56 protein-coding genes and 1 pseudogene (1 of these 57 running past the window's edge) are annotated in these 55988 nt (G+C 66.9%); 20 read left to right on the forward strand and 37 right to left on the reverse strand.

The window, feature by feature from the left end; genetic code table 11:
• The 5 genes from Q8P46_13970 to Q8P46_13990 all read right to left on the reverse strand — a co-directional run.
• Nucleotides 1-1811: homocysteine S-methyltransferase family protein (locus Q8P46_13970; GenBank protein ID MDP2621255.1), on the reverse strand; the 1811-nt coding region annotated here is incomplete at its 3' end.
• Nucleotides 1812-1815: 4 nt separating this feature from the next.
• Entirely contained in the window at nt 1816-2733 is a 918-nt protein-coding gene (gene metF / locus Q8P46_13975) for a methylenetetrahydrofolate reductase [NAD(P)H] (protein MDP2621256.1), read from the reverse strand.
• Nucleotides 2730-3752, reverse strand: coding sequence for a metalloregulator ArsR/SmtB family transcription factor (locus Q8P46_13980; GenBank protein MDP2621257.1), 1023 nt, complete (start codon nt 3750-3752; stop codon nt 2730-2732). The genes metF and Q8P46_13980 overlap by 4 nt, the downstream gene beginning before the upstream one ends.
• Nucleotides 3753-3891: 139 nt before the next feature.
• Entirely contained in the window at nt 3892-4815 is a 924-nt protein-coding gene (locus Q8P46_13985) for a DMT family transporter (protein ID MDP2621258.1), read from the reverse strand.
• Between the two features lie 76 nt (nt 4816-4891).
• A complete protein-coding gene (locus tag Q8P46_13990) occupies nt 4892-5599 on the reverse strand; it encodes a phenylalanine--tRNA ligase beta subunit-related protein (GenBank protein MDP2621259.1) in 708 nt (235 codons plus the stop codon).
• 68 nt (nt 5600-5667) lie between these two features.
• Between Q8P46_13990 and Q8P46_13995 the strand changes: the two genes are divergently transcribed.
• From Q8P46_13995 to Q8P46_14010, 4 genes are all read left to right on the forward strand, one after another.
• Nucleotides 5668-6135: an isoprenylcysteine carboxylmethyltransferase family protein gene (locus tag Q8P46_13995; GenBank protein MDP2621260.1), complete on the forward strand. Its 468-nt coding sequence runs from the start codon at nt 5668-5670 to the stop codon at nt 6133-6135.
• A gap of 6 nt (nt 6136-6141) precedes the next feature.
• Nucleotides 6142-6672, forward strand: a complete 531-nt coding sequence (tsaA, locus tag Q8P46_14000) for a tRNA (N6-threonylcarbamoyladenosine(37)-N6)-methyltransferase TrmO (GenBank protein MDP2621261.1) — start codon at nt 6142-6144, stop codon at nt 6670-6672.
• A gap of 93 nt (nt 6673-6765) precedes the next feature.
• On the forward strand, nt 6766-8613 hold the full coding sequence (gene ftsH / locus Q8P46_14005; GenBank protein MDP2621262.1) for an ATP-dependent zinc metalloprotease FtsH: 1848 nt from the start codon (nt 6766-6768) through the stop codon (nt 8611-8613).
• A 163-nt stretch (nt 8614-8776) separates the two neighbouring features.
• Nucleotides 8777-9388 (forward strand): ABC transporter substrate-binding protein, encoded by a 612-nt coding sequence (locus Q8P46_14010; GenBank protein MDP2621263.1) that lies wholly within the window; start codon nt 8777-8779, stop codon nt 9386-9388.
• 58 nt (nt 9389-9446) lie between these two features.
• Here the strand turns inward: Q8P46_14010 and Q8P46_14015 are convergent.
• From Q8P46_14015 to Q8P46_14030, 4 genes and pseudogenes are all read right to left on the reverse strand, one after another.
• Nucleotides 9447-9755, reverse strand: a pseudogene (locus Q8P46_14015) (IS110 family transposase).
• A 139-nt stretch (nt 9756-9894) separates the two neighbouring features.
• Nucleotides 9895-11949 (reverse strand): bifunctional aldolase/short-chain dehydrogenase, encoded by a 2055-nt coding sequence (locus Q8P46_14020; GenBank protein MDP2621264.1) that lies wholly within the window; start codon nt 11947-11949, stop codon nt 9895-9897.
• A 1-nt stretch (nt 11950) separates the two neighbouring features.
• The gene (gene mtnA, locus Q8P46_14025) at nt 11951-13054 is read right to left on the reverse strand and encodes an S-methyl-5-thioribose-1-phosphate isomerase (GenBank protein ID MDP2621265.1); all 1104 of its coding nucleotides are present in this window, start codon (nt 13052-13054) and stop codon (nt 11951-11953) included.
• 13 nt (nt 13055-13067) lie between these two features.
• Nucleotides 13068-13613, reverse strand: a complete 546-nt coding sequence (locus Q8P46_14030; protein ID MDP2621266.1) for an adenine phosphoribosyltransferase — start codon at nt 13611-13613, stop codon at nt 13068-13070.
• A gap of 93 nt (nt 13614-13706) precedes the next feature.
• Between Q8P46_14030 and Q8P46_14035 the strand changes: the two genes are divergently transcribed.
• Nucleotides 13707-13913 carry a hypothetical protein gene (locus Q8P46_14035; protein ID MDP2621267.1) on the forward strand — a complete coding sequence of 69 codons (207 nt, stop codon included), beginning with the start codon at nt 13707-13709 and terminating at the stop codon, nt 13911-13913.
• Between the two features lie 71 nt (nt 13914-13984).
• Here Q8P46_14035 and Q8P46_14040 read toward each other — a convergent pair whose 3' ends face one another.
• The 5 genes from Q8P46_14040 to petA all read right to left on the reverse strand — a co-directional run bounded on the left by Q8P46_14040 (nt 13985) and on the right by petA (nt 18284).
• Nucleotides 13985-14608 carry a hypothetical protein gene (locus Q8P46_14040; GenBank protein ID MDP2621268.1) on the reverse strand — a complete coding sequence of 208 codons (624 nt, stop codon included), beginning with the start codon at nt 14606-14608 and terminating at the stop codon, nt 13985-13987.
• 132 nt (nt 14609-14740) lie between these two features.
• Nucleotides 14741-15619: an S-methyl-5'-thioadenosine phosphorylase gene (locus tag Q8P46_14045; protein MDP2621269.1), complete on the reverse strand. Its 879-nt coding sequence runs from the start codon at nt 15617-15619 to the stop codon at nt 14741-14743.
• Nucleotides 15620-15672: 53 nt separating this feature from the next.
• Nucleotides 15673-16473: a cytochrome c1 gene (locus Q8P46_14050; protein MDP2621270.1), complete on the reverse strand. Its 801-nt coding sequence runs from the start codon at nt 16471-16473 to the stop codon at nt 15673-15675.
• A complete protein-coding gene (locus Q8P46_14055; GenBank protein MDP2621271.1) occupies nt 16470-17732 on the reverse strand; it encodes a cytochrome b/b6 in 1263 nt (420 codons plus the stop codon). The genes Q8P46_14050 and Q8P46_14055 overlap by 4 nt, the downstream gene beginning before the upstream one ends.
• A gap of 12 nt (nt 17733-17744) precedes the next feature.
• On the reverse strand, nt 17745-18284 hold the full coding sequence (gene petA / locus Q8P46_14060; protein ID MDP2621272.1) for a ubiquinol-cytochrome c reductase iron-sulfur subunit: 540 nt from the start codon (nt 18282-18284) through the stop codon (nt 17745-17747).
• Nucleotides 18285-18554: 270 nt separating this feature from the next.
• Between petA and Q8P46_14065 the strand changes: the two genes are divergently transcribed.
• The 7 genes from Q8P46_14065 to Q8P46_14095 all read left to right on the forward strand — a co-directional run bounded on the left by Q8P46_14065 (nt 18555) and on the right by Q8P46_14095 (nt 23201).
• Nucleotides 18555-19007, forward strand: coding sequence for a tRNA (cytidine(34)-2'-O)-methyltransferase (locus tag Q8P46_14065; protein ID MDP2621273.1), 453 nt, complete (start codon nt 18555-18557; stop codon nt 19005-19007).
• Nucleotides 19004-19612 carry a class I SAM-dependent methyltransferase gene (locus Q8P46_14070; protein MDP2621274.1) on the forward strand — a complete coding sequence of 203 codons (609 nt, stop codon included), beginning with the start codon at nt 19004-19006 and terminating at the stop codon, nt 19610-19612. Before Q8P46_14065 ends, Q8P46_14070 begins: the two co-directional genes overlap by 4 nt.
• A 528-nt stretch (nt 19613-20140) precedes the next feature.
• Nucleotides 20141-20854 carry a cytochrome c family protein gene (locus Q8P46_14075; GenBank protein MDP2621275.1) on the forward strand — a complete coding sequence of 238 codons (714 nt, stop codon included), beginning with the start codon at nt 20141-20143 and terminating at the stop codon, nt 20852-20854.
• A gap of 15 nt (nt 20855-20869) precedes the next feature.
• Nucleotides 20870-21775 carry an oxygen-dependent coproporphyrinogen oxidase gene (gene hemF / locus Q8P46_14080; GenBank protein ID MDP2621276.1) on the forward strand — a complete coding sequence of 302 codons (906 nt, stop codon included), beginning with the start codon at nt 20870-20872 and terminating at the stop codon, nt 21773-21775.
• Between the two features lie 41 nt (nt 21776-21816).
• Nucleotides 21817-21999, forward strand: a complete 183-nt coding sequence (locus Q8P46_14085; protein MDP2621277.1) for a hypothetical protein — start codon at nt 21817-21819, stop codon at nt 21997-21999.
• A gap of 36 nt (nt 22000-22035) precedes the next feature.
• Complete coding sequence (locus tag Q8P46_14090) at nt 22036-22578, forward strand: copper chaperone PCu(A)C (protein MDP2621278.1); 543 nt, start codon at nt 22036-22038, stop codon at nt 22576-22578.
• Nucleotides 22575-23201, forward strand: coding sequence for an SCO family protein (locus Q8P46_14095; GenBank protein MDP2621279.1), 627 nt, complete (start codon nt 22575-22577; stop codon nt 23199-23201). Before Q8P46_14090 ends, Q8P46_14095 begins: the two co-directional genes overlap by 4 nt.
• Before the next feature lie 6 nt (nt 23202-23207).
• Here Q8P46_14095 and Q8P46_14100 read toward each other — a convergent pair whose 3' ends face one another.
• The 3 genes from Q8P46_14100 to Q8P46_14110 are packed head-to-tail and all read right to left on the reverse strand — an operon-like array spanning nt 23208 to nt 25775.
• Complete coding sequence (locus Q8P46_14100; GenBank protein ID MDP2621280.1) at nt 23208-24473, reverse strand: CCA tRNA nucleotidyltransferase; 1266 nt, start codon at nt 24471-24473, stop codon at nt 23208-23210.
• A 22-nt stretch (nt 24474-24495) separates the two neighbouring features.
• Entirely contained in the window at nt 24496-25167 is a 672-nt protein-coding gene (locus tag Q8P46_14105; GenBank protein ID MDP2621281.1) for a CoA pyrophosphatase, read from the reverse strand.
• Nucleotides 25167-25775 (reverse strand): DUF1285 domain-containing protein, encoded by a 609-nt coding sequence (locus tag Q8P46_14110; GenBank protein ID MDP2621282.1) that lies wholly within the window; start codon nt 25773-25775, stop codon nt 25167-25169. Before Q8P46_14110 ends, Q8P46_14105 begins: the two co-directional genes overlap by 1 nt.
• Nucleotides 25776-25951: 176 nt before the next feature.
• Here Q8P46_14110 and Q8P46_14115 point away from each other — a divergent pair, with 176 nt between their 5' ends.
• From Q8P46_14115 to Q8P46_14130, 4 genes are read left to right on the forward strand one after another with little or no spacing between them, the layout of a single operon-like run.
• Nucleotides 25952-26947 carry a MoxR family ATPase gene (locus Q8P46_14115; protein ID MDP2621283.1) on the forward strand — a complete coding sequence of 332 codons (996 nt, stop codon included), beginning with the start codon at nt 25952-25954 and terminating at the stop codon, nt 26945-26947.
• 4 nt (nt 26948-26951) lie between these two features.
• A complete protein-coding gene (locus tag Q8P46_14120) occupies nt 26952-27938 on the forward strand; it encodes a DUF58 domain-containing protein (GenBank protein MDP2621284.1) in 987 nt (328 codons plus the stop codon).
• On the forward strand, nt 27938-30778 hold the full coding sequence (locus Q8P46_14125) for a DUF4159 domain-containing protein (GenBank protein ID MDP2621285.1): 2841 nt from the start codon (nt 27938-27940) through the stop codon (nt 30776-30778). The genes Q8P46_14120 and Q8P46_14125 overlap by 1 nt, the downstream gene beginning before the upstream one ends.
• A gap of 10 nt (nt 30779-30788) precedes the next feature.
• Nucleotides 30789-32876: a hypothetical protein gene (locus tag Q8P46_14130; GenBank protein MDP2621286.1), complete on the forward strand. Its 2088-nt coding sequence runs from the start codon at nt 30789-30791 to the stop codon at nt 32874-32876.
• Here the strand turns inward: Q8P46_14130 and Q8P46_14135 are convergent.
• Together Q8P46_14135 and Q8P46_14140 are read right to left on the reverse strand one after the other, a co-directional pair.
• Entirely contained in the window at nt 32873-33382 is a 510-nt protein-coding gene (locus tag Q8P46_14135; GenBank protein MDP2621287.1) for an N-acetyltransferase, read from the reverse strand. The genes Q8P46_14130 and Q8P46_14135 overlap by 4 nt on opposite strands.
• 322 nt (nt 33383-33704) lie before the next feature.
• Nucleotides 33705-33890 (reverse strand): YegP family protein, encoded by a 186-nt coding sequence (locus Q8P46_14140; GenBank protein ID MDP2621288.1) that lies wholly within the window; start codon nt 33888-33890, stop codon nt 33705-33707.
• A 166-nt stretch (nt 33891-34056) separates the two neighbouring features.
• On the opposite strand from Q8P46_14140, the gene Q8P46_14145 reads away from it, so the two are divergent.
• Complete coding sequence (locus Q8P46_14145; protein MDP2621289.1) at nt 34057-35034, forward strand: glutathione S-transferase family protein; 978 nt, start codon at nt 34057-34059, stop codon at nt 35032-35034.
• Between the two features lies 1 nt (nt 35035).
• On the opposite strand, the gene Q8P46_14150 is transcribed toward Q8P46_14145, so the two are convergent.
• Complete coding sequence (locus tag Q8P46_14150; GenBank protein MDP2621290.1) at nt 35036-35515, reverse strand: NUDIX domain-containing protein; 480 nt, start codon at nt 35513-35515, stop codon at nt 35036-35038.
• A gap of 44 nt (nt 35516-35559) precedes the next feature.
• Here Q8P46_14150 and Q8P46_14155 point away from each other — a divergent pair, with 44 nt between their 5' ends.
• Entirely contained in the window at nt 35560-36477 is a 918-nt protein-coding gene (locus tag Q8P46_14155; GenBank protein ID MDP2621291.1) for a metallophosphoesterase, read from the forward strand.
• On the opposite strand, the gene Q8P46_14160 is transcribed toward Q8P46_14155, so the two are convergent.
• The 3 genes from Q8P46_14160 to galU form a co-directional block, all read right to left on the reverse strand.
• On the reverse strand, nt 36474-37064 hold the full coding sequence (locus tag Q8P46_14160; GenBank protein MDP2621292.1) for a hypothetical protein: 591 nt from the start codon (nt 37062-37064) through the stop codon (nt 36474-36476). The genes Q8P46_14155 and Q8P46_14160 overlap by 4 nt on opposite strands.
• Before the next feature lie 119 nt (nt 37065-37183).
• Nucleotides 37184-37819, reverse strand: a complete 636-nt coding sequence (locus tag Q8P46_14165) for a DNA-3-methyladenine glycosylase I (protein ID MDP2621293.1) — start codon at nt 37817-37819, stop codon at nt 37184-37186.
• Nucleotides 37820-37824: 5 nt separating this feature from the next.
• On the reverse strand, nt 37825-38706 hold the full coding sequence (galU, locus tag Q8P46_14170; protein MDP2621294.1) for a UTP--glucose-1-phosphate uridylyltransferase GalU: 882 nt from the start codon (nt 38704-38706) through the stop codon (nt 37825-37827).
• Nucleotides 38707-38792: 86 nt separating this feature from the next.
• Between galU and galE the strand changes: the two genes are divergently transcribed.
• Both galE and Q8P46_14180 read left to right on the forward strand, forming a co-directional pair.
• Entirely contained in the window at nt 38793-39779 is a 987-nt protein-coding gene (gene galE / locus Q8P46_14175; protein MDP2621295.1) for a UDP-glucose 4-epimerase GalE, read from the forward strand.
• A 6-nt stretch (nt 39780-39785) separates the two neighbouring features.
• Nucleotides 39786-40796: an NAD-dependent epimerase gene (locus tag Q8P46_14180; GenBank protein MDP2621296.1), complete on the forward strand. Its 1011-nt coding sequence runs from the start codon at nt 39786-39788 to the stop codon at nt 40794-40796.
• Here the strand turns inward: Q8P46_14180 and Q8P46_14185 are convergent.
• The 14 genes from Q8P46_14185 to Q8P46_14250 all read right to left on the reverse strand — a co-directional run.
• Complete coding sequence (locus Q8P46_14185) at nt 40753-41727, reverse strand: lipid A biosynthesis lauroyl acyltransferase (GenBank protein MDP2621297.1); 975 nt, start codon at nt 41725-41727, stop codon at nt 40753-40755. The genes Q8P46_14180 and Q8P46_14185 overlap by 44 nt on opposite strands.
• 28 nt (nt 41728-41755) lie before the next feature.
• Nucleotides 41756-42781 carry a zinc-binding dehydrogenase gene (locus Q8P46_14190; protein ID MDP2621298.1) on the reverse strand — a complete coding sequence of 342 codons (1026 nt, stop codon included), beginning with the start codon at nt 42779-42781 and terminating at the stop codon, nt 41756-41758.
• A 34-nt stretch (nt 42782-42815) separates the two neighbouring features.
• Nucleotides 42816-43586, reverse strand: coding sequence for an SDR family oxidoreductase (locus Q8P46_14195; protein MDP2621299.1), 771 nt, complete (start codon nt 43584-43586; stop codon nt 42816-42818).
• A gap of 13 nt (nt 43587-43599) precedes the next feature.
• On the reverse strand, nt 43600-44877 hold the full coding sequence (locus tag Q8P46_14200; protein MDP2621300.1) for a beta-ketoacyl-ACP synthase: 1278 nt from the start codon (nt 44875-44877) through the stop codon (nt 43600-43602).
• 16 nt (nt 44878-44893) lie between these two features.
• Nucleotides 44894-46117 (reverse strand): beta-ketoacyl-ACP synthase, encoded by a 1224-nt coding sequence (locus tag Q8P46_14205; protein ID MDP2621301.1) that lies wholly within the window; start codon nt 46115-46117, stop codon nt 44894-44896.
• 1 nt (nt 46118) lies between these two features.
• A complete protein-coding gene (locus Q8P46_14210; GenBank protein ID MDP2621302.1) occupies nt 46119-46583 on the reverse strand; it encodes a 3-hydroxyacyl-ACP dehydratase FabZ family protein in 465 nt (154 codons plus the stop codon).
• A gap of 17 nt (nt 46584-46600) precedes the next feature.
• Nucleotides 46601-46879, reverse strand: coding sequence for an acyl carrier protein (locus Q8P46_14215; protein MDP2621303.1), 279 nt, complete (start codon nt 46877-46879; stop codon nt 46601-46603).
• A 162-nt stretch (nt 46880-47041) separates the two neighbouring features.
• Complete coding sequence (locus Q8P46_14220; GenBank protein ID MDP2621304.1) at nt 47042-48463, reverse strand: indolepyruvate oxidoreductase subunit beta family protein; 1422 nt, start codon at nt 48461-48463, stop codon at nt 47042-47044.
• Nucleotides 48460-50598 carry an indolepyruvate ferredoxin oxidoreductase subunit alpha gene (locus tag Q8P46_14225; GenBank protein ID MDP2621305.1) on the reverse strand — a complete coding sequence of 713 codons (2139 nt, stop codon included), beginning with the start codon at nt 50596-50598 and terminating at the stop codon, nt 48460-48462. Before Q8P46_14225 ends, Q8P46_14220 begins: the two co-directional genes overlap by 4 nt.
• A gap of 37 nt (nt 50599-50635) precedes the next feature.
• Nucleotides 50636-51397 (reverse strand): IclR family transcriptional regulator, encoded by a 762-nt coding sequence (locus Q8P46_14230; GenBank protein ID MDP2621306.1) that lies wholly within the window; start codon nt 51395-51397, stop codon nt 50636-50638.
• Between the two features lie 675 nt (nt 51398-52072).
• Nucleotides 52073-53398 (reverse strand): TRAP transporter large permease, encoded by a 1326-nt coding sequence (locus Q8P46_14235; protein MDP2621307.1) that lies wholly within the window; start codon nt 53396-53398, stop codon nt 52073-52075.
• Between the two features lie 25 nt (nt 53399-53423).
• Nucleotides 53424-53927 carry a TRAP transporter small permease gene (locus tag Q8P46_14240; protein MDP2621308.1) on the reverse strand — a complete coding sequence of 168 codons (504 nt, stop codon included), beginning with the start codon at nt 53925-53927 and terminating at the stop codon, nt 53424-53426.
• Nucleotides 53928-53972: 45 nt separating this feature from the next.
• Nucleotides 53973-55019 carry a TRAP transporter substrate-binding protein gene (locus tag Q8P46_14245; GenBank protein ID MDP2621309.1) on the reverse strand — a complete coding sequence of 349 codons (1047 nt, stop codon included), beginning with the start codon at nt 55017-55019 and terminating at the stop codon, nt 53973-53975.
• A gap of 401 nt (nt 55020-55420) precedes the next feature.
• A protein-coding gene (locus tag Q8P46_14250) for a hypothetical protein (GenBank protein MDP2621310.1) crosses the window boundary here: on the reverse strand, nt 55421-55988 show its final stretch. The gene runs 3458 nt beyond the window's last position; the window shows 568 of its 4026 coding nt (coding positions 3459-4026); the start codon falls outside the window, past its right edge; it ends in the stop codon at nt 55421-55423.

Below are 55988 nucleotides of genomic sequence, written 5' to 3' on the forward strand. Positions count from 1 at the left end.
GCATTGACGATGCCCATATCCATGCCCGCCTGGATGGCGTGATAGAGAAACACCGCGTGCATGGCCTCGCGCACCGCCTGGTTGCCGCGGAACGAGAAGGAAAGGTTCGACACCCCACCGGAGACATGAACGTGCGGCAGCTTGGCGCGGATGCGCCCCGCCGCCTCGATGAAGGCGACGCCGTAGCCGCTGTGCTCCTCGATGCCGGTGGCGACGGCGAAGATGTTGGGATCGAAGATGATGTCCTCGGGCGGAAAGCCGAGCTTCCTGGTCAATAGGTCGTAGGAGCGCTTGCAGATGGAGACCTTGCGCGCGACCGTGTCGGCCTGACCCTTTTCATCGAAGGCCATGACGATGACGGCGGCGCCGTAGCGCCGCACCAGCTCGGCCTGACGCAGAAACGCCTCTTCGCCCTCCTTGAGCGAGATCGAATTGACGATGCCCTTGCCCTGCAGGCATTTCAGTCCCGCCTCGATGACCGACCATTTCGAGGAATCGACCATCACCGGCACCTTGGCGATCGCGGGCTCGGCGGCGATCAGGTTGAGGAAGGTGACCATCGCGTCTTCCGAATCGAGCAGCCCCTCGTCCATATTGACGTCGATCACCTGGGCGCCGTTTTCGACCTGGTCGCGCGCGACTTCCAGCGCCGTCTCATATTCACCCGCCGTAATGAGCTTGCGAAAGCGCGCCCAGCCGGTGACGTTGGTGCGCTCGCCGACATTGACGAAGTTGGTCTGAGGCGTGAGCGTGAAGGGCTCGAGCCCGGAGAGTCGCATATAGGGCCTCAGTTCCGGCACCTTGCGCGGGCGCACGCCCTCCACCGCCGCGGCGATGGCGCTGATATGTTCCGGCGTGGTGCCGCAGCAGCCGCCGACGATGTTGACGAGGCCAGAGCGGGCGAACTCGCCGAGCATCGAAGCGGTCGCCTCGGGGCGCTCGTCATAGTCGCCGAACGCGTTGGGAAGCCCCGCGTTCGGGTAGGCGCAGACGAGCGTATCGGCAATCTGCGCGATCTCGTCGATATGCTGGCGCATCTCCTTGGCGCCAAGCGCGCAGTTGAGGCCGAATGCGAAGGGCCGCGCGTGCCTTAGCGAGTGCCAGAAGGCGGTCGGCGTCTGACCGGAGAGCGTGCGGCCGGAAAGATCGGTGATGGTGCCGGAAATCATCACCGGCACGCGCTCGCCGGTTTCCGCGAAGATCTCCTCCAGCGCCATGACCGCCGCCTTGGCGTTCAGGGTATCGAACACCGTTTCGATCAGGATCAGGTCGGCGCCGCCTTCGATGAGCCCGCGCGCCGCCTCGCGGTAGGCTTCCTTCAGGCCGTCGAAACTCACCGCGCGGAAACCCGGATTGTTGACGTCGGGCGAAATCGAGGCGGTGCGGTTGGTCGGTCCGATGGCGCCAGCGACCGCGCGCGGCCAGTCCGAATCCTGCGCCTCGAACGCGTCGCAGGCGGCGCGCGCGATCCGCGCCGCCTCGCGGTTGAGCTCGAAGACGAACTTCTGAGTGCCGTAGTCGGCCTGGGCGATGGCCGTCGAGGAGAAGGTGTTGGTCTCGACGATGTCGGCGCCGGCTTCCAGATACGCCTTGTGGATGTTGCCGACGATCTCCGGCTGGGTCAGGCTGAGGATGTCGATATTGCCGGCAAGGTCGCGCGGCCAGTCGGCGAAGCGCGCGCTGCGGAAGCCCTTCTCGTCAAGCCCATGCTCCTGAACCATGGTTCCCATGGCGCCGTCGAGCAGTAGGATGCGCTCGCGGGCGCGTGCTGCGAGGCGCTTGATCCGCGCCTTTCTGTAAAGGTTGGCCATGGGGCTAGCCGGCGACAGCGGCTTGCGCCGCCGCCTTGACCGGGCGCACGCCGAGCAGGTGGCAGATGGCGAACACCAGATTGGACCGGTTCATGGTGTAGAAATGGAACTGGCGCACGCCGCGCTCCATCAGCCCGAGAACCTGCTCGGCCGCCACGGCGGCGGCGATCAGCCGGCGCGTCTCCGGGTCCTCGTCGAGCCCGTCGAAACGGTCGGCAAGCCAGGGTGGAATGTGGGTGCCGCAGCGGGCGGCGAATTTCGCCGTCTGGCGGACATTCAGCACCGGCAGGATGCCCGGCACGATGGGGATGTCGATGCCGTTTGCGCGGACCATGTCGACAAAGCGGAAATAATAGTCGCTGACGAAGAAGAACTGGGTGATGGCGCGGCTCGCCCCGGCGTCGATCTTGGCCTTCAGCATGTCCATGTCCATGGCGAAGTTCGGCGATTCCGGGTGTTTCTCCGGATAGCAGGCGACGGAGATCTCGAAATCGGCGATGCGCTTGACTCCGCCGACGAGATCGGCGGCGTTGACGTAGCCGTCGGCATAGGGCGTGTAGCGCTCGCCGGCGCCGCCCGGCGGGTCGCCGCGCAGGGCCACGATGTGGCGCACGCCGGCCCGCCAATAGTCGCCGATCACCTTGTTGACCTCCTTGCGGGTCGCGGCGATGCAGGTGAGATGCGCCGCCGGCCTGAGCGTTGTGTCGGCCAGCATCCGCTGTACCGTCGCGTGGGTGCGTTCGCGAGTCGAGCCTCCGGCGCCGTAGGTGACCGACACGAAAGCGGGGTCGAGTGGCGCCAACCGCTCGATCGCGCTCCACAGGCTGCGCTCCATCTCCTCGGTCTTCGGCGGGAAGAACTCGAAGGAGACCTTGATCCCGTGCTTGCCGGCCAAGGCGGTTGCGGGCGGCGCGGCGCTCATCGGACCTCCTCCAGGGGCCGAGCCTCGGCCGGGCGCGGGCGGGTCGCTTTGCCGGGAACCTCGGCCAGCCACAGTGAGACGATGAGCCCGGTGCCGGCGGCCGTCTCCGGGGGGCTGAGCTCGCTGTGCAGCCCCAAACGCAGACCTGCGGACGCGATCCATTTCGCGACCTCGCCGGCCGCGAAACCGAGCCGGCGGTGAGCCTGCTCCTGGCGCAGAAACTCCAGATCATGCGGCGCGAAATCGACGATCAGGAGGAGCCCGCCGGGGCGCAGCATCCGCGCCGCCTCGCCGATGGCGCGCGCCGGATCGTCGAGATAGTGCAGCACCTGGTGGATGGTCACCACGTCAAAGCTCGCCGCCTCGAACGGCAGCGCGTAGAGGTCGCCGTGGCGCACCTGGCAGTGGCCGTAGCCGGCCGCGTCCAGCTTGGCGCGGGCAACCGACAGCATCTCGTGGGAGAGGTCGATGCCGACGCCGCGCCGGATGTGGGGCGCCAGCAGCTCGAGCACACGGCCGGTGCCGGTGCCGAGATCGAGCAGGCGGTCGAACGGCCTCTCGCCGATCACCTCCAGCATCGCGCGCTCGACCTCAGCCTCGTCGACATGCAGCGCCCGCAGCCGGTCCCAATCGCCGGCCTGGGCGCGGAAATAGACTGCCGCGCCCGCGGCGCGCTCCTCTTTGACCGCGGTAAGCCTTTCAAGGTCGCGGGCGATGACCGCTTCACCGGGATCGACGAGCCCGACGATCCCCTGCGCCAGCGCCGATTGAGGCCCGCTCTCGGCAAGCCGGTAGAACACCCAGCTTCCCTCGCGGAAGCGATCGATCAGACCCGCCTCCGTCAACAGCTTCAGATGACGGCTGATGCGCGGCTGGCTTTGGCCGAGGATCTGGGTCAGATCCTTGACGTTGAGGTCGCCCCGCGCCAGCAGCGCCAACAGGCGCAGCCGGGTCGGATCGCCGCCGGCGCGCAGGCCGGCAAGCAGCGGCTCAAGCCTCATTTGGCGTTGTTTGATCATCCTCGGTCGGCGCCTCCGCGCCCCGCTTCAGAGATACCCATATAAAGATATCTTTATTTTCAGGCCACAGACACATAGCCGAGTGTCCCGTCCGGCGCAAGAGGCGAATGGGATTCGTCCCACCGCGGGGCAAGTCCGATCAAAGCCTTCCCCGCCGCCGGAGCCACGCCACCGGCCGCCCGTCTATGGCCGCGAGCCCGGCCGCGATCATCGCCATGCCGGCGAGATGCTGCGCCTGCAGCGTCTCGCCGAGGAGGCCCATGCCGAGCGCCGTTGCGCTGATCGGGATCAGGAAGGTCACGAGCAGAAGGTTGACGGCGCCGGACGTGGCGAGCAGGCGGAAATAGAGAATATAGGCGACCGCCGTCGAGGCCAGCGCCAGGCCGAAAATGGCCCCGATGGCGGCTGCCGACGGCATCGGCAACGTCCACGGCCGGTCGACTGCGAGCGCCACGGGCAGCATCATGACGCTGGTCATCGTCAACTGGCCCGTCGCGACTTGTGATGGCCGGATGCCGGAAAAGCGCCTGCCGTAAATCCCGGTTGAGGCATAGCAGACCGCCGCGCCGACGACGGCGAGCTGTGCCAGAAGCGCGCCGCCGAGCCCCGACAGCGCCTCGATGCCGATCATAACGGCAACCCCGATAAAGCCGAGCGCGACGCCGACAGCGCGCAGGCCCGTCAGCTTTTCGTCCGCGGTCAGCCAATGGGCGAGCAGCACCGTCCAGATCGGCGTCGTCGCGTTGAGAATCGAGGCGAGGCTGCCGCTGATCTGCGTCTGTCCCCAGGAGATCAGGCTGAAGGGAACGAGATTGTTGAACAGGCCCATGACCGCGAAAGCGCCCCACAGGCGAAGGCTGGCGGGCAAGCGCCGGCCGGTCGCGAAGATGTAGACGTGCAGCGCAACCGCCGCCAAGGCCACGCGCAGCAATACCAGCGTCAGCGGCGGCAGGTCGTCAAGCGCCACCTCGATGAAGAAGAACGTGCCGCCCCACAGGAGCGACAGCGTCACCAGCATCGCCCACTGGGCAGTACCCATCGTCATGGCCGGCGTCTTGTTCATGGCGCTCGCAGCATGGCCCCTCGCTGCCCGGCCCGCCACCCGTTCCTTGCGCCGGCAGGCATCGGAAAGCGCCCTTCTATGCCGCAAGCGCGGCGACCGGCGCCGCGGCCGAGACGCGCGTGACGGCAACCCGCGCCGCGCAATGGGCGATGAGCAGCGCCTCAAGATCGGCGATCGCGGCTGCAAGGTCTCCGCAACCGTTGGCCTGCACGGTGACGACCGCGCGCCGGGTCTCAGGCGACACCAGGGAGCGCGCGTCCTGGCGCCAGTTCCAGCGCCGGCACAGCACCTTCTCGCTGTCCGCATAGACCACCTCGCCCGCCTTCGGCGGGTCCTCGGACGGGCCCTCGCCGCCCGCCATGTCGAGAAAGCTGTCGCCGGAACGCGCATAGCGGAAGGCGATGTCGCCAACCACCTGGTCGAGATCGTCGGCGCCGAGCGGCAGCACATGGGCGAGCGAGACCGCGTTGTAGGCATCGACGAAACCGTTGATGGCCGGAAGCTCGCGGCTGGCGAGCACGTTCTTGACCAGCCGCTCGACCGAGGAGCGGTAACTGGTCTTCTTGATGCCGAACTGGCGGTAGGTCCGTCGCCAGGCGGCGATGCCGGGAATTCGCGACAACTCCGTGCCGGCCCACAGCGCCCGGCAATCCGCCTCGCGCCTGGAAATTTCGGCGGCGAGCGCCGGAGGACGCCCCTCGCCTATTTGCAAGCCCGTGGCGATCACGACGCCGGCAGTGAATTCCGAGAAGTCAGCGGCAATTTCGGAGATATCGATCTTCATGGGCCCGGGCTGGAGAATTGGCCGGCCATTGACGCCGCACCGGTCGCGGATGGATCATCGGGCCTGTCATGAGCCCCGAAAAGGATATCCCCGGCGTGTGGGTGCCGCCACCGCTGATCTATCTGGCCGGATTCGCGATCGGGCTGGTCCTCGATTTGCTGCGGCCGGTGCCAGTTCTGCCGCAGGCCGTTCAGTACTCCGCCGGCTTCGCGCTGATCGCCATCGGCTTCGCTATCGCGGCGCTTGGCTTTCGCGAGTTCGTGCGGGTCAAGACCCCGTTCGACCCTTATCAACCGACCCAGGACGTCATCACTTCGGGCCCTTTCCGCTATTCGCGAAATCCGCTCTATCTGTCGCTCGCCACGCTCTATAGCGGCACCGCGATCGCCATCGACGGCATTTGGATCGTGGCCATGCTCGTGCCGACGTTGATCGTCCTCCACTATGGCGTCATCCTGGCCGAAGAGGCCTATTTGGAGCGCAAGTTCCCCGATACCTATCTTCCCTACAAGGCGCGCGTGCGCCGCTGGTTCTGAGGCCCGATGAGCGACGACGATTTCGAACCCCCGCGCCGCGGCGAGAAGGTGATCGAGCTGCCGCCGGCCGACGATGCCGGGCTGATCTTCATCGGCCGCATCCGCACCCCGTGGACCGACCGCCACGAGGCGCCGCGCAACGCGATGGAATCGGAGGCGATCTGCACCGTCGAGCTCGACGCCCGCTATGTCGAGGGGCTCCAATCGCTCAACAGCTCGACCCACCTGATCCTGCTCTACTGGCTCGACAAGGCGCGGCGCGACCTTATCGTCCAGAGCCCGCGCCACGACGACAAAACGCACGGGGTCTTCGCGCTGAGATCGCCGGTGCGCCCGAATCCGATCGGGCTTGCCGTCGTCGACCTGTTGGGAATCGACGCCAACGTGCTCACCATCCGCCATATCGACTGCCTCGACGGCACGCCGCTGCTCGACATCAAGCCCTATTTCGCCCATTCCGATTCCAAGCCCGAGGCCGATGTCGGCTGGCACAGAGAGCGCACCAAGCCCCTCAAGCCGCGCGGCCGCAAGCGGTAGGTGCAACATTGCGCCAAGTTTCCTATCTACAAGGGACGGGCGCAGCCCGGGCGCAACTGACGGCTGTTCAAGCGAAACCTTGAGGGGCACGCCATGGCCATCGAAAAGAAGACACAAATCAATTTGTGGTACGCGCTGTTCGCGCTCGGCGTGGTATTCCTGTTCCAGGCTTGGTTCGCCAGTACGCGGCAGGTCCAGCAGATCCCCTACTCGCAATTCATCGTGCTGCTCGATGCCGGCCAGGTGGAAAGCGTCGAGGTGGGCGACACCTATCTCACCGGCAAGCTGACGACGCCGACCGCCGAGGGCAAGGAGCTCTTCGTCACCACCCGCGTCGAACCGGACATCGCCGACGAGCTCGCCAAGCGCGGCGTCAAGTTCGAAGGCGTGGTCCAGAATACATTCCTGACCCAACTCCTCTCCTGGATCGTGCCGGTGCTGTTCTTCTTTGGCCTGTGGGCTTTCTTCATCCGCGGTTTCGCCGAAAAACAGGGTCTCGGCGGCTTCATGACCGTCGGCAAGTCGAAGGCCAAGGTCTATGTCGAGAAGGACACCAAGGTGACCTTCGCCGACGTCGCCGGCGTCGACGAAGCGAAGGCCGAGCTGCAGGAGATCGTCGCCTTCCTCAAGGACCCGGAAAGCTATGGCCGCCTCGGCGCGAGGCTGCCGAAGGGCATTCTTCTGGTCGGCCCGCCCGGCACCGGCAAGACGCTGTTGGCGCGCGCCGTCGCCGGCGAGGCGGGCGTGCCGTTCTATTCCATCTCCGGCTCCGAATTCGTCGAGATGTTCGTCGGCGTAGGCGCAGCCCGGGTCCGCGATCTGTTCGAGCAGGCGCGCAAGGCCGCTCCCTGCATCATCTTCATCGACGAGTTGGACGCACTCGGCCGCTCGCGCACAATCGGCGGGCCGATGGGCGGCCATGACGAGAAGGAGCAGACGCTGAACCAGCTCCTCGCCGAGCTCGACGGCTTCGATCCCTCCTCCGGCATCGTGCTGTTGGCGGCCACCAACCGGCCGGAGATCCTCGACGCGGCGCTGCTGCGCGCCGGACGCTTCGACCGCCAAGTTCTGGTTGACCGGCCAGACAAGCCGGGGCGCATCGCGATCCTCAAGGTGCACGCCAAGAAGGTGAAGCTGGCGACGGAGGTCGAGCTTGAACAGGTCGCAGCGCTCACCACGGGCTTCACCGGCGCCGATCTCGCCAACCTGGTCAACGAGGCGGCGATCATCGCCACAAGGCGCAAGGGCGAGCGCGTGACGCTCGACGACTTCACCGCGGCGATCGAGCGCATCGTCGCCGGCATCGAGAAGCGCGGCCGTCTGCTCAACCCCAAGGAGCGCGAAATCGTCGCCTATCACGAGATGGGCCATGCGCTGGTCGCGGCCTCCCTTCACGGCGTCGACCCGGTGCACAAGGTCTCGATCATCCCGCGCGGCATCGGCGCGCTCGGCTACACCATCCAGCGCCCGACCGAGGATCGCTTCCTGATCTCGACCGAAGACCTCAAGGCCAAGATGGCGGTGCTGATGGGCGGGCGCGCCTCGGAGCGGCTTGTCTTCAACGAGATCTCGACGGGCGCCGCCGACGATCTGGAAAAGGTCTCGGGTATCGCTCTCGACATGGTCACCCGCTACGGCATGACCGGCGAGGATGTCGGCCAGGTTGTCTATCGCGAACGACCGCCCGCCTTCCTCGGCCAGGTCGCCATGGGCCCGCAGCCGCGCGGCGAATATTCCGAAGCGACGGCGCGCGAGATCGACCTTGCCGTGCGCCGGCTGGTGGACGAAGCCTTCGCCAAGGCGACCGAGACCTTGAAAAAGCGCCGCAAGGACTTGGAGGCAGGCGTTAAGCTCCTGCTCGAAAAAGAGGTGCTGACGGCGGATGAGTTCCCGGCGCTGAAACCCGCCTCCCCGCCGCCGGAGACGAAGGCGGCGGAATGAAGCGCCGCGGCACGCGATTCGATTAGCCGATCTCCAATTCACCGCTTTTTTACCATCTTTTGCTGTCATATGAGCGAATGACGCCAAACCCTACGGGGGATTGACGTCACTCGCTCTAGCGGCGACCATGGGCGGGCGCGATAGGTGACGGGTGAACAGGGCGATGGGCACACACCCCGCATTCGGCAAGGTGACGCGCCGCGCAGCGATGCGCGGTCTTGCTGCCTTGTTCGCAGCGCCGTTGATCGGCGGCGCCCCGCGCGCCGTCCGCGCCGCCGGCGGGCCCGCCGTCGCCTATATGAAGAGCCGCGTCAAGAATGACCTGTTCGCGGCGGCCCGCGCCAAGACCACCGATTCCTTCCTGCGCGCCATCAACCGCCACGCCGACCTCGACGCGATCGCGCGCTATTCGCTGGGCACCTATTCCAGCCGCCTGACCCCGCCCATGAGCAACCGCCTCCGCCGCGGCGTCGCCGGCTTCATGGCCCGCTATTTCGCCATTCAGGCGAACGACTATCCGGTGGTGCGCGCCGACTTCCTGGGCGAATACCCCTATGGCGAGGACGACGTGGTGGTGCAAACGCGCATCCAGCTCAAGTCCGGAGCCTCCTATTCCGTCGATTGGCTGATGTCGGCGCGCGGCCACGGCTACAAGATCCGCGACGTGCGCGTCTACGGTCTCTGGCTGTCGCCGTTTCAGCGCGCGCTGTTCACGCGCTACATCGCCGAAAACGGCGGCGACCTGACGGCACTGCTGGCCGCCCTCAGGGTCTAGGTCGGTTCCTGGTAATAGGGGACCAATTTGATGGAGCCAAATCGGTTCATCCGGCAAGCCTGTCAACCGCTTCGCCGATCGCCGCCGCAGCCGCCGCGTCGTTCTTCTTGCCCCGCTTCACATACGGCTTCACGCAGGACGGCGCGATCATGCGGACCTCGTGGCCCAGCTTGCCCAGCGCGCGCCCCCAGTGGTGCGCCGTGCCGCACGCCTCGAGGCCTGCGACGCACGGCTCAACCGCCGCGAAAAACCGCAACACCTCGCTCCGCCGCAACCGTTTGCGTATAACCGCAACGCCGCTCCCATCGACGCCGTGAACCTGAAATACCCGCTTGGCATGATCGAGACCAAGGGTGCCAACCTGCATGTCGGACGGCTCCTCTCGCAAGGTGGCGCTCAATAGCAGCCTCGTTCTGGCACATTGCGATGCCGTTGAGCAGGGGCCGTCCACCCCATCATGGCCGGGCTTGATGTTCGGTCCGGGGGTGACGATGATTGCAATGAGTTCAGCGCAGCGCCGCGGCGATGTTGCCGCCGTCGACCGTCTCGATATGGCCGGTGGTCTTGCGCGCCTTGGCGAGATGCACGAAGGCCTGGGCGACATCGTCCGCCGTGACCTCGCGGCGCAGCAGGTTGCCGCGCATGTATTGGTCTTCGGAGACCCGCCGCGCGCGGGCGCGCTCGGCGATGAAATCGTCGGTCAGGAGGCCCGAGCGGATGCGGTCGGCATTGACGCCATTCGAGCGGATGCCGTCTGAGCCGTAATCGACCGCATATTGGCGCACGAGCAGGAGGGTCGCCGCCTTGGGCAGGCCATAGGGGCCGAAATTCGGCCCCGGATTGACCGCCTGCTTGGAGACGTTGAAGAGAAGACAGCCGCCGGTCTCCTGTGCCCGCATGACGCGCACCGCTTCTTGAGCAACGCTCTGATGGGCGAAGAAATTGATCTCGAAGCTTTCGCGCAGCACCGCGTCCGGGACTTCGCCGATGCGGCCCGACCAGGCGGCGCCCGCATTGGAGACCAGGATATCGACGCCGCCGAAGCGCTCGCACACCTTGTCGAATGCCGTGCGCACCGAGGCGCGGTCGGTCACGTCGCAGGCGATGCCGAAACCGCCGATCCCTGCCGCCCCACGCTCGGCCGCCGCGCCGTCGATGTCGAGAATGGCGACATCAGCGCCCTCCCGGCGTAGCGCCTCGGCGGTGGCAAACCCGATGGCCCCGGCGCCACCCGTCACCACGGCGACCTGGCGCGTCAAGGGCTTGTCGGCGGATTTGGCGAGCTTGGCGTGCTCCAGGCTCCAATATTCGAGATCGAACAGGTCGCTTTCCGGCAACGGCTCGTAGCGGCCGATGGCCTCGGCGTCGGTGACGACGCGCACCGTGTTCTCGGCAAGGTCGGCCGCAGCGCCGGCGTCCATGTAGGTCTTGCCGAGGCCGAACAGGCCGAGCCCCGGCACCAGCGCCACCCGTGGGCTGGGGTCGAGCCTGGTCTTGGTGTTGCCGACGCGCTTGTTCGCGCGGGCGAAATAAGCGTCGTATCGGGCGGCGAACTGGGCAACGGCTTCGCGTACCGCCGCGGCGAAATCGTCGAGCCCGCCGGCCTCGGGCGACGGGACTACGAGCGGCACGTTCTTGGTGCGGATGATGTGGTCCGGCGTCACCACGCCGCGTTGGCTGTAGTCGGAAAGCTCCTCGCCGTTGACATAGTTGAGGATCTCGGGGCTCGCCCGGAAGGTCATGACGAAGCGCTCGGGCTCGCCGGCGAGATCGGCTGGGGGAATGGCGCAGGCGCCGCGCAGGATCGGCGCGATGTCGGCGGCCGTGGCGAGTTTTTCCGGCAAGGCCCGCGCGGCGAAGACGTTGCGCCGGTTTCTGGCAAGCCGCGCCTCGGCGCGGGAAACCATGTCGATCATCCGCTCATAGGCCTCGCGCGCGTCCTCGCCGAAGGTGAAGATGCCGTGCTTGTGCAGGATCAGACCTGCCACGTCGCGCTTCTGCGCGTAGATTTCGGCCGCTTTCTTGGCGAGCGCAAAGCCCGGCATGATGTAGGGCACGAGCCCCATCTCGCCGCCATAAACCTCGGCAGCAAGCTTCTCCCCGTCCGGCTGGTCGACAAGGGAAAGGACGGCGGTCGAATGGGTGTGGTCGATGAATTTGTGCGGCAGGAAGGCGTGCAGGAGCGTCTCGACGGAGGGGTTGGGCGCGGCGCTGTCGATGAGGTTGCCGCGCTGATAATTGACCATGTCCTCGTCGGTCAAACCTTCGAGCCGGCGCAGCGCCTGCAGCCGCTCGAGCCGCACCATGGGAAGGCCCTCTGGCTCGATGTCGCCCATGTCCCGGCCCGAGCCCTTGACGCACAGGACATCGATCTCATCACCCAACAGGTCGGTGATCCGGGTCTTGACCGAACTGTTGCCGCCGCCATGCATGACGAGGCGCGGGTCGCGGCCCAAGAGCCTCGTCGTATAGACCCTGAGCGCGAGGTCCTCGGGGATGCCCTCCTGCGCGTAGCGCGCGACATAGGCGCGGGCGTCGGCGTCGGACCATCGGCTTTCCATGTCAGGCCGCCTCCCCTGCCCGTTCCGGATAAAGCGCAAGCAGCCCCGCGCGCGAGGCTTCGCACACGCCGCGTTCGGTGACGAGGCCGGTGACGAGCCTTGCCGGCGTCACGTCGAAGGCCGGGTTGGCGGCCGGGCTGCCGGGGGCCGAAATCGCGACGCTGACGATTGAGCCATCCGCCGCCCTGCCGGTCATCTCGGTGACCTCGCGCGGGTCGCGCTCCTCGATGGGGATCGAGGCAAGTCCGTCCTCGATGCGCCAGTCGATGCTCGAATGCGGCAGCGCGACATAGAAGGGCACGCCATTGTCGTAGGCCGCCAGCGCCTTGAGATAGGTGCCGATCTTGTTGGCGACGTCGCCGTTTGCCGCCGTGCGGTCGGAGCCGACGATGACGAGGTCGACCTTCCCGCGGTGCATCAGATGGCCGCCGGCATTATCCGCGATGAGGGTGTGCGGCACGCCATGGCCGGCGAGTTCGAAGGCGGTCAGCGCCGCGCCCTGGTTGCGCGGACGCGTCTCGTCGACCCAGACATGGACCGGAATGCCCAGATCGTGCGCCTGATAGACCGGCGCGGTGGCGGTGCCCCAATCGACGGTGGCAAGCCAACCAGCATTGCAATGGGTGAGGATGTTGACTGGCGCGCCGGGCTTTTTTTCCGCCTGCGCCTCGATCAGCTTGAGGCCGTGCACGCCGATCAACCGGCAGGTCTCGATATCCTCGTCGCAGATGTCCCCGGCGCGCTTTAAGGCGGCCGCGGCGCGCCTGCCGTGCGGCACGTTGCGCACGGCCTTGACCATCTCGTCGAGCGCCCAGGCGAGATTGACGGCGGTCGGCCGCGTCGCCTCGAGCAGCGCGCGGGCCTCCTCCAGCGCCCGGTCGGACGGATCGGCGCGAAGCGCCAGCCACACGCCATAGGCCGCCGTCGCGCCGATCAGCGGCGCGCCGCGCACCTGCATCGACGAGATCGCGCGGGCGGCCGCCTCGACCGTCTCCAGCCGGGCGATGACGAGCGCGTGCGGCAGCAGCGTCTGGTCGATGATGTCGACCGCCTGCCCGTCGCGGGCGGGCCAGATGGTGCGGTAGTGAACGCCGTCGATGTTCATGGCGGCATACCGTTCAATCGCCCTTGAATTCGACCAGCGAGTGCACCTTGACGCCCTTTTCCCTGAGCAGCCTGGAGCCGCCGAGGTCCGGCAGGTCGATGACGAAGCAGGCGGCGACGATGTCGCTTCCCGAACGGCGGATCAGCTCCAGCGCCGCCGCCGCCGTGCCGCCGGTGGCGATCAGGTCGTCGACCAAGAGGCATTTGTCACCGGGCCGGATGGCGTCCGCGTGGATCTCCACCGTATCGACGCCATATTCGAGCGAATAATCCTGCACGATGGTCGTGCCCGGCAGCTTGCCCTTCTTGCGGATCGGTATGAAGCCCTTGCCGAGCTCGTGGGCGATCGCCCCGCCGAGAATGAAGCCGCGCGCCTCGATGCCGAGGACATAGTCGATCGGCACGCGCAGGAACGGCCACAGCAGCTCGTCGACGGCGGCGCGGAAGGCGTGCGGGTTGGCGAACAGCGTCGTCACGTCGCGGAACTGGATGCCGGGCTTGGGATAGTCGGGAATGGTGCGGATATGGTCCTTGATCCGGAACCCGTTTCTGAGATCCATGGCAGCCTCCCCGGAATTGCGTCCGGACCCTTGCGCGCGCCCCGTCAAAGCCTCAGCCTTTCAAAGCGAAATGCGAACCGAGAGGGTACCATTGTGAGTAATCAAAACGGCTATGTCACCGTCACCAATATCAAAATATCGTTCGGCAGGCTGATCGTCCTGTTCGTCAAGCTCGGCCTCGCGGCAATTCCCGCCGCCATCATACTCGCCCTCATATGGGGCCTGGTCGTGCTGGCGCTGGGCGCGCTTTTCGGCGGCCTCGACTCGCTGAACGAATTGCTGACCCCTCCCAGCCGCTAGAGCGGGATGAGGAAAAGTGGGAACCGCTCCAGCCGACTGGGACCGCCTGCCCGAACCGGGCCGCGAAAAGGTCAGTGGGACTGTTCCTTGTGGTGTTCGCAGGTGACATTCGGATTGAACGGCATCAGCGCGCCCGAGGGATTTTCCCGGTGGGTCCAGACGTGCTGGTCGTAGTGGGGCTCGAACGCGTGCGCCTCGTCGGCCGGCGTCGCGGGGTCGTCGGCCATCGGATCCCAGGTGCGCCCCGCGAAGACCGGCGGGGCGTCGTGTCCGGCCGCTTTCCACGCCTTCTGGAAGACCAGATTCTCGGCGCCGACGAGGACGAGAGAGCCGTCGGCCTGCGGCTCGTAGAGCAGGATCGCGGGCTTCTGAAAGTCGGTATGGGTGCTCATCCCGTCGACCCGCGGCTCGCCGGCGGTGATCTCGAGCATCTGCGGGTGGATATAGTGGATGCCCATCCCGCCCCACTCCGGCGGCAGGCCTTCCTCCGCCGCGGTGACGCAGTGGCCCGCCGGATCCGGAATGTAGCCGTCGGCCAGCGCCGCATTGACGTCCTTGTATTTCTCGATGGCTGCGCGCACCGCGGCCACCTCCGCGGCCTCGTCGGCAACGGCGCCGACGGGCGGGACTAGCGCCGACACTACAATGGCGGCGGCGGCAAACACGATCGAACGAGAAAACTCAGAACACATCATTCCCTCCTTGGCGATGGTGAGCGTCTTGTCAGCGTCAGCGCCGCCGACAAGATCGGCGTGGCCCAGATGACCACAAGCCGTGGGCGAAAGCTAGAATTCCTCTAGTCTGACCGCAAGCTCTAGTTTACGGCCTCATCCGCCCTTCAGCACCCGTCCCGCCACCGCGTCGAGCTTCTTCAGAAGCGCGGGATCCCGCGCCTCCGGCGCCGTGATCAGCGCCGTGTCGAGCGCCCGGTCGGAGCCGATCGGACAGGTCTCGTGCTGGCGCGGGAAGTCCTTGGCGAGGCGAGCGATGAGCCGCTTGGCCTTGTCGGCATTGTCCATCAGCACGCGGATGATGTCGGCGACCACCACGTGGTCGTGGTCGGGGTGCCAGCAGTCGTAATCGGTGACCATGGCGACGGTGGCGTAGCAGACCTCCGCTTCGCGGGCGAGCTTGGCCTCCGGCATGTTGGTCATGCCGATCACCGAATAGCCGAGATTCTTGTAGGTGAGGCTTTCGGCGAGCGAGGAAAATTGCGGCCCCTCGATGCACACATAGGTCCCTTCGCGCGCGAACGACAGGCCTTCGGCCTCCGCCGCCGCTGCGAGGTGCAGCCTGAGCCGCGGCGAGACCGGATGGGCCATCGACACATGCGCCACGCAGCCGGTGCCGAAAAACGAAGTGGCGCGGTTGTGGGTGCGGTCGACGAATTGGTCGACGAGCACGAAGGTACCCGGTGACAGCTCCTCCTTGAACGAGCCGCAGGCGGACAGCGAAACGAGGCTGGTGACGCCCGCCCGCTTCAAGGCGTCAATATTGGCACGGTAGTTGATGTCGGTGGGCGACAGCCGGTGGCCGATGTCGTGGCGGGAAAGGAAGACGATGGGCAGGCCATCGATCTCGCCGATGCGCAAGGGCGCCGACGGCTCGCCCCACGGGCTTGCGATTCGCTCCTCGCGTACGTTGGCGAGCCCGGGAAGGTCGTAGACGCCCGATCCGCCGATGACGCCGAGCACCGCCTTGGTCACGCGCTCCTCCACCGCCGAGTTCGTTTCGAGAGCCTCGTCCCCCGTGCGTTCCTTCAATGCGCGACGCCGGCGAACAGCCGCCGCTTGGCGGCGTAGAGCAGGCCGGTGAGGATCAACAGATAGATCATGACGTTGAAGCCCATCCTGTGGCGCGCCTCGAGTTTCGGCTCGGCCGCCCACATCAGGAACGCGGTCACGTCGCTAGCGTATTGCTCGACCGTCTCCGGCGAGCCGTCGGTGTACTCGACCACGCCCTCGCCGAGCGGCGGCGCCATGGCGATCTGGCGGCCGGGGAAATAGGCGTTGTAGTTCATGCCCTCGCGCAGCTCGAAGCCGGTCGGCGGCTCCTCATAGCCAGCCAGAAGCGCGTGGATATAGTCGGGCCCGTGCGGGCGCGCCTTTGCCATCACCGACAGGTCGGGCGGCAGCGCGCCATTATTGGCGGCGCGGGCGGCCTGCTCGTTGGCGAAGGGCGACGGGAAGCGGTCGGAGGGAAGGCCCGCCCGGGTGAACATCTCCCCCTCATCGTCCGGGCCGTCCTCGACCTCGAACTCGGCGGCGAGCGCCTTGACCTCGGCCTCGGAGAATTCGAGACCGCCCGGCTCGGCGAGATTTCGGAACGACAGCATCCGCATCGAATGGCAGGCCGAGCAGACCTCGCGATAGACCTTGTAGCCGCGCTGCAACTGGGCGCGGTCGAAGGTGCCGAAGGGGCCGGAAAAGCTCCAATCCACGCCCGGCGGCGCGACCTCTTCCGCGGCACCCACGCGATCGGCGGCAAGGGAGACGGCGCAGCCGGCCAGAAGCGACGCGACGACGAGGCGCCGCAGCCCGTGGGCGAGAAGGTCGGTCATGACGCGCCCCTGTGGCCGGCATCCGTCTTGGCCTGTTTGCCGAGCACGGCGGTTGCGATGCTTTCCGGCAGCGGCCGCGTCTTCTCGATGAGGCCGAGCAGCGGCAAGAGGATCAGGAAATGGAAGAAATAGTAGGCGGTCAGGATCCGCGCCGCGATCACGTATCCGCCCTCCGGCGGTTTCGAGCCGAGATAGCCGAGGCCGATGCTCACCACGACCAGGATCCAGAAGAACGGGATGTACATAGGCCGATAATTGGCCGAGCGCACCTTCGACGTATCGAGCCACGGCAGCACGAACAGGACGCCGATCGAGGCGAACATGGCGATCACCCCGCCGAGCTTGTCGGGGACCGCCCGCAGGATCGCGTAATAGGGCAGGAAGTACCATTCCGGCACGATGTGCGCCGGTGTCACCAGCGGGTTCGCCTTGATGTAATTGTCGGGATGGCTGAGATAGTTGGGCGCGTAGAAGACCAGCGCCGCGAACAGCAGGAAGAAGGCGACGAGCGCGAAGGTGTCCTTGACCGTGTAATAGGGATGGAAGGGCAGCGTGTCCTGCTTGGTCTTGGTATCGACCCCGAGCGGGTTGTTGTTGCCCGGCACGTGCAGCGCCCAGATGTGCACCACCACCGCGCCGGCGATCAGGAACGGCAGCAGATAGTGCAGCGAGAAGAAGCGGTTCAGCGTCGGATTGTCGACTGAGTAGCCGCCCCACAGCCATTGGGTGACCTCGGTGCCGATGAGCGGAATGGCACTGAACAGGTTGGTGATCACCGTCGCCGCCCAGAAGCTCATCTGGCCCCACGGCAGCACGTAGCCCATGAAGGCGGTCGCCATCATGAGAAGCAGGATGACGACGCCGACGATCCACAGGATCTCGCGCGGCGCCTTGTAGGAGCCGTAATAGAGGCCGCGGAAGATGTGGATATAGACGGCGAGGAAGAACAGCGAGCTGCCGTTGGCGTGCAGATAGCGCAGCAGCCAGCCATAGTTCACGTCGCGCATGATATGCTCGACGCTCTCGAAGGCGAAGTCCACATGCGCCGTGTAGTGCATGGCGAGCACGATTCCGGTGATCAGCTGGATTACCAGGAAGGCCATCAGGATGGCGCCGAAGGTCCAGAAATAGTTGAGGTTGCGCGGCGTCGGAAAGGTGATCGCCGTAGGATAAAGGAAGCTCATCACCGGCAGTCGGCTCTCGAACCATTTCATGAACGCCGATTTGGGTGTGTATTTGTCGCCGTGGAGCACGCTCATGCCTGTCTTCCCCTAGCCGATCCGGACATGCTCGTCGTCGAGGAACTCATAGGCCGGAACCAACAGGTTCTGCGGCGCCGGCCCTTTGCGGATGCGGCCCGACGTGTCGTAGTGGGAGCCGTGGCAGGGGCAGAACCAGCCGCCCCAGTCGCCGCGCGGGTCGCCGTCCTTCTGGCCCAGCGGCACGCAGCCGAGATGGGTACAGATCCCGACCACGATCAGCCACTGCTCGCGGCCCGCCTTAACCCGGTCGGCGTCGGCCTGCGGGTCACGCAGCTCGGCGAGATCGATGTTCCGCGCCTCCTCGATCTCCTTGTCCGTGCGCTCGCGGATGAAGACCGGCTTGCCCTGCCACCGCACGGTCACGCCCTGGCCGACCTCGATGGCGCTGAGATCGACCTCGATGGCGGCGAGCGCCTGGATGCTGGCGTCGGGGTTCATCTGGTCGATGATCGGCCAGGCGGCGGCCATGGCGCCGACCGCGGCGAACGAACCGGTGGCGATGTAGAGGAAATCCCGGCGCGTTGGTTCCGCCGTACTTCTTGTGGCCACGCTTTCACCCCCTGTTTGCAGGCGCCTGCGGTGGCGGCTGGCGTGTGTCGCATGACACACGAGCCGGCTTGATGCCAAATGGAATCCGTCTTCCCGACCGTCAGGTTCCCTCGGTCAGAGCCGGCGCCACCCCGCAAGGCCCGGAAAATGCGGGCTTCTTTTGGCAAAGTTCAAATCCAATGTCCAGCACCGCGTGAGCCCGAGGGCGAAGCGTCGCATAATGCCTTGACGGTGAAAAGCCAATGGGCGGATTGTCGCTCGATTGAAGCCATGCGCGTCGCCCTCTACCAGCCGGACATTCCGCAGAACGCGGGGACCATTCTGCGCCTGTGCGCCTGCCTCGACGTCGCCGTCGACGTCATCGAGCCGGCCGGCTTTCCGGCGAGCGACCGCGCCTTTCGCCGCGCCGGTCTCGACTATCTCGATCGCGTCGATCTGAAGCGCCACGCCTCGTTTGCCGCGTTCGAAGCGTGGCGGCGGATAAACCCGGCCGCGCGCCTGATCCTGCTGACGACCAAGGCGGAGACGAGCTATATCGGCTTTGCGTTTGCCGGCGACGATGTCCTACTTCTCGGGCGCGAGTCGGCGGGCGTGCCGGCGAGCGTCCATAAGGCCGCGGACGCGCGATTGCGAATCCCCATGCGCGCGGGCCTGCGCTCGCTCAACGTCGCCGTCGCCGCTGCCATGGTGCTCGGCGAGGCGCTGCGCCAGACAAGGACATGACCAAGAAACGACCCTATGCCCACGTCGCCCGGCTTTACGACCTGCTCGACCTTCCCTTCGAGCACGGGCGCTACCAGCCGATCAGGCGGATGCTGTTCGAGGGCCTCGGCGGCACCATCCTCGATGCCGGAGTCGGGACCGGGCGCAACATCCCGTTCTATCCGCCCGGCGCCGAGGTGGTCGGCATCGACCTTTCGCCGCAGATGCTGGCCCGGGCGCGACGGCGCAAGGAGCGCCTCGGTTCGCCGGTCGAGCTTATCGAAATGGACGCGACGGCGACCGCCTTTCCCGACGCGCATTTCGACTTCGCGGTCGCGACCTTCCTGTTCTGCGTCCTCGACAACGACGAACAGCTTCCGGGCCTCAAGGAGCTTGCCCGCGTGGTCAAGCCCGAGGGCGAGATCCGCATCATCGAATACGCCTATTCGCAAAGGCCGATGAAACGCTTCGTCATGCGGCTGTGGGCGCCCTGGGTGCGCTTCGCCTATGGCGCGACGTTCGACCGCGATACCGAGCGTTATGTCGAGGACGCCGGCCTCAGGCTTGTCGCGAAGCGCTTCGTCTTCGAGGACATCATCAAGCTGCTGGTCCTCAAACCGCGATAAGCCCAAAGCCGCGGGCCGAGGCCATGCGTTTCGTCGTTGCCAGCTTTCGGCAATTGCGGGAATATGCGTGCCGATGAGAATGTTCGCCGCCCTTGGTTTCGTTTTGGCCGTGATTTTCGGCCTCGGCGCCCTGGCGCCTCCGGCGACCGCGGCCGCCTGGTCGGCGGACCTTCCGGCGCCCATCCATGACGGAAGGGTTGCCGCGGGCGGCTGTTGCGACTGCGGCGCCACCTGTCAAACCATCGTCGGCAACGGCAACTGCCCGGTCCATTGCGAGGCCGCACCGGCCCTTGCCCTTGCGACTTTCGTCGGTTCCGCGGCGCCCGGGCTGACTTTGGATCATGCAAGGGCCGATGATCGGGATGGTCTGCCCCGTTCGCCCGACCCCGCCCCTCCGAAACACCCGCTTCTCAGCCAGCAAGCAGTCGTCGCGTAAGCGGCGGAATGGGAGAAGCGATTCAATGGCAGGCGGGTTGGCTGCGAATCTTCGGCTTCCCGCCATAGTGCCAGGATTTCTGGAGGTGGACCATGCGTTACGATTACCCGCTCGTTGCACTTGTCTTGTCGTTTGCGTTCCATCCTGCCGCCGTTCTTGCGGCCGAGGACGGCGATCTGGCAAAGGGCGAACAGATTTTCCGGGCCTGCGCGGCCTGCCATTCGCTGACGCCCAAGCGTCACATGACCGGTCCCAGTCTCGCCGATATCTGGGACCGGCACGCCGGGACCGCGGAAGGTTTCAGCCGCTATTCGCAGGCCCTCCGGAATTCCGGGATTGTCTGGGACGCCGATACGCTGGACGCTTGGCTCGCCGACACGCGCGCCCTCGTCCCCGGCAACCGGATGATCTTCCGCGGCATGTCCGATGCCGGACAGCGGCGCGACCTGATCGCCTTCCTGCGCCAGGTCTCGGAACATCGGCGCGCGCAGGCTCCGGCACCGGCGCAAAATGCCGAGCAGGAGCCAATGGCCGGCCAAGAAGAACCGATGGACCTCAAGGCCGCGCCGCCGGCCAACCGGGTCGTTTCGGTGCGTTATTGCCGCGATACCTATACAGTCGTCAGCGAAAGCGGAGAGGCACATGAATTCTGGGAGTTCAACCTGCGCATCAAGACCGATGGCAGCGACCTCGGTCCGGCCCCCAACCATCCGGTGTTGATACAGTCCGGCATGATGGGCGACCGGGCCTTCCTCGTCTTCGCCGCTCCGGCGGAGATCAACGCGTTCGTCAGCGCCCAGTGCTGACGGAGATCGCCGCAGATGACCTTGCCCCCCGACCTCGACGCCAAGAAACGACGCGCGGCCGAGTGGTTTTCCGAGTTGCGCAACAAGATCTGCGCCGCCTTCGAGGACCTGGAGGTCGAGCTGACTGGCCCCGGCAGCGACCGGCCGCAGGGCCGCTTCGAAAGCACGCCCTGGACGCGAGAGGACCATGGCGGCGGAAAGGGGGACTGCGGCGATAGCGGCGGCGGCGAGATGGCGCTGTTGCGCGGGCGCGTGTTCGAGAAGGTCGGGGTCCATGTTTCGACCGTCTACGGCGAGTTCTCGGAAGAGTTCCGCGGCGAGATCCCAGGGGGCGCCGAGGACCCGCGTTTCTGGGCGAGCGGCATTTCGCTCATCGCCCACCCGTGCAATCCCAACGTGCCGGCGGCGCACATGAACACCCGCATGATCGTCACCTCGAAACTGTGGTTCGGCGGCGGCGCCGACCTGACCCCGGTGCTCGAACGCCGCCGCAGCCAGGAGGACCCCGACACAAGCGACTTCCACGCCGCCATGCGGGCCGCCTGCGATACGCATAAGGACGTGGCCGACTATGCCAGCTTCAAGGACTGGTGCGACCGCTACTTCTACCTGCCGCACCGGGGCGAGATGCGCGGCGTCGGCGGCATCTTCTACGACCGGCTGGAGGTCGAGGACTGGGACGCCGGTTTCGCCTTCACGCGCGCCGTGGGCGACGCCTTTCTCGGCATCTATCCGGTGCTCGTCCGGCGCAACATGGACCGGCCCTGGACCGAGGCGGAGCGCGAGGAACAGCTCGTCCGGCGCGGCCGCTACGTCGAGTACAATCTGCTCTACGACCGCGGCACGACCTTCGGGCTGAAGACCGGCGGCCATGTCGAGGCGATCCTGTCCTCGATGCCGCCGATCGCCAAATGGCCGTGAAACCCCTTTCATTACCCGGCCGATGCACTATTTTTACCCTCATGACCCGACAGCGGAACCCCGGCAGCGAGACACGCAATGGCCTCCTCGGACCGCCGGCGGCGGTCGCACTGTTCGCCGCCGCGGCCGGAATTCTGCTGCTGGCGGGCCTTGCCTTGTGGCAGCGCCACGGGCTTCTCATCTATGTCGACATGCTGGCCAATGGGATATGGAACTGTTTCTGAGGCCGGCGTGATTCGTCTTAACATGGAAGACCCGTCATGAGACTTTCGAAGCTCGCGGCCCTGTGCCTTGCGGCGTTTGTTGTCGCCGCCCTCGCCCTTTCCGCCTTGGCTCAAGGCGAGGCGCAGAACGGCATCGCAGTCTCCGAGGCCTGGGCACGGGCGACCCCGCCGGCGGCAAGGACCGGCGCGGTCTATGCGACCATCCGCAACTCCGGCGGCGCGCCCGACCGGCTGATCGGCATTGAGAGCGACGTGGCCGACGGTGGCGTGATCCACGAAATGACCATGGAGGGCGACGTCATGCGGATGCGCCCGCTGACAGACGGCGTCGTCGTCGCGCCGGGTGAAACCGTCGCGCTCGCCCCCGGCGGGTTGCACGGCATGCTGATCGGCCTCAAACACCCGCTGAAAGCAGGTGACACGTTTCATGCGACAGCGGTCTTCGAGACCGCCGGGCGCATCGAGATTTCCGTTCCAGTGGTGGCGATGGGCGCGGCGGCGCCCGGCGGACCCGCCATGGAGGGCATGTCTTCCGAAGGCCATGGAATGAACATGAACCAGGGTGAAGGAAAGCCATGAGCGGACGGCGCGGGCCTCCCCGGCTCGCAATCTACACCGCCTTTGCGGCGCTCGCGGCGGCGCTGGTCATCACGGCGATCGCCGTCTTCACCCTGTCGCGGCCCGGCGGCATCGGCACCGTCATCTCCTCGGGCGAGGCGCAGGTCGGCGGCCCGTTCACCATGACCGACGAGAACGGCGGGCCGGTCACCGAAAAGTCGCTCCTCGGCAAGCCGTCGATCCTGTTTTTCGGCTTCACCTATTGCCCGGAAGTCTGTCCGACGACGCTTTACGATATGTCGGCGGTGCTGGAAAAGATGGGCGACGACGCCGACCGCATCAACGCGGTATTCATCTCGGTCGATCCGGAGCGCGACACGCCGCAGGCAATGAAGGACTATCTGCAGGCCTTCAACCCGCATATTCGCGGGTTCACCGGCACCCCGGAGGAGACCCGCGAGATCGCCAAGGCCTACCGGGTCTATTATCGGAAGGTGCCGCTCGAGGGCGGCGACTACACGGTCGATCACACGGCGCTGGTCTATCTGTTCGACGCGGAGGGGAAATTCGTCAGCCCGCTCAATCTGAAGCAGGCGCCGGAAAAGGCGGCCGCCCCCATCCGCGCGCTGCTTGGAGAAAGCTGAGCGGCGCTATTCGCCCCCCGCGGCGATGGCCTCCTCGATGAGAACGTCGAGTTCCTCCTTGGCGGTCGGAAAGCCGCACGCGATCCAGCGTTCCTCGGCCGCCCGCAGGATCGTGCCGACATGCGGGCCGCCCTTGATGCCGCGCTGCCTGAGATCGGCCCCGCGCCACGGCAGCTCCGGCACGCGCCAGCGCTCCGGCAACCGGTAGAGCGCCTTCCAGCCCGGATCGTCCATCGCCCCGCCGCGCCGCGCCCAGGAGGCCAGCACCCGGTCGGTGAAGGTGCCTCTGCCGGCCCGGTAGAGCGCGTGCTTGCGATCGGCTTCCGGCAGCGCCGGCGTCATCTCCCACCAATGCTCGCTCGCCGCGACGAGGCGCTGATGCTCGGCCCGCGACAGGCGCAGCCGGGTGTTGAGCCGGTCGGCGTCCTCGGCCACCGCACAGCCGAGAACGGCAAGCCGCAGCGTCGCATCGATATCGAGTCCGAGCGCCGCCTCGATGCGCAGGAGATGGGCGAAGGGGCCGAGATAGGCGACGCCGGCGAAGAGATCGAGCGAGATGCCGGTCTCGACCATGGCCGTGACGGCGCTAAGCGGTTCGTCCGCTTGCATCAGACGCCGCGTCTCCTGGCCGAGGCGCTCGGCGGAAAGCTGCGCGAGGCCGTGGCGCGCGCGCACACAGGCCGCAAGCCCCTCGGCGTCGAGCGCGCCCTCGCCATATTCCGCGTGCAGGCGGAAGAAGCGCAGGATGCGCAGATAGTCCTCGCCGAGCCGCGCGTCGGCGTCGCCGATGAAGCGCACGCGCCGCGCGGCGATGTCCCGATAGCCGCCGAGCGGGTCGAACACCCGGCCTTCCGCGTCGGCATAAAGCGCGTTGATGGTGAAGTCGCGCCTGCGCGCGTCCTCCTTCCAGTCATCGGTGAAGACGACGAGCGCGTGCCGGCCATAGGTCTCCAGATCGAGCCGCAGGGTCGTTACCTCGAACGGCCGGCCATGGGCGATCACCGTGACCGTGCCGTGGTCGATCCCCGTCGGCACCGCCTTGAGCCCGGCCCGGCCGGACTTGGCCAGGACCTGCTCGGGCGGCACCCGCGTGGCAAGGTCGATGTCCTTGACCGGGCGGTCGAACAGCGCGTTGCGCACCGCCCCGCCGACGATCCGGGTCAGCCCCTCCTCGCCGCCGCCGAGCGCCGCCAAGACGCTCTGCAACGCCGGGTCGTGCAGCCAATCCTGCCCGGCAAGACTTGGTAAGCTGTCTTCCTGCATCCCGCTCATCGCCGGTTCCGTGGATCGCCGTTCAGCGGCGATAGACCTCGTCGTATAGCTCGCGGATGATGCCTGCCGTAACACCCCAGATGTAACGATTTTGATACGGCATGGCGAAGAAATGACGCAGCTCGCCGCGCAGCACGCGGCTTAGGCGCTGGTGATTGTCCGGGTTCATCAGGAAGGACAGCGGCACCTCGAAGGCATCGGCGACCTCGCTCTGGTCGAGCGTGAGCGTGAAGCCCGGCCGCACCGTGGCGACGACCGGCACGATATTGAAGCCGGTGCGCGAGTGATAGGGGCGCAGATAGCCGATCGGCTCGACATGGCCCGGCGGCAGGCCGACCTCCTCCTGCGCCTCGCGCAGGGCGGCGGAAAGCGGCGTTTCGTCGGCCTCTTCGATCTTGCCGCCGGGAAATGCGATCTGGCCGGCATGGGACGGCAAATGCTCGGTGCGCTGGGTGAGCAGCACGGTTGCTTGGTCGCGATGGGCGATGACCGGAATGAGCACGGCGGCAAGCCGCAGCACCGAAGCCGCCCCCGGCGCGCCCTCGAAGCCGGGATCGAGCGCATGATCGCCCCCGGGCAGGCGGATGGCGGGCTCCCTGGCGCGCGCCGCATCGAGGCTGAGGCGCCTGCGCGCCCGGGCCGTAAACGCCGCGGCGCTGAACGACGAGGAGCCGGTTTCCGACACGTCCGTCATCATGCCTCCGCCAGCGCGGCGGCCGGCGCCATGGCGTAGAAGCGGCCCGAGCTCCAGACCCCGAACATCCGCTCGCGATCGACCGTTTCGTCCGTTCCCAGCGCCACCAGATCGTAGAACACGGGCCGTGCGATCAGCGCCTCCAGGCGGCCGCGCACCCGCACATAGGGCTTCAGCCCGCCGGTCCCCGCCTCGGCTTCGAAGCGCAGCGGATGCTGGTCATCGACGCGGACCTCGTCGTCGACATTGGTGCGGAAGCCGACGACCTGATCCGGGCCCTGATTGTCGACGCGCATCTCGACAGCGAGGAACGGCGCGTCGTCGACCCTGATGCCGACCTTCTCCACCGGGGTCACCAGAAAATATTTGCCGTCCTCCTCGCGCCGCAGCACCGAGGCGAACAGCTTGACCAGCCGCTTGCGGCCGATCGGCGTGCCGAGATAGAACCAAGTTCCGTCGCCGGCGATTCGCATGTCGAGGTCGCCGCAGAAGGGCGGATTCCACCGTTCCACCGGCGGCGACCCAGATTTTTTGCTCTGTTTCGCCTCTGCTTGAATCCGCGCCAGCTCCTGGGCGCCGGTTACTCGCTTGTCCGTCTGCTTGCTCATTGGTCTTCGGATTTCCGATGATTGGCCCAAACTTACCGCCGCATTTTCACCGAATGGTTGCGGCAAGAATCGAAAAACAGCTCTAAGTTCGCGATTTCCTCCAATGTCCGGCAATCACGTCCTTTTGTCATTTGCGCTCTTCCGCAAAACGCCTGCTCGGCACTATATTTGAGGCCATGACCAACATAAATCAAACCAGCACGGAGATCGTGGCAGCGGTAGAAACATCCGGCGCCAAGATCGCACGCGTGAAAGATGCCATCGGCACCGTGATTTTCGGTCAGGCGCCGGTCGTCGAGCAAACCCTGATCACCCTTCTGTCCGGCGGCCACGCGCTGCTCGTCGGCGTACCCGGACTCGCCAAGACCAAGCTGATCGACACGCTCGGCAAGGTGCTCGGCCTCGACACCAAGCGGGTGCAGTTCACGCCCGACCTGATGCCACCGGACATTCTCGGCTCCGAGGTGCTCGAGGAAACGAGCGCCGGCCGGCGCAGCTTCCGCTTCATCAAGGGGCCGGTGTTCACCCAGCTCCTGATGGCTGACGAGATCAACCGGGCAAGTCCGCGCACCCAGGCGGCCCTGCTGCAGGCGATGCAGGAATATCACGTCACCGTCGCCGGGCAGCGCCACGATCTGCCGCGCCCGTTCCACGTGCTGGCGACCCAGAACCCGCTCGAACAGGAGGGCACCTATCCCCTGCCCGAGGCGCAGCTCGACCGCTTCCTGATGCAGATCGACGTGCTCTATCCCGACCTTGCCTCCGAGCGGCGGATGCTGTTCGAGACCACCGGCGCTGAGGAAATCCACCCCGAGCACGCCATGACGCCGGAGGACCTCGCCGAGGCGCAGCGCCTGGCGCGCCGCATCCCGGTCGGCGAAAGCGTCGTCGAGGCCATCCTCGGCCTGGTCCGCGCGGCGCGGCCGGACGGCGGCGATGAGGCAATCACCCGGTGGGTCGCCTGGGGACCGGGTCCGCGGGCGAGCCAGGCGCTGATGCTCGGCGTGCGCGCCCGGGCGCTGATCGACGGTCGATTTGCGCCGTCGATCGACGACGTCGCGGCGCTCGCCGAACCGGTGCTCAAGCACCGCATGGCGCTGACCTTCGCGGCACGGGCCGAGGGACACTCCGTCACCGAGATCATCGGTCAGCTCGCGGCGCGGCTGAGGTAGCCACGTGGCGCGCAACCCCGTGGAGACGACCGAGCACTGGACCGGTTGGTATCACGACGCTGCCGTGACCGCGGCCGCGCTGCCGGCCCTCCTCGTCGATGCCATGGCGATCGCCCACACCGTGGCGCCCGGCTGGCACGGCCGCCGGCGCGCCGGCATCGGCGAGTCCTTCTGGCAATATAGGCGCTTCGCCCAGGGCGACCTGCCGACGCGCATCGATTGGCGCCGGTCGGCGCGCGACGACCATCTCTATATCCGCGAGCAGGAATGGGAGGCCGCGCACACGATCTGGCTGTGGCCCGACCGCTCCGCCTCGATGGTGTTCCATTCCGACCTCGCCCCGATCTCCAAGGAGCGGCGCGCCATCGTCATGGCGCTGGCGCTCGGCGAGATATTGGTGCGCGGCGGTGAGCGTATCGCCGTCCCCGGCCTGACCCGGCCGACGCTCGGCCCAAGGGCGCCGCGGCGCATGGCCGAGGCGTTGGGCCGCGCGCAGTCGGAGCCCGGGCGGGGGTTGGAAGCAAGCCTGCCGCCCGTCGACCGCCTCTCGACCCATTCCGACTATATCGTTTTCAGCGACCTGCTGGAGCCGCTGGACAAGGTCGACGAGCGCCTGTCGGCCATCGCCGCCCAGGGTGTGCGCTGCCATCTCATCCAGATTCTCGACCCGATGGAGGAGACGTTCCCGTTTTCCGGCCGCATCGAGTTCGAGGCGCCGGAAAGCAACGAGCGCTACCTGACCGGCCGCGCCGAGGCGCTGCGCGAGGGCTACCGCGATCGCCTCGAGGGGCACCAGCAGGGCCTGCGCGAAATCGTCCGGCGTGTCGGCGGCACCTTTACCCTGCACCACACCGACCAGCCGCCTCAGCTCACCCTGCTTGCAATCCACGCCATCCTCTCGGCGCCGCGCGACCTGTTGCGCCCGCCGACCGAAGTCAGCGCCTACGCGATCGGCCCGTTGCGGCTCGTGGCCGGCGGCGAGGCCGGCTGATGTCGCTGTTCGGCGCCATCGGTTTTGGCCAGCCCCTGCTGTTGTGGGCGCTCGTGCTGCTGCCCGCCATCTGGTGGCTGTTACGCCAGACGCCACCGCGTCCGCTGCGCCTAGTCTTTCCGCCGGTGCGGCTGATGTTCGGCCTCAAGGACGAGGAGGAGACCCCGGCGACGAGCCCCTGGTGGCTGACGGCGCTGCGCGTGCTGCTTGCCGGTCTGGTCATTTTGGCGCTGGCGGCGCCGGTCTTGCGGCCGGAACCGGGGGCGGCCCCCGGCGGCGGACCGCTGGTTCTGTTCGTCGACAATGGCTGGGCCTCGGGCGGCGATTGGGAGCGGCGGCTCGCCACGGTCCATTTCGAAATCGAGCGGGCGCGCTCCGCCGACGAACCGGTCGTGCTGGTGCCGACCGCGACTGCCGGCCCGGCCGGCGTCACCCCGCCGCAGGAGGCCGAGCGCGCCGCTGAACGGGTCGCCGGCCTTGGCCCCCTCGCCTTTCCGCCGCAGCGTATGGCCGCCCTCGAGCACGCCAGCGAGGCGCTCGCCGGCACCGATAATCCCCGCATCGTCTGGCTTTCCGACGGCATCGACCATGGAAGCGGAGCCGAGTTCGCGCAAGGGCTCGACGCGCTTAGCCCGGCAGGGCGGATCAGCGTCTATCTGCCCGATCTGACCCAGATGCCGCTGGTCCTCGGCGCGCCGCGCCATGACGGCGCCGGCTTCGAGATTCCGGTCATGCGGGCGGCTAGCGGCGCGCCGCGATCCGGCACGTTGCGGGCGCTGGCGCTCAACGACCGCTTCCTCGGCGAGGCCCCCTTCGCCTTCGGCGGCACCGAACGCGAAGTGCGCGCCCGCCTCGACATGCCGCTCGAGCTGCGCAACGAGATCGCCCGCGTCGAGATCGCCGCGGTGCGGTCCGCCGGCGCCGTGCGGCTTGTCGACGACCGCTGGCGAATGCGCCGCGTCGGGCTTGTCACCGGCGAATCCCGCGACATCTCTCAGCCTCTGCTCTCGCCGCTCTATTATGTCGAGCGCGCATTGGCGCCCTTCGCCGAGCTCCATGTCGACCGCGGCAGCAACCTCGCCGAGAGTATCGAGCAGTTGATCGAGGCGCAGGTCGGGATGATCGTGACGACCGATGTCGGCCATATCGCCGGCGCCACCTACGATACGCTGTCGCAATGGGTCGAACGCGGCGGCGTGCTGGTCCGCTTCGCTGGCCATCGCCTCGCCGCAGGCGCCGACGATCTGGTGCCGGTGCGCCTGCGCGAAGGCGGACGGACGCTCGGCGGCACGCTGTCCTGGAGCACCCCGCAGCCTCTCGGCCCCTTCGACCCGGCCGGACCCTTCGCCGGCCTCGCCGCGCCGCCCGAGGTGACCATCGAGCGCCAAGTGCTCGCCGAGCCCGACATCGATCTCGCCGAGAAGACCTGGGCGCAGCTTTCCGACGGCACGCCGCTGGTCACCGGCGCAAGGCGCGGCCGCGGCTGGCTGGTGCTGTTCCACGTCACCGCCAACACCGCCTGGTCCAACCTGCCGCTGTCGGGCCTGTTCGTCGACATGCTCTCCCGCCTGCAGGAGCTGGCGCCGGCGACCGGGTCCGCGCCCGAGGCCGGGGGCGCTGCCGCCGGCGGCGCCGAGGCCGCCGTTGCGTCCAGCGAGGAGGCCCTCACCCTGCCGCCGGTAAGAACGCTTGACGGGCGCGGCGTGCTGACGCTGCCGGCCCCGACGACGCGACCGATCCTGGCCGGCGCCATCGACACGGTCGTCGCCAGCAGCGACCATCCACCCGGCTTCTACGGCCACCCCGATGCGCTGCGCGCTCTCAACGTGCTGCCCCACAACGCCACGCTGACGCCGCTTACCGACCTGCCCGGCAGCTTCGTCGAGCGCGCCTACGCCCAGGCCAACCCGCTGCCGCTGAAGCCGTGGATCCTGTTTGCGGCCCTCGTCCTCTTGGCGCTCGACGCCGTCGCGATCATGTATCTGGCCGGATTCAGGCTCGCGCCGCGCGCGGCCGGCGCCGCGGTTCTGGTCCTCACCGTGTTGTTGGGCGCCGGGCGCGAGGTCCGCGCGCAGGACGCGGGCGCCGACGAGTTTGCCCTCAAGGCGGCCCTGGAGACGCGGCTTGCCTTTGTCCTCAGCGCCAACGAGGAACTCAATGACGCCGCGCGGCTCGGCCTCATGGGGCTGAGCCGCGTGCTGCAGGAGCGCACCGCGCTGGAGCCGGGCGAGCCGATCGGCGTCGACGTGGCGCGCGACGAGCTCGCCTTCTTCCCGATCATCTATTGGCCCATCGATCCGTCCGCGCCGCTGCCCGAACCGGAGACGCTGGCCCGCGTCGATGCGTTCATGAAGCAGGGCGGCACCATCCTGTTCGACACCCGCGACGAGGCGATGGGCGCGACCGGGCTTTCGCCCGGCAACGGGCCGGGGACGCAGGCGCTGCGGCGGCTGCTCGAGAAGATCGACATTCCGGCCCTCGAGCCGGTGCCGGTCGACCATGTGCTGACCAAGGCGTTCTATCTGTTGCAGGACTTTCCGGGGCGCTGGGACGGCGGCACGCTGTGGGTCGAGGCGACGCCGGAGACGGAGGCCGACGACCCGCGCCCGGTGCGCAATTCCGACGGCGTCTCGTCGATCCTGATCACCAGCAACGACTTCGCCTCCGCTTGGGCGGTGGACGATTCGGGCCGGCCGCTCTATCCGGTCGTTCCCGGCGGCGACCGCCAGCGGGAGATGGCGCTGCGCACCGGCATCAACATCGTCATGTACACGCTGACCGGCAACTACAAGGCCGATCAGGTGCACGTGCCGGCGCTGCTCGAGCGGCTCGGCCAGTAGGGGCGATGCGATGACCTGGTCCGTTGTCCTTTCCCCGCTTCTGCCGCTCCCCCTCATCGCCGCGGCGGGCCTCGTCGCGCTTGTTTTGTGCGCCATTCTGTTGTGGCGACGCCAGCGCGGCACCTTCCTGCGCGCGCTTGCCTTTACGCTTCTCATCGTCGCGCTCCTCAATCCGAGCCTGACCGAGACCGAGCGCGACCGTCTGCCCGGCATCGCTGCGGTCATCGTCGACGAGAGCGCAAGCCAGGTCCAGGCCAAGCGTCAGGAGATCGTCGCTGCGGTGCGCGAGGCACTCGCCGACAGGCTCTCCCGCTTCAAGGACATCGAGATCCGTTGGGCGAGCGTCCGCGCGGAGGGCAGCGGTGAGGACGGCACGGCGCTGTTTTCGACCCTCAACCGGCTATTGTCCGACGTTCCGCCCGAGCGCATCGCCGGCGCCGTCCTGGTCACCGACGGCCAGGTCCACGACGTGCCGGCGAACGCCGCGGCGCTCGGCTTCGACGCGCCAGTCCACGCGCTGATCACCGCCAGGCCTGGCGAGCACGACCGCCGGCTCATCGTCCACCGGGCGCCGCGCTTCGGCCTCGTCGGCAAGTCCCAGGTCATCACCCTCAGGGTCGAGGACCTGCCGCGCGAGGCGGCCAGTCAGAACGTCCGCGACCGGGTCCAGGTGACCGTGCGGCGCGACGGCGAAACCGTCTCGGTGAAGCAGATCGCGCCCGGCGAAAATGCGCTCATCCCGGTCGACATCACCCATGGCGGCATGAACATTTTCGAGTTCGAGGCCGAGCCGCTGGCCGGCGAATTGACCATCGCCAACAACCGCGCCGTGGTCGCCACCGAGGGCATCCGGGAGAATCTGCGCGTGCTCCTGGTTTCCGGCGAGCCGCACGCCGGCGAGCGCACCTGGCGCAACCTGCTCAAATCCGACGCCTCGGTCGATCTCGTTCATTTCACCATCCTGCGGCCGCCGGAGAAGCAGGACGGCACGCCGATCAACCAATTGTCGCTGATCGCGTTTCCGACGCGCGAGCTGTTCTCGGTCAAGATCGATGAGTTCGATCTCATCGTGCTCGACCGCTATCAGCGCCGCGGCGTGCTGCCGATCATCTATTTCGACAATATCGCCCGCTACGTGCGCGAGGGTGGCGCACTCCTGGTCGCGGCGGGACCGGACTTCGCCGGCACGCCGAGTATCTACCGCTCGCCGCTGGCGCCGGTGCTGCCGGCCGAACCGACCGGCCGGGTCATCGAGGAGCCGTTCCGCGCCACCGTCGCCGAGCGCGGCCGGCGCCACCCGGTCACCCGCGGACTTCCCGGCGCCGACGCCGACCCGCCGCGATGGGGCCGCTGGTTCCGCGCCGTCGAAGCGACGCCCGACCGCGGCGAGACGGTAATGAACGGCCCCGACAATGTGCCGCTGTTGATCCTCAGCCGCGAGGAGGAAGGGCGCGTGGCGCTGCTTCTCACCGACCATGCCTGGCTGTGGTCGCGGGGCTTCGAGGGCGGCGGGCCGCAGATCGCGCTTCTGCGGCGGCTGTCGCACTGGCTGATGAAGGAGCCGGAGTTGGAGGAGGAGCGGCTGTCGGCGCACGGGGCTGCCGGCAAGCTCGTCATCGAGCGCCAGACCATGGGGGAGGAAGCCGCTCCGGTGAAGATAACAACACCCTCGGGCGCCGAGCGCGAGGTCGCGCTCGAGCGCAGCGAGCCCGGCCTGTGGCGGGCCGAGATCGAGGCCGGCGAGATCGGCCTCTATCACCTCACCGACGGCAAGCATACGGCGCTTGCCAATGTCGGCCCGCTCAACCCGAAGGAGCTGGCCGAGCTGATCGCCACCGAGGACAAAGTCGCCGACCTTGTTGCCGATACCGGCGGCGGCACCGTCCGGATCGACGCCGCCGACGCCGCAGGCGAGCTGCCGCGCATCACGCTTCTGAGCGACGTGCGCCACTGGGCCGGGCGCGACTGGATCGCCTTGAAGCGGACCGACGCCTATGTGGTGCGCGGCATCCGCTCGATCCCGCTCTTCGCCGGCCTTCTCGGGCTTGCTCTGCTGCTCGCGGGCCTTGCCGCCACCTGGTACCGCGAAGGCCGCTAAGCCCCGTTCTTGACCGGCCTGACGACCCCTGCGAGCCCGTCGAGCGCGCCGGCGTTGAGCGCCAGAGCAAGAAGCCGCGCGGGATCGACCGGGCCGGGCAACCGGATGCGGCCTTCGGCGACGCGGCTGAAGCCTGCCCGCGCATAGTAGGGCTCGTCGCCGACCAGGATCACCCAGCCATGGCGCTCGCTCGTTGCCGCCTCCAGGCCGATCTGCATCAATTTGAGGCCGACGCCGCGGCCCTTCCACGCCGGGTCGATCACCAGGGGTCCGAGCATCAGCCCGGCGCGGTCTTCGATGGCGACCGGCGAGAAACGGATCGAGCCGATCAGCGCATCGTGGGTCCAGGCGGCGTGGGAGAGCGAAGCGATCGCCTCAACCCCCTCCCGCATGCGGTAGGCGGTGCGCGCGAAGCGCCCCGGCCCGAAGGCGAATTCGTGAAGCTTTTCGATCGCGGCGGCGTCTTCGGGCCGCTCGGGGGCAATATGGAATTGCTTGTCGGACATGGCGCGGCATCCCGGGACGGGAAGAGAAACGGCATCCCCGCTGCGCCGATCCGACGCCCCTCTACCGTCAACAATGGAGAATGGGTCTGTCGGGTCAGGCCGCAGCGCGGCGCGGCTTGGCGGATTTCTTCCGCCCGAGATCGTCTCGTCGTCGCGCGATCGGCCGCAAACCCATGACCCTAAAGCCCTCTCGAAATGACCTCGGCGGCGCCATTAGCACGCCATATCGACAGCGTCCAGCGCCCTGGCGGCGCAGGCCCCCCCGATCTGCGCTAACCCCGACCGCAGGGCCAAGAACCCCCGACGGCCAGACCTGCTTTGATCACTTGCTGCTCAGATCGACCACCTTCGCCTTGGACGCGTTCTTCCTCACCGACTCGATGCCGTTCGCGCAGCCGGCCTTTCCCTTATAGCCCTCCGAACGGGCAATGATCTCCCCATTCGCCGCTTTCAGCACGAAATAGAACTGCCCATCCTTCTGCTTCAGTATCTCGAATTTGCCGGCCATCGGTGCCCTCCCTGTCCGCGGCGATTCGTCGGTAACCAAAACCCCTTCGTTGATAGCACCATGACTTTGGAATGAAAAGAGTTTCGGAAATGGCCTGGATCAGCGCTGCCGGCTTCCTATGTTGAGGCCATGGCCGCGCGGCGAAGGAGAAAGGCATCATTCGGAAATGGAACAGCGGGTCGAAAAAATCTGGAAGAACACTTGGCACGACACCGAGGCGCCGGGCGGCCGCTTCGTGCGCAAGGAATCCGAGTTCCGCGATTGGGTGACCGCCGACGGCGCGCCGGGCCCTTCCGGCGAAGGCGGCTTTGCAGCGGAACCTGGCCGCTACCACCTCTATGTCGCGCTTTCCTGCCCGTGGGCCCACCGCACGCTCATCTTCCGCAAGCTGAAGCGCCTCGAGGATGCAATTTCGCTCTCCGTCGCGCATTGGCGCATCGGAAAGCACGGCTGGACGTTTGCGGCCGCGCCCGGCGTGATCCCGGACGCGGTGAACCAGGCAACCTACCTTTGTGAGGTCTATCTGAGGGCGAAACCCGGCTATTCCGGCCGCGTGACGGTGCCGATGCTGTGGGACAAGGAGCGCAAGACCATCGTCAACAACGAATCCTCCGAGATCATCCGGATGTTGAACTCGGCGTTCGACGCCTATGGCGACGCGACGGTCGATTTCTATCCGCCCGACCTGCGCGAGGAGATCGACGCCATCAACGCCACCGTCTACGAGACCGTCAACAACGGCGTCTACCGCTGCGGCTTCGCCAGAACCCAGGCTGCCTATGAGGAGGCTTTCTGGGCGCTGTTCGAGACCCTCGACGCGCTCGAGGAACGGCTGTCGCGGCAGCGCTATCTCGTCGGCGGCCGGATCACCGAGGCCGATTGGCGGCTGTTCACGACGCTGGTGCGCTTCGATCCGGTCTATGTCGGCCACTTCAAATGCAATCTGAGGCGGATCGCCGACTACCCGAACCTGTCCAACTATCTGCGCGATCTTTATCAGGTGCCGGGAATCGCCGAGACGGTCGATCTGAACCACATCAAGCGCCATTATTACGAGAGCCACACGCGCATCAATCCGTCCGGCATCGTGCCGCTGGGGCCCGAGATCGACTATGCGGCGGCGCACGACCGCGCCCGCTTCTGATCTACCACTTCTCGGAGATCTCGGCCCCCTCGAACAGCTCGGCGAGCCGGCGCCGCGTCGCCGGCGTCAGCGTCTCCGGCCATTGGCCGCGCGCGAACAGGCGCTGCTCGACGATTTCGAGATTGCGTTTGGGCGCCTCCAGCCGGCGCCATTCCTCGGCGACGAAAAAGGCGACGTGATCGCCCGGAAACATCTCGAAATTGGCGAAGATGCCGTGCAGCCTCGGCTTGCCCTGCAATTCCACGCCGACCTCCTCGGCAAGCTCGCGTGAAAGCGCTTGCATCACCGTCTCGCCGGGCTCCACCCCGCCGCCTGGAAAGCTCCATCCCGGCGTATAGCTGTGCCGGACGAGGAGCACGCGCCCCTCACGATCGACGAGCGCGCAGTTCGTGCCCATGGTCAGCCCGCGGGTGAGCCGCATCAGCGGCTGATAGACCCGGCGCAGGGCCGGCTTGAGAACTCGTTTCAGGGTCTCGCTCATGGAATCTGGCACGGCGAAAGGGCGCGGCCTATAGTGTCCCCGGCATGTTCACCCTCGCCCACCTTTCCGACATTCATCTTTCCCTGCCCCGCACCCCGCGCCTCATGGAACTGCGCGGCAAGCGGCTGATCGGCTATCTGAACATTCTTCGCCGGAGAGGCGCAAGCCACCAGGATTGGGCACTGGAAGCCCTGGTCTCGGCGCTTAAGGCGGAACGGCCGGACCATGTGGCGCTCACCGGCGACCTCGTCAATCTGGCGATCGAAGACGAGTTCGTCCGCGCCCGCGCCTGGCTGGAAAGCCACTTCACCCCCGAGCGGGCATCGCTCGTGCCGGGCAACCACGACGCCTATGTGGCGGTGCCCGAACGGAAGGGCATCGGCCTCTGGCGCCCCTATATGCGCGCGCAAGGGGACCCGCCGGACGGCAATCCTGCGGCCGATTGGCCCTATGTGCGCCGGCGCGACGGCATCGCGCTCATCGGCGTTACGACCGCCATGGCGAGCGCTCCTTTCCTCGGCGTCGGGCGCGTCGGGCCGGCGCAACTGGTGCGCCTCACCGAATGGCTCGCCGCGCTCGGGCGCGAGGGCTGCTGCCGCGTCGTGCTCATCCATCATCCGCCGCATCCGGTGCCGACCCATTGGCACAAGCGCCTGCTCGACGCCGCGGCGGTGAAGGAAATCCTCGCCGGCGCAGGCGCCGAGCTCGTCCTGCACGGCCACAATCACACCGATACGCTGTATTTCACGCCCGGCCCCGAGCGCCCGATCCCGATCGTCGGCGTTCCCTCCGCCTCTGCGATCGGGATGCCGCCCAAGCCGTCGGCGCAATATCATCTGTTCCGCATCCGGGCGGCCGGGACCGGCTGGTCGATCGAGATGAGCGCGCGGTGCCTCCATCCCGACACGCGGCAGGTGACGACCCCCTATATGCGCCGGCTGCTTCCCGAAGCAACGCCCTAACCCGCGCCGGACGGCCAGGAGACGACGTAGAACCCCCAAAACAGTAGGCCCAGGGCGCCGAACATCAACCCGAACAGAAACGCCGCCACAAGCCCGGGGACGCCGAAATAGCCTCGGATCCTTCCGGTCCCCGTCATCGCATCGGGGCTCCGAGCCGGCATCTCCGGCTCGCCCGCCAACAGCCGCTCGCGCTCGACGATGCGGTGCGCGACATAGTCCGTCACCTTGGCCCTGATCACCTCCAGCTCGGCGGATTGGGCGATCACCTGGCGGCCGCTGCTCGTGTCCCTGATAAAACGATAGGTCCGCCGGTCGCGGTCCATCATGATGAAGGCGATCATGTCGATCCAAAGCCGCGGCGGATTGCCGGGGACGAGCGCGAAGTCAAACTGATCGTTGCCCTCGGGAACCTGGGCGAAGATCTCCTTCAACTCGTCCTCGATCATCGCCAGCCGCGCAAGCTCGGCCGCCTTCAGCTCGACTACGACATCGGTTTGCTCCGCCTGGGCGCTCCGCGCCTTGCGGATCGCCTCGTCCAGACGGTGCCTATCGGCCGGGTTCGGCATCCCGTCGTCTTGACTTTCCATGGCATCCCCACGCCGCGTCCGAGGCGAGTCTTAGCACGGTTCTTGCGCTGTCAAGCCAAATCTCGCCGATATGTTTAGCGGTGCCGGGCGGCCTTCAGCCGCGCAGCGGTAGCGGAATTTTACGGGCGGATGAACGCCGCCCGCTCGGCCTCGACCTCGGCGCGCACGGCGCAACCGGCCAGATGATCGTTGACCAGCCCCATCGCCTGCATGAAGGCATAGACCGTCGTCGGCCCGACGAAGCTCCAGCCGCGCCGTTTGAGCGCCTTGCCGAGCGCCGTCGATTCGACCGTCTGGCCGAGCCCCTTCAGCGTATCGATATCGATCTCGCGCGGGCGACTCGCCGGGTCCGGCTCGAAGCGCCAGAAGAAGGCGGCAAGCGAGCCCGCCTCCGCCTTAAGCTCGCGGGCGCGGTGCGCATTGTTGACGACCGAGGCGATCTTGCCGCGGTGGCGCACGATGCCGGCATCTTGGAGCAGTCGCTCGACATCCCGGTCGGTGAAGCGGGCGACTTGTTCGAAATCGAAATTAAGGAAGGCTCTGCGGAAATTCTTCCGCTTTTTCAGGATGGTGAGCCAGGACAGGCCGGCCTGAAACCCCTCCAGGCAGATTTTTTCGAACAGCCGCCTGTCGTCGCCGGTCGGCCGTCCCCATTCGCGGTCGTGATAGGCGGTGTATTCGGCATCGCCGCCGCACCACCAGCAGCGGCGCAGACCGGCCGCGTCGCGCACAAGGCCGCCGGCGTCCGCACTCATCGGATCTATTGTTGCTCGCTAAGGATATCCCGCAGCGCCGCAAGCAGGTCGGCGCGCATATCCTCTCGAGCAAGCGCGAAGGCGATGTTGGCGGCGAGAAAACCGACCTTGTTGCCGCAATCGAACGATTGGCCGTCATAGCGCACGGCGAAGAACTCCTGATTCTCCAGCAGCGCCCGCATGGCGTCGGTAAGCTGGATCTCGCCGCCGGCGCCGGCGGCCTGCGAGGAGAGGATGTCGAGGATTTCCGGCTGCAATATGTAGCGGCCGGTAATCATCAGGTTGGAAGGCGCGGCGCCCTTCGCCGGCTTTTCGACCATGCCGATGATGCGCTGGAAGCCGTTCGTATTCTCGCCGATCTCGACGATGCCATATTGATGCGCCTCTTCCGGCGCGACCTCCTGCACCGCGATGATGTTGCCGCCGCAGGCCGCATAGGCTTCGACCATCTCGATGAGGCAACCCCGCGGCCCGCGCATGAGCACGTCGGGCAACAGCAGCGCGAACGGCTCGTTGCCGATCATATGGCGCGCGCACCACACCGCATGGCCGAGCCCGAGCGGCTCCTGCTGGCGGGTGAAGCTGAGCTGTCCGGGCGCCGGCAGGGTGGCTTCCAGCACCGCCAGTTCCGCCATCTTGCCGCGCTGGCGTAGCGCCTCCTCAAGCTCGACCTGGCGGTCGAAATGATCCTCGATCACCGACTTGTTGCGCCCGGTCACGAAGATGAAATGCTCGATCCCCGCCTCGCGCGCCTCGTCGACCACATGCTGGATCACCGGCCGGTCGACGACCGTCAGCATTTCCTTGGGCATCGCCTTGGTCGCCGGCAGGAACCGGGTGCCGAGCCCGGCCACGGGAAGCACCGCCTTTCGGATAGGTTTCGCCATCCCCCCTTCCCAGCTCGGTTACCACAACGAAATGTTTATCCGCTAAGATTGTTATTTGAAAGGGAATGCTTGCGGGAGACGCGGATATGACCGTGTTGGTGACCGGCGGCGCCGGTTATATCGGCAGCCACATGGTGCATGAGCTCCTCGACAGGGGAGAGACGGTGCTGGTGGTCGACGATCTGTCGACCGGCTTGCGCCGCGCCGTGGCGCCGGCGGCCGAGCTCGTTGTCGCCAATGCCGGCGACGAGGACAGGATCGCGGCGCTCATGGCGGGCCACGGCGTCGAAGCCGTCATCCATTTCGCCGGCTCCGTCGTCGTGCCGGAATCCGTGCGCGATCCGCTCGCCTACTATCTGAACAACACGGTCAATTCGCGCGCCCTGATCCAGGCCGCGGTCCTGAGCGGGGTGAAGCATTTCATCTTCTCCTCCACCGCCGCCGTCTACGGCATCCCCGTCGCAAGCCCGGTCTACGAGGACGCGCCCTTGGCGCCGATCTCGCCTTACGGCGCCTCGAAGATGATGACCGAGACGATGCTGCGCGACGTCGCCGCCGCGCACCAATTGCGCTTCGCGGCGCTCAGATACTTCAACGTCGCCGGCGCCGATCCGCAGGGCCGCGCCGGACAGTCGACGCCGCAGGCGACGCATCTCATCAAGGTCGCGGCCCAGGCTGCCCTCGGCGAGCGCAGCCATCTCGAGATTTTCGGCACCGACTTCGTTACGCCCGACGGCACCGGCGTGCGCGACTACATTCACGTCACCGATCTTACCCGCGCCCATTCCGCCGCGCTCGCTCATCTGCGCGGCGGGGGTGAGAGCCTGACGCTCAATTGCGGCTATGGCTGCGGCTATTCGGTGCGCGAGGTGGTTGCCTCGGTCAAGCGTATGTCTGGTGTCGATTTTCCGGTGCGCGAGGTCGGCCGCCGCGAAGGCGACCCGCCGGAGCTGGTGGCCGGGACGCGCCGGATTCTCGAGGCCCTGGACTGGCGGCCCGAGCTCGACGATCTCGACACCATCGTCACCCACGCGCTGGCCTGGGAACGCAAACTCAAGACCCGGGCGGCATAGCCCGCCATGCGCTTTCTCGTCACAGGGACCGCCGGCTTCATCGGCTTCCACCTCGCCCGGCGGCTCATCGCCGACGGCCATTTCGTCGCCGGCATCGACGCGCTGACGCCCTATTACGACGTCAAGCTGAAGCAGGACCGCCACGCGCTGCTCGCCCGCTCGAACCGTTTCCGGGCCTACGTCGAGAAGCTCGAGAATTTCGCGGAAATTTCGCGCATCGCCGCCGACGAGCAGCCGGACGTCATCGTCCATCTCGCCGCCCAGGCCGGGGTGCGCTACAGCCTCGAAAACCCGCGCGCCTATGTCGATTCGAACCTCACCGGCACCTTCAACGTATTGGAGATCGCCCGCGCGCTTAGCCCCAAGCACCTGCTCCTTGCCTCGACGAGCTCCGTCTACGGCGCCAACACCGACATGCCGTTCAACGAGACCGACCGCGCCGACCACCCGCTTACGCTCTATGCGGCGACTAAGAAATCGACCGAGCTGATGGCCCATTCCTACGCCCATTTGTGGAGCATCCCGACGACGGCGTTCCGCTTCTTCACCGTCTACGGGCCGTGGGGCCGGCCCGACATGGCGCTGTTCAAGTTCGTCGCGGCCATCCTCAAGTCCGAGCCCATCGACGTTTACGGCTTCGGCAACATGGAGCGTGACTTCACCTATATCGACGATCTCATCGAGGCGATCGTCCGCCTCATCGACGTGGTCCCGAAGGCCGGCAGCGAAGCGAGCGACGCCGATGCTTCGGATTCGCTCTCGCCCGCGGCCCCCTTCCGGGTCGTCAATATCGGCGCCGGCGCCCCGGTCGGCCTCGTCCCCTTCATCGAGGCGATCGAAAATACGCTGGGCCGCAAGGCCGAGCGCAACCTGATGGAGATGCAGCCCGGCGACGTGCCGCGCACATTCGCCAACTGCGATCTCTTGGAACGGCTCACCGGCTTCCGCCCGGCCACCCCGATCGAGACCGGCGTCAAGGCCTTTGTCGACTGGTACCGCGAGCGCTACGGCGCTTAGGCCGCCTGGAGAGCGCTTCCGGCCGCCAGCGGCGGTGCATCCACAGCCACTGTTCGGGATGCTCGCGCACCCAGCCCTCGACGATCTCCGTCACCTTGGCCATGGTCGCCTTCACGTCGATGTCGCCGGCCTCATCGCGCGGCATCGCGATGGGCCCTTTCAGCTCGAGCCGGAACCGCCCCTGCGGGAGGCGGATCGTGCGCACGCCATAGACGTCGCAGCCATAGCGCCGCGCCAGCGTGGCGAGAGCCGGGTTGACCTTTACCGGGCGGCCGAAAAAGGGAACGGTCGGGCCCCTATGAAAGTACTGATCGACCAACAGGCCGACATGGCCGCCGCGCTCCAGCACCGCGCCGAGCTCGATCAGCGCGCCCTTGCGCGATTTGACCAGCGCGCCCATCACGCGGCCGCGCACCTGGTCGAGGCGCTGCGCGAGATAGGCGTTGTTCGGCGGCCGGAAGAGCACCGCGACATCGAGATGGAAGGTCGCCGCGCACACCGCCAACAGCTCCCAATTGGCAAGATGCGCGGTGAAGACGATGCACGGCTTGCCGCCATCCCTGATCTTGAAGAAGCCGTCGACGCCGTCGACCTCGATGCGGCCTGCGCCGGGGTGTTGCGGGTCGAAGTCGAATATGCGGTCGAGGAACACATACTCGATCGCGGTGCGGCTGAGATTGTCCCAGGCATCGGCCAGCAACGCCTCGAGCTCTTCCGCCGGCATGTCGGGATAGGCATGGCGCAGATTGTCGCGCGCGGTACGGCTGTGCGGCAGACGCGGCCCGAGAATGCGCCCGCAGCGCCCGCCGATCGAAATCGCGGCTTGCGCCGGCATCAGCCGCAGCAGCTTCAGAATGCCGAGAACGAGCTGCGCGAAGAGCCAATCGAAGACCCCCACGCCGCGCCGTCTGGCCCGTCTACGCCTTTTCAAAGGCAACGCCCCCCGACAACTCTCGACTCTACAACGTCATCACGATCTTGCCGAAAACGCTGCGGCCCTCAAGCCGTTTCAATCCGTTTTCGATCCCGGCAAGGTCGATCACCGTGTCGATCACCGGCCTCGCCGTGCCGTCGGCCATCTTCTTGAGCGCCGTCGCGATATTGGCGATCCTGCAGCCGAAGCTGCCGAAGATCCGGTATTGCTGCTGGAAAAGCTGCATCAGGTTGATCTCCGCCGTGATCCCCGATGTCGAGCCGCACGTGACCAGCCGTCCGCCGCGCCTCAGCGATAACAGGCTTCCGGCCCAGGTGTCGACGCCGGTATGCTCGAACACCACGTCGACGCCCTTCTTCTGGGTCAGGCGGCGGACCACCCCCTCGAAGCGCTCGGTGGCGTAGTTGATGACGTGATCGGCGCCGAGCGCGCGGGCCTTTTCCGCCTTCTCGTCGCTGCCGACGGTGGTGATGACGGTGGCGCCGGCCGCCTTGGCGAGAAGGATGGCGGCCGACCCGATGCCGCTGCCGCCGGCCTGGATGAGCACCGTCTCGCCGGCCTCAAGCCTGGCATTGTCGAACAGCATGTGCTCGACGGTGCCGAAGGTGACCGACGCGCAGGCCGCCTCCTTGATGTCGACGCCGGCGGGCACGGGCACGCACAGGCGGGCCTTCATGTTGACCCGCTCGCAGGCAAATCCGTCAATGTGGAAGCCGTGGATGCCGGCGACCTCCTCGCACAGATTGTCGCGGCCCTCGCGGCAGGCCCGGCAGACGCCGCAGGTCTCCGCGCCATAGAGCGCCACCTGCTGCCCTTGCCTGAGACCGCTCGCCTGCGGCCCGGCGGCGGTGACCTCGCCGGCCGCCTCGGCGCCGACGACGAGCGGCAGCTTGCGCCTGGCGAACGCCATGCCGCGCCAGCCCCACACGTCGATATGGTTGAGTGCCACCGCCGCTACCCGCACCTGCACCTCTCCGGGGCCCGGAGGCGGCGGCGGATCGATGTCGGTGATCTTGAGCTCGCGCTCCCTGATGAGCTGCAATGCGCGCATGAGAGGGTCTCAGTATTGCCTGCCGTCCGGCCGGTCAACCGCGCCGGGAGATGAGGCTGGCGGAAAGGCCGCCATCGATGGTCAGCATGGCGCCGTTGATATAGGCCGCCGACGGAGAGACCAGGAAGGCGACGAGGTCGGCGACCTCGGCGGGGTCCGCCAGCCGGCCGGCCGGGATCTGCTTTTGCATCCGGTCGAGATGCGGCGCATAGGGCGCGACCAGATCGGTATTCACGAAGCCCGGCGCGACATAGTTGACGGTCACCCCCTTGCGGCCGACCTCGACGGCGAGCGTGCGCACATAGCCGAGCATCGCCCCCTTTGTCGCCGCATAGCTGGCATTGCCCGACGTGCCGTAGAGAGCCGTCACCGAGCCCATGGCGATGATGCGCCCGCGGCGCGCGCTCACCATGGGGCGCATGGCGGCGCCGGCAAGCCGCATGAAGCCGAAGAAATTGACCTGCATGAGGTCGATGGCGCGGTCGAGATCGACGCCGGCGACGAGCATGTCGTAGCTCTGGCCGGCAACATAGACGAGGCCGAAAGCCTGCTCGTCCCCTTCGATCATCGCCGCCATTCGCTCGAGCTGATCGCGCTTGCTGACGTCCAATTCCTCGATTCTGAAATCGGCTTGCGGCTGCGCCGCCCGAATGTCGGCGGCAACCCCGCGGACCGGCCCCATGGGCTCGCGGCTGGTGAAGGTGATGTCGAAATCGGCTTCGGCGATGGCGCGGACGCAGGCTGCGCCGATGCCCCGGCTGCCGCCGATAACATAGACCCGCCGCCGTTGCGCCGGTTCGCTCATCCGCTTTTCTCCATCACGCCGGTTCGGCCGAAAGGACAAGGGTCAGATTCTGGCCGCCGAAGCCGAATGAGTTGGAAAGCGCCGTCGTCACCTTGGCGTCGCGCGCCACATTCGGCACCACGTCGAGCGGGATCGCCGGGTCGGGCTCCTCGTAATTGATGGTCGGCGGTAGGCGCCCGGTCCGGATGCTCATGATGGTGAAGATCGCCTCGACCGCGCCGGCCGCCGTCAGCGTGTGGCCGATCATCGACTTGTTGGAGCTGACCGGGGTGCCGGGCAGGCTGTCGCCGAGCACCGTCGACAGGCACAGATATTCCATCTTGTCGTTTTCCGAGGTGCCGGTGCCGTGGGCGTTGACGTAATCGATCTCCTCCGGGCTGACGCCGGCGTCCTCGAGCGCACGTTCGATGGCGCCGATGATCGACGAGCCGTCCGGTTTCGAGCGGGTGCGGTGAAAATCGTCGGCGCGCTCGCCGCAGCCGCGCAGGATGGCGAGGATCTTGGCGCCGCGCGCTTTCGCGCTATCGAGATTTTCCAGCACCAGGGCGCCGGCGCCCTCGGCGATGACGAAGCCGTCGCGGTTCTGGGAGAAGGGCTTTGCCGCCTTTTCGGGCGGGTCGTTCTGGGTCGACAGGGCCGACAGCAGCGAGAAGCGGATCACCGCCTCGGCATGCACCGAGCCGTCGCTGCCGATGCACAGCGCCGTCTCGCAGTCGCCGCGGCGCAGGGCGTCGAGGCCGAGTTGGATGGCGCTGGCGCCGGACGCGCAGGCCGTCGACAGCGAAACCGGAGCCCCCTGCGTGCCGAAGCGCGCGGCGAGCCGCTCGGCCGGCCATCCGAAGGTCGATAGATCGTGGATATGGGCGTATTTCTCGGTGCGGGCGGCGGCGAACAGGCGTGCATAGCCGGTGCCCTCCGCGGCCGGGTCGGCATAGAGCTCGGCGCGCTGCGCCCAATCGATCTCGACCGGCGGCACGGCGGCAAACAGCGGCCCGGGGAAGCGTCCGGGCGCGCCAATGCCGGCCTGGGCCACCGCCTCCTCGGCGGCGAGGACGGCGAACCGCTCGGTCAGCTTGCCCGCCGTCGGCGGCACATTGTCGAGGAAGTCGACGGTGCCGGCGATGGTGGTGCGCAGGCCCTCGGTCGAAAACCGGACGATGCGGTGGATGCCGGACGTGCCGGCGGTCAGCGCCGCCCAATTGTCTGCTATGCCGGTGCCGAGCGAGGTGACGACGCCGATACCGGTGACGGCGACCAGCGGACGTCCTCTATGGTCCTTGGCGTCCGTCATGTCTTGCTCTTCTGCATCAATCCTCGGCGCGGAGAACCGCGACCGCCTCGCCGTTCCAATGCCCCCAGCCGGTGACCGCGATGCTCGCAGGCGCCGCGTTCGCCGCCTGCTCGAAGCCGTCATCGTCGAAGGGACGGTAGAAAAGCTTGTTCTTGAGCGCAATGGCCGCGAGCGCGACCGAGGCCGGCATCTGCGCCTCGAGGCCGTGGCCGATCATGGTGGCTAGGCCGCGAACGGGCAGCGGGCGCTCGGCGGCAAGCTTTTCGATCATCCGCCGCTCCGTCTCCAACGCCCGACGCGCGCCAGAGGCGCCCGACAGAAGGCCGGCAGGCTCGTCGCCGAGAGCCGCGCCGAGCCGCGCCGCCAATTCGAGCGCGTACGCTTCGAAAGCCTGCGCGTCGTCGCGCCGCCCGCGTCCGGCGATGACCTCGTCGAGGCGGGCATAGACCCGCGCGCCGCGCGCCGCGGCGTGGGCGCGAGCCTCGAGCACCAGAAACGCCCCCATGCTGCCGCAGACGATGCCCCCCTCCTGGCCGCCGCGCTGCCACAGGGGCGGCACCGTCGGCCCGGTCCACAGATAGCCGCCGAGCGCGAGATAGAGCAGCATGTCCGGTCGCGGCGCATTGTAGGAGCCGCCGACGAGGAACACGTCGCCCTGGTCGGCGCGGATCTGCCGCGCTGCGATGTCGAGCGCCATGGCGCCGCAAAGCTCCTCGCCCATGAATGTGCGGGAGGAACCGATCACCTTGTGGACGATGGAGATGTTGCCGGCGAGAAGGTTCGAAAGTTGGGCCAGAAACAGCGTCGGCCTGAGATCGTTCATCAGCCGCTCGTTGATGAAGGCGCCGGGATCCTTCGCCCCTGCAAGCCCCTCCAGGATCGCCGCGTCGACCTCCGGGTCGCGCTCGCCGCCGCCGGCGGCGACGATCAGCCCGGCCTCGCTCAGAACCGCCTCGTTGCCGGCAAGTCCGGCATCGTCGAGCGCCAGGCCCGCGGCATAGGTGCCGTAGCGCTGCCAGTCCTCCATCTGCCGGATATCGCCGCGCTTCGGGATCTGGGGCGACAGGTCGATCTCGACCAGCGGATGCACCGGGTAAGGCGCGAAGCGCTCGGCATCGGTGAGCGGCCGCGGCCGTTCGGCCGCGCTTAGCAGGCGGTGATGCGCCTCGATGCCGTCGGCAAGCGCGGTGACGAGGCCGATCCCGGTGATCACCGCGTCGCGCGGATGGCCCGCCGGCATCTCAGCTTGCCTCTTCCAACAGGCCGATCCGCACCGCGTTCTGGCGCACCATGGCCTTCAGCTCCGGCGCCGGGAAGTCGAGGAAACGGAAGGTCAGCCTGGCGTCGCAGATGCTCTTCCCCTCGGCCGCGATCTCCGCCGAGGTGATCGAAAAGCCGGAGCCGTCGTGAATCTGCTCCGCAGTGATGTCGAGCTCCGTTTTCGGCTCGACGAAGGTGCGCAGCTTTGCCTCCCTGACGCCGGCCAGGAACGGCATGCGGGCGAACCGGTTGAGGCCGAGCAGAAGATAGCCGGAGGCCTGCGCCATGGTCTCGATCAACAGCACGCCCGGCATGATCGGGTAGCCGGGGAAATGGCCCTCGAAGATCGGGCTTTGGGTCGGAACCGTCGCGCGCGCCTTGAGACACCGCCGCTCGGGGTCGAACGACGTCACCGCGTCGATCATCTGAAAATATTCAAGCTGCATCGTGCACCGGCTGACGGTCAGCTCTTCCCGGCGACCAGGGTATCGATGCGGGCGCACAGCTTTTCGAGCACGAAATAGTCTTCCGCCGGGGCCAGGCCCTTATTGACCTCCTCGGTCCACGCTTCGAGCGGGATCTTGATGCCGAAGCTCTTGTCGATGGCGAAAACGATGTCGAGAAAGTCGAGGCTGTCGATGCCCAGATCGTCGATGGTGTGACTCTCAGGTTTGATCTCCTCGAGCGGAATTTCGCTCGTCTCGGAAATGATCGCCGCGACCTTATCAAATGTTGACGACATCAAGCGACTGACCTCTTCCTAGGATCCATTAGAGAATGAACCGCGCCTGTCAATATCGGCGGGAGGGTGCGCCAAGCGACTGCGGGCGCGGCTATCTTTATCGCACTAATTCCGGGCGGTCCATATGCGTAACAGGCAACCCTTAGCGGCGGCCGAACGGCGTCACCGGCTGGTCAGGATCTGTCTGATCTCGCCAGCCAGCGCGTCGGCCGCCTTCCTGGCCGGCGTTGTGCCGGCGAGCGCCGGCTTGACCAGCCGCGCGACAAGATCGTCATGGGTGGCGACGGCCCGCCTTCGGGTGTCGCCATAGCCCTTGACGAGGCGGCCGAGATCGCAGACCTGGCGGGCGAAACCGGCGTCGGCCGCCCTCGCCTCGTCGATGAGGTCGAGCCACGCCTCGATCTCCGCCTGCTCCTGGCTGTGGCGCAGGGTAAAGCGCCGCCAGAAGCGCAGCCGCGCCAGGAGCCACAGGCGCATGAACCCGGAAAAGGTCGTCGTGCGCAGCGTCAGGGCCGGGCCGAGATCGGCGCGGCCAGGCTTTTTCGCGGCCCAGGCGAGAAGCCGCCTGCCGATCGCCGGCGGCATCAGGTCGGAGATTTCGGGAATTCCCGGCTTGAGGAAATCGACGAGCTCAAAGGGCTCGCCGTCGGCAATGCCGTGCTCGGCGCGGATGCGGGCGAATCGTTCAGGCCGCGACTTGAGCTGGGCGACGCGGATGATGTCCTCGTAGCTCATGCGCACCGCCAGATGCCGCGCCAGCTCGCGCAGGAGCGGGCCGTCGTCGCGGAAGCGGTCGAGCCGATCGAGATAGCGCCTGGCGTAGGCAAGCCCCTGATAGTCGACGAGCCGGGCCGCGCCGATGCGCACCATGTCGCGGGCTTCCTCGGGCATCGCCGCGATCCGCGCGGCTAGGCTTTCAGGCGCGGGCGGAGCCTCTTGCCGCGGGGCGGTGCTACCTTGCGGCTCGGCATCCCCACGCGCCATGTCCAAACCGGCCTTGAAGCCGCGCAGATTGGCTTCGCCGCCGCGCCCGGCCTTGATGGCGGCGACATAGTGCTTCTCGTCGACGGGCAGCAGCTCGAGGCCGGCGATGAGGCCGAGCATGACCGCGTTGACGAAAGCCCCTGCCCCGCGGCTAGCCGCTGCCATGTCGCACAGGAACCGGTCGCGGCTCAGCCTTTCCAGCGCCTTGATCATCTGATCGGCGCTGAAGGCTGCGGCCCCGCGCGCCGACTTTTCCGGCACCGTCAGCGCCCGGTGCGTGGAGGCGACGACGAAGGTGCGATCGGGCGTCACGAAGCCGCGCTCGACCATTCGCGCGGCCTCCATCAGCTCGCTCGCCACGACGATATCGACGCCGCCCTCGACCGGCATCAGCGCGAAGACCGGCGCCGCACCGTTCTTGGCCCGTTCAGCCATCTCCAGATAATAGGTGGTGGCGCCGGTGCGCTGGGCGACGCCCGGGATCGACGTCGCCTGCACGGCGAGCCCCTGGGCCTCGGTGGCGGCGACGATCCAGCCGGCGAGAACCCCGCCGCCTTCGCCGCCGAGCGCGGCGATCAAGAGGCGCAGCGTCCCGGTCACGCGGCAACCCGCGACAGGGCCGCGATGGCCCGGTGCCGCGCCCGGTGCACCAACCGTTCGAAGCGCCCGGCATTGTGGATGCGCTCGGCGCGGTAGAAGGACGGGCACAGTCTTGCCGCGTGGGCCATCTCGCCGCACAGGCCGCAGGCGGCGCAATCCTGGTCGACATGGGCGACCGGTTCGCTGCGCAACGGGTCCGGGTTCGGCTTGACGGTGAGCGACGGGCAGCCGGAGAGCGCAATGCAGGAATGATCGCCGGTGCACACATCCTCATCGACGCCGAACCTGGCTTCGCCGACGCGCCGGCCGGCTTTCAAGTCGCGCGCCTTCTCCGCCCCCTCACGGCGCCGGCGCACCAGCATGCACTCGCCGTCGGCGATGATGACCTTGAGGCCTTTTTCCGCCGTGGTCAGGGCGTCCTTCAGCGCCCGCTTCATCTTGGCCACCGAATAGGTCCTGACCGTGCGCAGCCACCTGACGCCGAAGCTCTTCAGCACCTTCTCGATATCGGCGCCCCGGCTTGGCGCGCCGCCGATGGTCTGGTAGGGCGAAGACGGCAGGTCCTGCTGGCCGGTGGCCGCGGAATAGCCGTTCTGCATGATGACGAGCACCCCATCGCCCTTGTTGAACAGGTTGCTCAGCACGCCGGTCTGCAGCCCGTTGTGCCAAAACCCGCCGTCGCCCATGATGGCGATGGGGCGGCGCTCCTGCATAGGCGCCACCGCCGCCATCGAGGCCAGCGACAGCCCGTATCCGAGGATCGAGTTGCCGAGCGAGAAGGGCGGGAAGGTGGCGAAGGAATGGCAGCCGATGTCGCCCGCCACATGCACCTTTCCAAGCTCGCGCTCGACGAGCTTGATGGCGCCGAAGACCGGGCGCTCCGGGCAGCCGGTGCAGAAGCCCGGCGGCCTCGCCGGCAAGGCGGTTTCGAAGGCGGCGGCTCCCTCGCCCGCCGCGCGCGCGACCGTGGCGACGTGCTTTTTCGCGGGCCCAAGATCGAGCTCCTTTGACCGGTAGCGGTCCAGGAAACCGAAAATCCCCTTGGCGACCGCAGCCCCGCCATATTCGCCGGCCGCGGGCAGCAGATCCTTGCCGTGCACCCGCGTTCCGCTGTCGGCATGGCTCAGCATCCGCACGATTTCAAGCTCGATGAAGGCCGGCGAGCCTTCCTCAAAGACCAGCACCGCCTTCTTGCCGCGGCAGAAACGCTCGATCTCGTCGGGCACCAGCGGATGGGTGACGTTGAGGACGTAAAGGTCGATCGCCGCTTTGCCGAAGGCGTCGGCAAGCCCCATCTCGGCAAGCTGGCGCACCACAGTGTTGTAGAGCCCGCCCTGGAGGATCAGGCCGATCTCCCGGTGGCGGCCCTTGAAGACCTCGTTGAGAACGTTCTCGCGGATGAACGTCTGCGCGGCGGGAAGTCGCTCCTCGATCTTTTGCCGCTCTTGCAGGAAGGTGGCCGGCGGGTGACTTACCCGCTCATAGAGGAACTCGGCCGGCTCGGCGAACTTGGTGATCTCGCCGTGCGCCGGCTCGACATTGTCCTTGGCGACGAATTCGCCCTGCACGTGGCAGGCGCGGATGCGAAGCTGCACCATCACCGGCACCTTCGAGGCTTCCGACAGGCCGAAGCTCTTCTCCACCAGATCGACCATGCTCGAAAGGTTCGGCCGCGGGTCGACGAGCCAGATCGACGATTTGAGCGCCACCGCCAGGCTGCGCTCCTGGATCACGCTGGCGCCCTCGCCATAGTCTTCGCCGAGGATGATCAGCGCTCCGCCCTTGACGCCGACCGAGGCGAGGTTCGACAGCGCGTCGGAGGCGACGTTGGTGCCGACGATCGATTTCCACGTCACCGCGCCGCGCACCGGATAGTTGATCGAGGCCGCCAGCATCGCCGCGGCGGAGGCCTCGTTGCTGCACGCCTCAACGTGGACGCCGAGCCCGTTCATGTACGGCTTGGCGGAGACCAGCACGTCGAGAAGGTGGGACACCGGAGCGCCCTGATAGCCGCCGACATAGGAGACGCCCGATTGCAGCAGCGCCTTGGTGACGGCGAGGATGCCCTCGCAGCGGACCACCTCGCCGCGGCCGAGGGAAAGCTGTCCGATCTCTTCGTCGAATGTCCGTTCCATTGCCCGCCTCGTCACCTCTCCCTATCGCGTCTCGTCATTATGCCACCCGGCGCCCATAGAGCGCGGCCTCGATCTCCCTTGCCGCCCGGCGCAGGCGGGCGAGCGCCCGCTCCATGACCTCCGGGCTCATGCGCGACGTCGGGCCGAAGACCGAGATGGCGGTCAGCATGTCGCCGTTGCGCCCGGTCACCGGAAGCGCGATGGCGCGCAGCCCGTCCTCGCGCTCGCCGTCATTGATAGCGTAGCCGTCGCGCCGCACCTTCTCCAACTCCCGCTCCAGGGCGCGCCGGTTGACGATGGTGCGCGCGGTCAGCCGCTTGAGCTCGACCGCGTCGAAAAACCGCTCCAGGGCCGGGCGCGGCAGACGCGACAGCCACACCTTGCCGTTGGCGGCGCAATAGGCCTCCATCCGAGTGCCGACGCGGACATTGACCGAGAGCGTGCGTCCGGTATGCGCGACGGCAATGCAGGAGATCATATTGGATTCCAGGATCGTCGCCATGGAGCCTTCGTTGATGTCCGCCGTCACCTGGTCGAGCACCGGCTGGGCCGCCTCGCGCAGGCAGTTGCCGTTGACGACGCGGCCGCCGAGGTCGGCGAACAGATAGCCGAGCCGGTAACGGCCGCGGGCGACCGCGACCAGCGCCCCGACGGCCGCCAGCGAGCGCATGAAGCGGTGCGCGGTGACGACGTTGAGGCGCAGTTCCTTGGCCACCTCGCGGGCGGCGATCTCCGGGCGCCGCTCCGAGAACAGATCAAGGATGGCGAAGGCGCGGGCCACCGAATTGTTGAGTTGCATCGCCACCGCGGCGTTTCCTTGCTCTCGGCTCCCGATCCGGCGCAGCGTCCCGGGGACGCCGCTGCGGGCGTTCCGGCATCCGCGAGCGCCCGCGACCGGCCTTGCAGCATGCCTCATTTCAGCAGAAATTGAAACGATATTTGAATTTATAGTTTCAATAGTTGATGTCATTGCGCCCCTACCCCTCGACCCGGACGGCAAGGGAAAGGCTCAGTGACTGAGCATCTTCCCTCCCGTTGATGGGGGAGCGATGCGAAGCGTTGGCGCGGGCTGAACCGCGCCTTACGCGAAGCCCGGTGGGGGTAAAACCGCTCCCCTTTTTCACCTCCCGTTTACCGTGATTCCCCAAACCGAACTCGCTTTTTCGCGGTTTTCCGCGAATCCCATTCAAAACTTATCCCCGCTCTCCGGAGCGCCCTTAGACTCACAGGCATCTTCTCCCACGCGGGGGCGCGGTCTGGATCCGACACCGCCCACGGGGAGAGGAGCGGCGCCTCCGGCGGGTTTGCGTTTATTGAGTCGGCGTAGCCGCCCGGGGAGGCCGTCCAGGCCGCCCGTCCCGCACGATGGCGGGGCTGCCCGTGAAGGCTTGAGGCTGGGCTTAAGGCGGCCGGGCTAGCCCCTATCGCGAAAGAGCCCTGGGGCGGTTCGCGGCAACGGCGAAGCTTGGCCGCTTCAATGCCCGAGCAGGCGCGGCAGAAAGAGACTGATCGCAGGAAAGGCGACGAGCAGCGAGACGCGCACAATCTCGGAAAGAAAGAACGGCATGACGCCCTTGAAGGTTTCGCGCATCGGCACGTCCCGCGCCAGCGAGTTGATGATGAAGACGTTCAAGCCCACCGGCGGCGTGATCAGGCCGAGCTCGACGACGACGAGGGCGATGACGCCGAACCAGATCTTGAGGTCGTCGACGGACATGCCGAAGTCGAGGCCGACGATCACCGGCCAGAAAAACGGTATGGCGAGAATGATCATCGACAGGCTGTCCATGAGCATGCCGAGGACAAGGAAAATGAGGATGATCAGGATCAGGATCGCCAGCGGCGGCAGGCCGCTCGAGTGCAGCATCTCGGCCACCGCCTGGGGAACGCCGGCGCGCGACATGAAGATCGACAACAGCGCGGCGCCGAACAGGATCAGGTAGATGAACCCGGTGGTGCGGGCGGTTTCCAGGAGTGCGTTGACCAGATCGGCAAAGTTGAGCCGACCGAGGCCATAGCCGTGCGCGGCGACGAGGAAGACGCCGATCGCCGCGGCCGGCGTCGGATTATAGAGGCCCCAGTAGATGCCGCCAATCACGACGCCGAAGATGACAAAGACCGGCAGGACGGCGATGGTGCCATCGAGCAACTCGCGGCGCGGAACCGGTTCGCCCTTTGGGCCCGCTTGCGGGCGAATGCGTACATAGATCGCGATGGTGATGATGAACAGAAAGACGGCGAGCAGGCCGGGGATCAGCGCCGCCTTGAACAAAGTGACGATGTTCGTCTCGATGATGATGGCGTAGACGATCAGCACCACCGACGGCGGGATCAGGATGCCGAGCGTGCCGCCGGCGGCGATCGTGCCGGTGGCGAGCGACGGCGCATAGTTGAGGCGGCGCAGCTGCGGCAGGGCAACCTGACCCATGGTCGAGGCGGTGGCGAGCGAGGAACCGCAAACGGCGCCGAAGCCGCCGCAGGCGGCGATGGTCGCCATGGCCACGCCGCCGCGGAAGCGACCGAGCCAGGCGTTGGCGCCGCGAAACAGATCGCGGCTGAGCCCGGAACGCGAGGCAAGGCTGCCCATGAGGACGAACATCGGCAGGACGCTGAGGTCATAGTTCGCAAACGTCGAATAGGCGAGGTCCTTGAGCTGGAAAAGAACGATCATCGGCCCGGACAGGAGGCTGATGCCGGCGATCCCGACCACGATCATCGAATAGGCGATGGGCACCCTGATGACGATCAGCGCCAGCATGGCGGCAAGGCCCGCGGTGCCAATCGCGATATTAGAGATCATGGATCTCCCCCCGGGCAACCGTGCGCTAGGAGCCCAGCGCCTCTCCTCGCGCGCCCCTGATCCCCTCGGCAGCCGTGATCACCGCCGCCACGAACAGCAGAGCCAGAGACACCAGGGCCGGCGGAAACGCTGTCCACAGCGGGATCGGCAGGGATGTCATGACCTCGCGGTAGGTGATGTAATCCCACATGCCCAACCACATCTGCCGGAAGAGCAGCGCGGCAAGTCCGGCGGCGATCAAAGAGGACAGCAACACCGCCGCATTCTTTAGGCGATCGCTCATGCGCTCGGTGAAAATGTCGACGGTGACGTTGCTGTATGTGATCTGGCAGTATGGCAGGAAGGTGAAGGCGGCGATCGCCACGCCGTGTTTGACGATCTCGTAGTCGCCGCGAAACGGGCGGTTGAACAAGAGATTGGAGATGGCGCTGGCCGCGGTCATGATAACCAGGCTCAACAGAATCACCCCGCCGAAGAGCGCCCAGAGCTTGAGTACGGCGTGGGCGAGGCAGGTAAGCCTCGCCCACATTGTCGCTTCGGGACCACTCACGCGGCCGGCAGCCACGCCGGGCCCTTACTTGCCGCTGTGCTTGGCGACCGCCGCGCGGGCGGCGGCGTAGAGCGCCTGACCGTCGATGCCTTTGGCGGTGACCTCCTCGATCCAGCGCTTGTCGACCGGCTCCATCGCCTTGCGGAACCCCGCCATCTCCTCTTCGGTCAGCGTAATCAGCTCGTTGCCGTCCTTGATCGCGACGCCAATGCCGCCTTCCTCGGAGTCGCGCCAGACCTTGCCGACGAGGCGGGCGAACTCCTCGCCGGAGTTCTTGTCGATCACCGCCTTGAGATCGTCGGGCAGGCTGTCGTACTTGGCCTGGTTCATCGAGATCTGGAAGGTGGTGGTACCGAAGCGCTCGTGGTTCGGCCCTTCAATCTGATACTTGGTCAGCTCCTGAATCTTGAACGGCGGGATGATCTCCCAGGGGATGAGCGCCCCGTCGACGGCGCCGGTCGACAGCGCCTGTGGCAGGTCGCCGATCGGCATTCCGACCGGGGTGGCGCCTAGCGCTTCGATGACCCACGCGCCGCTCCGGGACGGTATGCGCATCTTGAGGCCCTTGAGGTCGCCGGGCTTGCGCGCCAGCTTGTCCTTCATCTGGATGCCCTGGCCGGCATGGACGTGAAGAACGATGACTTTGACGCCTTCATATTCCGGGGCCAGATACTGGTCGAACAGTTCGCGCATGGCCAGGTTGGCGGCGGTGGTGCTGCCGTTGTAGACGCCGGGCAGCTCGAACACTTCCGTCCGCGGATAAAGCTCCGGCGTGTAGCCGTTCACCGTCCAGACCAGGTCGACGACGCCGTCACGGACCTGTCGGACGAGTTGCGGCGGCGTGCCGCCGAGCGACATGGCCGGATAGATCTCGATTTTGATGCGGCCGCCGGAGTCCTCTTCCACCTTCCTTGCCCACGGCTCGATCATGTTGACCTGAGCCGGCGATTTCGGGCCGAGAATGTGGTGAAACTTCAGCGTCACCTCCTGGGCCATGGACCCGCTGCTCAAGGCAAGGCCGAGCGCGACGCCCGCCAACCCAGACAGCGCCATCGTCATAAGTCTCTTCATCTAATCATCCTCCCATTCAGACCCATCGGCCGACAAGTGCGGACGCCCGTACGGTCTGGATCACAATACTCCATCCCGACCCGAGCGACAATTTCCGCTCTGCCGCCGAAGCGGGTTACATCGCCAACCCCGAGATGCACCAGAACGCGCAAGGCCGGTTGCTCACCCGCTTCGCGAAGTCCCGCACGCGGAACCTTTGATCCCCCTGATCAAATCGAAGCAAGATACTGCTCCGACTGTTCCCCGGAGTTGTTTTCACTCTTGCCGCGCGTGGGGGGCAGAGTCAAACGCATCTTAGATGGAAAATTTCAATATTTGTTACTTTGCGCCAAAGGCTTAACGCCAAAGGTCTTTGTGCGGCATGGGGCAATTTGCCGCCGTCCGGCCGGCGCCCCACGGTCTCAGTAACAGGTCGGCGCCGCGATGGACATGTTCTTGCAATGGTCGTTCGGTCCCCGCAAAGGCGGCGGATAGGTCGGCCGCGGGCCGCTGGGCGGGCTTGGCTGGCTCGGCGAATTGGTCTGGCCCAGTATGCCCTCGATGATGGCGACGCCGGCGGCAATGGCGGCGGCCGAGGCGCGGGTGTCGTGCTGCGGCGGGCTGGTCGCGGTGTCGTTCCGATACTCGCAGAAATACTGACCGTTGCGCTTGACGAGCCGGATGAAGCGGGACCCGTAGGTGTTGCGGCAATTGTTGAGCGCGACTTGGCGCGCGGCATTGTCGGAAAGGTAGCAGTCGAAGCTGCCGTCGCCCTTCACCCGCCCGGCGTAATAGCCAGAGCCGTTCTTCTGCCGGCACCAGGCATTGGCGGTCTGCGTCGTCGGCAGGCAGTAATACTGCCCCTTCCTGTCCGCCGAGCCGGCATAATAGCCGTTGCCGTACTGGTTCCTGCAATTGGCGTTGCGGGCAGCGGCGAGCTCTTCCGCGGTCGGCGCCCTGACGCAGCTCTTGCCGTCGTCGCTCCACTGA

Source organism: Hyphomicrobiales bacterium (assembly GCA_030688605.1).
Classification (GTDB): Bacteria; Pseudomonadota; Alphaproteobacteria; order Rhizobiales; family NORP267; genus JAUYJB01.

Bases quoted from the DNA above. Each gene is read 5' to 3' on its own strand.
- metF (MDP2621256.1), bottom strand. From the start codon at position 2,733: ATGAGCGCCGCGCCGCCCGCAACCGCCTTGGCCGGCAAGCACGGGATC.
- Q8P46_13980 (MDP2621257.1), bottom strand. From the start codon at position 3,752: ATGATCAAACAACGCCAAATGAGGCTTGAGCCGCTGCTTGCCGGCCTG.
- Q8P46_13985 (MDP2621258.1), bottom strand. From the start codon at position 4,815: ATGAACAAGACGCCGGCCATGACGATGGGTACTGCCCAGTGGGCGATG.
- Q8P46_13990 (MDP2621259.1), bottom strand. From the start codon at position 5,599: ATGAAGATCGATATCTCCGAAATTGCCGCTGACTTCTCGGAATTCACT.
- Q8P46_13995 (MDP2621260.1), top strand. From the start codon at position 5,668: ATGAGCCCCGAAAAGGATATCCCCGGCGTGTGGGTGCCGCCACCGCTG.
- tsaA (MDP2621261.1), top strand. From the start codon at position 6,142: ATGAGCGACGACGATTTCGAACCCCCGCGCCGCGGCGAGAAGGTGATC.
- ftsH (MDP2621262.1), top strand. From the start codon at position 6,766: ATGGCCATCGAAAAGAAGACACAAATCAATTTGTGGTACGCGCTGTTC.
- Q8P46_14010 (MDP2621263.1), top strand. From the start codon at position 8,777: ATGGGCACACACCCCGCATTCGGCAAGGTGACGCGCCGCGCAGCGATG.
- Q8P46_14020 (MDP2621264.1), bottom strand. From the start codon at position 11,949: ATGGAAAGCCGATGGTCCGACGCCGACGCCCGCGCCTATGTCGCGCGC.
- mtnA (MDP2621265.1), bottom strand. From the start codon at position 13,054: ATGAACATCGACGGCGTTCACTACCGCACCATCTGGCCCGCCCGCGAC.
- Q8P46_14030 (MDP2621266.1), bottom strand. From the start codon at position 13,613: ATGGATCTCAGAAACGGGTTCCGGATCAAGGACCATATCCGCACCATT.
- Q8P46_14040 (MDP2621268.1), bottom strand. From the start codon at position 14,608: ATGATGTGTTCTGAGTTTTCTCGTTCGATCGTGTTTGCCGCCGCCGCC.
- Q8P46_14050 (MDP2621270.1), bottom strand. From the start codon at position 16,473: ATGACCGACCTTCTCGCCCACGGGCTGCGGCGCCTCGTCGTCGCGTCG.
- Q8P46_14055 (MDP2621271.1), bottom strand. From the start codon at position 17,732: ATGAGCGTGCTCCACGGCGACAAATACACACCCAAATCGGCGTTCATG.
- Q8P46_14065 (MDP2621273.1), top strand. From the start codon at position 18,555: ATGCGCGTCGCCCTCTACCAGCCGGACATTCCGCAGAACGCGGGGACC.
- Q8P46_14070 (MDP2621274.1), top strand. From the start codon at position 19,004: ATGACCAAGAAACGACCCTATGCCCACGTCGCCCGGCTTTACGACCTG.
- Q8P46_14075 (MDP2621275.1), top strand. From the start codon at position 20,141: ATGCGTTACGATTACCCGCTCGTTGCACTTGTCTTGTCGTTTGCGTTC.
- hemF (MDP2621276.1), top strand. From the start codon at position 20,870: ATGACCTTGCCCCCCGACCTCGACGCCAAGAAACGACGCGCGGCCGAG.
- Q8P46_14085 (MDP2621277.1), top strand. From the start codon at position 21,817: ATGACCCGACAGCGGAACCCCGGCAGCGAGACACGCAATGGCCTCCTC.
- Q8P46_14090 (MDP2621278.1), top strand. From the start codon at position 22,036: ATGAGACTTTCGAAGCTCGCGGCCCTGTGCCTTGCGGCGTTTGTTGTC.
- Q8P46_14095 (MDP2621279.1), top strand. From the start codon at position 22,575: ATGAGCGGACGGCGCGGGCCTCCCCGGCTCGCAATCTACACCGCCTTT.
- Q8P46_14100 (MDP2621280.1), bottom strand. From the start codon at position 24,473: ATGAGCGGGATGCAGGAAGACAGCTTACCAAGTCTTGCCGGGCAGGAT.
- Q8P46_14105 (MDP2621281.1), bottom strand. From the start codon at position 25,167: ATGACGGACGTGTCGGAAACCGGCTCCTCGTCGTTCAGCGCCGCGGCG.
- Q8P46_14110 (MDP2621282.1), bottom strand. From the start codon at position 25,775: ATGAGCAAGCAGACGGACAAGCGAGTAACCGGCGCCCAGGAGCTGGCG.
- Q8P46_14115 (MDP2621283.1), top strand. From the start codon at position 25,952: ATGACCAACATAAATCAAACCAGCACGGAGATCGTGGCAGCGGTAGAA.
- Q8P46_14125 (MDP2621285.1), top strand. From the start codon at position 27,938: ATGTCGCTGTTCGGCGCCATCGGTTTTGGCCAGCCCCTGCTGTTGTGG.
- Q8P46_14130 (MDP2621286.1), top strand. From the start codon at position 30,789: ATGACCTGGTCCGTTGTCCTTTCCCCGCTTCTGCCGCTCCCCCTCATC.
- Q8P46_14135 (MDP2621287.1), bottom strand. From the start codon at position 33,382: ATGTCCGACAAGCAATTCCATATTGCCCCCGAGCGGCCCGAAGACGCC.
- Q8P46_14140 (MDP2621288.1), bottom strand. From the start codon at position 33,890: ATGGCCGGCAAATTCGAGATACTGAAGCAGAAGGATGGGCAGTTCTAT.
- Q8P46_14145 (MDP2621289.1), top strand. From the start codon at position 34,057: ATGGAACAGCGGGTCGAAAAAATCTGGAAGAACACTTGGCACGACACC.
- Q8P46_14150 (MDP2621290.1), bottom strand. From the start codon at position 35,515: ATGAGCGAGACCCTGAAACGAGTTCTCAAGCCGGCCCTGCGCCGGGTC.
- Q8P46_14155 (MDP2621291.1), top strand. From the start codon at position 35,560: ATGTTCACCCTCGCCCACCTTTCCGACATTCATCTTTCCCTGCCCCGC.
- Q8P46_14160 (MDP2621292.1), bottom strand. From the start codon at position 37,064: ATGGAAAGTCAAGACGACGGGATGCCGAACCCGGCCGATAGGCACCGT.
- Q8P46_14165 (MDP2621293.1), bottom strand. From the start codon at position 37,819: ATGAGTGCGGACGCCGGCGGCCTTGTGCGCGACGCGGCCGGTCTGCGC.
- galU (MDP2621294.1), bottom strand. From the start codon at position 38,706: ATGGCGAAACCTATCCGAAAGGCGGTGCTTCCCGTGGCCGGGCTCGGC.
- galE (MDP2621295.1), top strand. From the start codon at position 38,793: ATGACCGTGTTGGTGACCGGCGGCGCCGGTTATATCGGCAGCCACATG.
- Q8P46_14180 (MDP2621296.1), top strand. From the start codon at position 39,786: ATGCGCTTTCTCGTCACAGGGACCGCCGGCTTCATCGGCTTCCACCTC.
- Q8P46_14190 (MDP2621298.1), bottom strand. From the start codon at position 42,781: ATGCGCGCATTGCAGCTCATCAGGGAGCGCGAGCTCAAGATCACCGAC.
- Q8P46_14195 (MDP2621299.1), bottom strand. From the start codon at position 43,586: ATGAGCGAACCGGCGCAACGGCGGCGGGTCTATGTTATCGGCGGCAGC.
- Q8P46_14200 (MDP2621300.1), bottom strand. From the start codon at position 44,877: ATGACGGACGCCAAGGACCATAGAGGACGTCCGCTGGTCGCCGTCACC.
- Q8P46_14205 (MDP2621301.1), bottom strand. From the start codon at position 46,117: ATGCCGGCGGGCCATCCGCGCGACGCGGTGATCACCGGGATCGGCCTC.
- Q8P46_14210 (MDP2621302.1), bottom strand. From the start codon at position 46,583: ATGCAGCTTGAATATTTTCAGATGATCGACGCGGTGACGTCGTTCGAC.
- Q8P46_14215 (MDP2621303.1), bottom strand. From the start codon at position 46,879: ATGTCGTCAACATTTGATAAGGTCGCGGCGATCATTTCCGAGACGAGC.
- Q8P46_14225 (MDP2621305.1), bottom strand. From the start codon at position 50,598: ATGGAACGGACATTCGACGAAGAGATCGGACAGCTTTCCCTCGGCCGC.
- Q8P46_14230 (MDP2621306.1), bottom strand. From the start codon at position 51,397: ATGCAACTCAACAATTCGGTGGCCCGCGCCTTCGCCATCCTTGATCTG.
- Q8P46_14235 (MDP2621307.1), bottom strand. From the start codon at position 53,398: ATGATCTCTAATATCGCGATTGGCACCGCGGGCCTTGCCGCCATGCTG.
- Q8P46_14240 (MDP2621308.1), bottom strand. From the start codon at position 53,927: ATGTGGGCGAGGCTTACCTGCCTCGCCCACGCCGTACTCAAGCTCTGG.
- Q8P46_14245 (MDP2621309.1), bottom strand. From the start codon at position 55,019: ATGAAGAGACTTATGACGATGGCGCTGTCTGGGTTGGCGGGCGTCGCG.